Origin of the sequence: Desulfacinum hydrothermale DSM 13146, assembly GCF_900176285.1 — a bacterium.
Lineage (GTDB): Bacteria > Desulfobacterota > Syntrophobacteria > Syntrophobacterales > DSM-9756 > Desulfacinum > Desulfacinum hydrothermale.
In genome coordinates this window covers 1-57671 of the sequence record NZ_FWXF01000021.1, presented here as the reverse complement: position 1 = coordinate 57671, position 57671 = coordinate 1, and the positions used below count along the sequence as shown (strand labels likewise).

The window sequence follows — 57671 nt, the reverse complement described above, 5'->3', positions numbered from 1 at the left end:
GGGTGGCCAGAACCAGGCTTCCTTGGATCACGCCCGCCAGGGAGGAATCCATCTGGAGCATCATGGGCAGTTGGATGCTTCCCACATTGAGCGCTGCGAAGAAGAAGGCGATGGGAGGAATCCACACCCAACGATAGTTGGCCAGCATGACCACCAGGAGGGAAAGGTAGCCGTAGTTGCTGGAGATGGCCGGAATCAGTCGATGATAGACAGCCAGTACCTGGTAGGCGCCCGCCAGTCCGGCCAGTCCACCGGCGAGCATCATGGCCACGAGCATCCAGCGGTCCGGGCGGAGTCCCAAAAGAAACGACGCATGGGGATTGCGGCCAATGGCGCGACAAGCCAGCCCCACGCGGGTGTATTTCAGCGTCCACCAGGTGAGCACCAACACCCCCAGTGCCGCCGCCAGGGCATAGGGCGAAATGCGCCAGCCCGCCACTGTGGGAAGCCACAGTTCCCTGGCAAAGGGCTCCGTGCCGCTCATGCTGGCGATTCCCGGACGCTTCCAGGGGCCGAAGATGAGCCACAAGATGATGCCCACGGCCACGAAATTGAGTCCCAACCCAGCGAAGATTTCATTGACGCCGCCGCGCGTTTTGAGAATCCCGGCCGCCAGGGCCCACAAGCCGCCGCATCCCATGGCCGCCAGCAAGGACAGGGAAAGGATACCCGTGGGAGCCCCCACCGCGGCTCCCCAGCGGAGCACGGCCGTGGCCGCGATGGCGCCGAGAATCACCTGGCCTTCCACGCCGATGTTCCACAAACCGATCTGGAAGGTGTAGAGAAGACCGCAGGAACAGAGCACCAGGGGCACCCAGACCCGCAGCACCTGGGCCACCTTGAGCCAGGAACCCACCGATCCCGCCACGATATGCCCGTAGGCGGCCAGGGGCGGCTCCCCGCTCAGGAGCACCACCACGGTGGTGAAGGAAAAGGCGAGGGCCAGTGTGGCCGCCACCTGCACCACCACGCTTTTCACCTCGATTCCTTTAGCCCGTTGCATCGTCACCTGCCGATCCCCGCATTCCCATCCCATTCATCGCCACGGCGGTCATCCTTGCGGGGTCCTGCCCGCCGGGATCTCCTCCACGGCTGGGCCCAGAAAGACCTTCCACAGGCCGTCCCGCCGCATCGTTCCGTCCAGGAGTCCGCCCTCCAATGGTAACTCGGCCTTTCCGGACCTTCTGATCCGTTGAAATTTTACCGGACCCCGTGGTGTCTTTTGAATTTTCAGACCGAATTTCAGGAGCGGGTTCCGAACCCGCCCGTGCTCTTGCCAGGCCGGCAGCACGGGCCCGGCTGACCGCCCCAACCGTCCCAAAAAGGGAGCCATCTGGGCGTTCCCGGACAGCCTCCCAGCTCACTCACTGTCCGGCGCGCGGCCGGCAATGGCCGCTCCAATGCGCTCCGGGTCCGCCTGGGCCGCCGTCACGTCCAACACGATGCGCCCGTTGAAGAAGACCAATACCCGGTCGGCCACCATGAGGATCTCGTCCAACTCCGCGGAACTGAAGAGGATCGTGGTTCCCTGATCGCACAGGCCCAACAGGTGCTGCCACATCCAGTGGGCCGACTCCACATCCAATCCCCGGGTGGGCTGCTCCAGCAACAACACCTTGGGACTGGGGGGAATGAGAGACAAGAGCAGCCGCTGCTGGTTGCCTCCCGAAAGCCCTTCCACCGACGTCTCAGGCGTCCCGCGGATCTTGAACCGTTCCACTCGGGTGCGCGCCTCCTTCAGCGCATCCAACCACGGAACCAGAAAGGTCTGACGGCACGCGGCCAGGGCGAAATGTTCCGTGATGGACAGGCCCGGGATGAGTCCCTCTTCCAGCCGGGCGGTGGGAAGGAAGGTCACCCCACGGCGTTTGAATTCGTGGTGGTCGGCTCCCCGCATGTCCCGGCCGTCCAGAAAGACGGCGCCTTTCAGCGGCCTTTGGAGCCCGGCCGCCAGGCGCAGAAAGACGCCTTGACCGCTTCCTTCCAGACCCGCCAGCCCCACCACCTGGCCTCGCTGGAACGAGACCGTACAGTCCTTCAGGCCCGCCCGGCCCCCTTGGGCGCTCACCTGCCGAAAGGCCAGCACCTCGCCCCCCGCCTCCTTGGCACACTTGGGAGGCGCCACGGGGGGCGTGCCGAACATGTGGGCCAGGATGGTTTCCGAATCGAAGGGGGCATCCATCTCCCCCGTGACCCGCCCCTGACGCAAGATCGTCACCCGGTCGCACAGGGCCTCCACGTCTTCGATCTTGTGGCTGACCACCAGGACCGTCTTTCCCTCTCGAGCCAGCTTCTTGAGAGCGTGGAAGAGGACCTGCTTTTGTACGGGGGAAATCCCCGTGGTGGGTTCATCCAGGATGAGCAGTCGGGCCCCCAGGGAGAGGAGCCGGAGCAATTCCAGTTGTTGGCGCTCTCCCACCGTCAGCGTGGCCAAGGGCGCGTGGGGATCCAATTGAAAGTCGAAGTGTTGCGCCAGCTCCTGCAGCTTGGCTCCCCAGCCCGCCTGGGACAGCCGGGTTCCCTGGACCTGGCCCAGCATGAAGTTTTCCAGCACGGTGAGCGGGGGGAAGTCGAGAGGGTCCTGATAGAGCATGCCGATCCCCATGCGGGAGGCCATGGCCGGGTTGCGAAATTCCACCGCTTGACCGTCCAGCAGGATCTCCCCGCTGGATTTTTGGATATACCCGGCGAGGATCTTCATCAGGGTACTTTTGCCGGCGCCGTTTTCCCCCAGGATCCCATGGATGGTTCCGGAATCCACCGTCAGATCGATCCCCTGGTTGGCGTGGACGGGACCGTAAAATTTATGGATTTCCTTCAGTTGAATATGCATGCACCAACAACCCGATGAAACAGATGGAGGCGGTCCCCGCCGCACAGCGGGCCGCCCCCGTCCATGGAATCGCCGATATGGATCCTATTGGGCGCTGCTCTGGCCTTCCATGCCCTGGAGCAGCTGTTTCATGTACCACACGTCCGTGTCCGAAGCGGTCTTGCCCGCCTCCACGAAGACGGAACCGTCCTGGTAGTAGAGGGGCCCGGCGAAGAGGTTGACCTTTCCGGAGCCCAAATCCGCCACGAAGGCATCCAGGGCCTTCCGGGCTTGGTCGCTCAGGGCGGGCCCGGGGACAAAACCCACGGCGCTGGTGTCCTTGTTGTTCATGTCCGACCAGTCGGGACCGAGCCAAAGCCACTGCGCCTTCCACTGGCCGGACTTGGCGGCCTGGACCAATCGCACGTACCCGGGACCCCAATTGTAGTAGGGCACTCCCAGGCAGGCGTCGGGGGCCGTCTCGCACGCCCCCGCATAATCATAGGGGATGGCCCAGACTTTCTTGCCTTCCTTGCGCTTTTGGCCGGCCACCACCAGGGCTTCGGTGGTATCGATTCCGGAAACCACCACGTCGTAGCCGGAATTAAAGAAGTTTTGCGCCACCTGGGTGGGATCCGCCGTCACGCCCGGGATGTTGAACCAGAAGCCGATCCAGGTCACGCGGAAGGCCAGCTTGTCTTCCGGCTGCTTTCGCACCTTGGTCCAGGCGTATCGCGCCCCCAGGTAGGTGCTGGCCGCCAGGCGCCGCGTTTCTTCGTTGACCAGAGGCCCCAGGTATCCGATCTTGCCCGTCTGGGTGGTGAGGCCCGCCACAAAGCCAGCCATCATCTTGCCGTATTCCATGCGGCCCATGATGTTGGCCAGGTTGGCCGGCCCCTTGCCGCTGAGGGCATCGTCGCCGGAAACATGCACGAAATAGACGTCCGGGTGTTGAAGGGCGGCTTCCCGAATGCCGTCTTTCATGTCGTCGGAATTGGCGATGATGAGTTTGGCGCCCTTGGACACCAGGTCGTCCACCAACTGGGGGATGGTCACACCGGGCCGATCGGCGGGGTTCACCTTGTCGATGTAGATCATCTTGGCCCCGGGCACCTTTTCCTGCACGTAGAGTCCCCCCTCGTAGTGGGCCTGACTCCAGCCCCGATCATTGTAAGGACCCACCAACAGGAGTCCGAAGATGAAATCCTCGTCGGTCGCCGTCGCCATACCGGGCCAGAGCAACGCCCCGACCAAGGCAACCACAAGCACCCAGGTTCCCCATACGCGCTTTCCGTGCATCCTTTCCCTCCCGCTCGGATCTTTTCTGCCTTCTCACCCTTTTCAGGTGGCCGCGATCATAAAGAAAAGATTCCGCCATTGCAACCAATTAAGCAGAAAAGAAAAGCCGGGACTGGATCCTTGACAACCCGCACATCGAACTTATAATTACCGCGAAATTCGAACTGTCAGGCGTGTCAAGGCCGATTGTCATAGAAAGCCCGTAAGTCCGGGGCAAGGAGGACAGAGCAATGCCGATCTACGAATACGAATGCACCCAGTGCGGTCAGATCACCGAAGCCATGCAGAAATTTTCCGACCCTCCCCTGACCGAGTGCGAACATTGCCACGGCGAACTGCGCAAGCTGATCTCCATGAGCACCTTCCACCTGAAGGGATCCGGCTGGTACGTGACCGACTACGCCGGCAAAAAGCAAAACGCCAATTCCAATTCCACCAAGAGCGATGGCTCCTCCGGCGGGTCCACTGAAAAGACCTCCCCATCTGCATCGTCCAGTTCCTCGTCCGACGACTAAGGCCAGGATCCACCCCAAGCGCCTTGAAAGCAAAAAGCCCTTGCCGTGGCAGGGGCTTTTTTCTGTCTTAAGACATGAGGGCGCGCTCTGAGCGATGCGTCAGGAAGTGGCCGCTTGTGGGGCGGTCTCCCGCCTTGGCCCACAGGACCAATGCTTCCTCCGGCGAACGGGCCTGTGATCCCTTGCCCGTCCGCCTTGCCATCTCCCGTTAGGCCGCCAGTTTCTCGACCCGCACGGCACACACCTTGAACTCCGGAATCTTGCTCACCGCATCCAGAGCGTCGCTGGTGAGCACATTGACCGGGACCTCGGCAAAGTGGAAGGTGGCGAAGACCATTCCCGGCGCCGTATTGTCCGACACCAACACTTCAGCTTCCACCTGACCGCGCCGGGACACCACCCGAACCCGGTCTCCGGTGTGGATCCCCAGCCGGTCGGCATCCTCCGGGTGCATCTGGATCCGCTCCGTGGGAGCCAGCCGATCCAGGCCGCGGCATCGCCGGGTCATGGTGCCGGTGTGATAGTGGTACCGGATGCGGCCCGTACTCAAGTAGAAGGGATATTCCGCATCCGGCAGTTCGGCGGGTCCCTGGTAGGTGAGGGCGTGGAACTTGCCCCGACCCCTGGCAAACCGGTCCTTGTGCAGGAACGGGGTGCCGGGATGGTGCCGCGACGGACACGGCCACTGGATGCCCGCGCGATCCAGCCGCTTGTAGCTCAATCCCTCGTAGATGGGGGTCACCGCCGCCAGTTCGTCGAAGATCTCGCTGGGGTCCCCATAGTCCCAGTAACCAAGATCCCGGCCACGGGGCGCCGAGCCGTTGGCCACGGCCGCCACGGCGGAGCGCTTGTTGATCTCCTGGCTGAAGGCCTTGGCCAGGCGGCAAAAGATCTCCCAGTCCGCCCGGGCGCGCCCCGGAGGATCGATGGCCTTGCGCACCCTCTGCACGCGCCTTTCCGTGTTGGTGAAGGTGCCGTCCTTTTCCGCGAAGCAGGCCCCTGGCAGCACCACGTCCGCATAGGCGGCTGTCTCCGTGAAGAAGATGTCTTGAACCACCAGGAAATCCAGCGCCTCCAGGGCCTCGCGCACATGACTCACATTGGCGTCGCTCAGGGCCGGATTCTCCCCCACGATGTACATGGCCCGCAGCCCACCTGCCAGCACCGCCGGGAACATGTCGGTGACCGCCATGCCCACCTTGTTGGAAAGGCGCACGCCCGTGGCCCATTCGGCCTGGAACCGCGCCAGAACCTCCTCATCGGTCACCGGCTGATAGCCGGGAAGCACGTTGGGAAGGGCCCCCATGTCGCAGGCACCCTGCACATTGTTCTGTCCCCGCAGCGGGTTGAGCCCCGTGCCTTCCCGGCCCACCTGCCCGCAGAGCATCACCAGGTTGGCCAGGGCCTTCACGTTGTCCGTTCCGTGGGCATGTTGGGTGATGCCCATAGCGTAAAAGACCATGGCCTTGGACGCCCCGGCGTAGAGGCGGGCGGCACGGCGAAGATCTTCGGCGGGAATCCCGCTCAGCTGCTCCACATATTCAGGCGTGAAGGCCTTGAGCGACTCGCGGAACGCCTCGAAGCCTTCCGTGCGTTGAGTCACGAAATCCCGGTCCCACAATCCTTCTTCCAGGATCACGTGGCACAGGCCGTTGATCCAGGCCACATCCGTGCCGGGCCGCGGCCGCAGCCAGATATTGGCGAAACTGACCATGGGCACCTTCCGGGGATCCACCACGATGAGTTTGGCGCGGCGTCGATCCACGGCCCGTTTGATCATCCGACCGATGATGGGGTGCGCCTCCGAGGTGTTGCTTCCGGTGATGAGGATCACGTCCGTTTCCTCGATCTCGGCAACGGAGTTGGTCATGGCACCGGAGCCGAACGCGGCGGCCAGACCGGCCACCGTGGAGCTGTGTCAGAGACGGGCACAGTGGTCCACATTGTTGGTTCCCAGGACTCCTCGAACGAACTTTTGAAACAGGTAGTTTTCCTCGTTGGTACAACGAGCGGAGGCCAGAGCCCCGATGGCGTCCGCACCCGATTCGGACCGGATGTCCGCCAGGCGTTCGGCCACCAATGCCAGAGCCTCATCCCAGTTGGCTTCCCGCCACGTGCCGTTTTCCCGAATGAGCGGGGTCTTGAGCCGGTCGGGGTGGTTGATGAAGTCGTAGCCGAAACGCCCCTTGGAACAGAGCGCCCCGCGGTTCACTCCGCCCTCCGTGGGTGTCACTCCGGTGACGGTATCACCCACGGCGTTGAGCTCCAGCTGACACCCGCAACCGCAGTAGGTGCAGGTGGTCTTCACCTTGCGGGTTTCCCACGCCTTGCCGCGTTTCTTTCCCAGCGCCTCCGTCAGCGCGTTCACGGGACAGATCGCCATGCACTCCCCGCAGCTGACACATTGGGGCTTAATGGCTCCCATGCGCTCCACCGGCGCGATCCGGGTCAGGGCCCCTCGGCCCTTGAAGTTGATGGCCCCCACCTCGGTGATCTCCACGCATGCCTGCACGCACCGGCCGCACAGGATGCAGCGGCGGGGATGATACTGGATCAGTGGGGTGGCGTAGGGTTCCGGTTCGGGCTCCACCGGCCGAATGTTGTAGGTGTGGAGATCCAGGTGGTTGATGTCGTATTCGTGCGCCAGATCCTGCAGTTGGCAGTTGCCATTGATCTCACAGGCCGGGCAGTTCATGGGGTGTTTGAGGAAGATGAGCTTCAAGGTCTCGCGGCGCAGCTCCACGAGCTCCGGCGTGTGGGTGCGCACCATCATCCCGTCGGACACCGCCGTGGTGCAGGCCGCCACCGGCGTGGCGCTTCCTTCCACCTCCACGATGCACAGGCGGCATGATCCGATGGGTTTCAGCTTTTCATGGTAGCACAGGGTGGGAATCCGAATGCCATGCTCGCGGGCCACGTCCAGGATGGTCTGTCCCTCCCGCGCGGTCAGCCTCGTACCGTCCATGAAGACGGTGATTGTCTTTGTCTCAGATCGTCTTGTCGCAGCCATCTCTTTTCATCCGCTCCGTCTACACAAGGATCCCTTCCAGCGAGTCGCAGAATCCTGGGGATGTCACTTGGCCGTGGCCACCAGCAGAATGCGGTAGCAGCGCAGGCAACGGTCCGCTTCCAGCAGAGCGTCTTCCGGAGTCAAGCCCATCTCCACCTCTTCGAAGTCGTCCACACGCTCTTGCACCGATCGGGTGGGGATCTGGATGCGCTGTACGCCTCGAGCCAGCCGGTCCACCATGTCCTCGTCCACGGCGCTCACCGCTCGCAACACCCGGCTCATGCGTTCCTCCTCGGTCAGTTCCACTCGGCCGTGCCGTAGGTACTGATCGATGGAATGACTCACCCGGAACCCGGCGGCCATGGCTTCGATGAGAGTGGCCGGTCCGGAGACACAGTCGCCGCCGGCAAAGACGCACTCCATGGATGTCTGCAACGTGTCGGGATTGACTTCCACGGTGTTCCAGCGCGTCAGTTTCAAAACCGGCGGATCGCCCAGGCACCGCACATCCATCTTCTGCCCGATGGCGGGAAGCACCATGTCGCATTCGATCACGAACTCCGAGCCCTCCACGGGCACCGGCCGGCGCCGACCGCTTGAGTCCGGCTCACCCAGTTCCATGCGGATGCACTCCAGGCCCACCACCCGGCCGTCTTCCACCAGAAGCCGCGTGGGGTTGGTGAGGAAGTGGAAATGGACCCCTTCCTCTTCCGCCTCATGGATTTCCACCTTGTCGGCGGGCATTTCAGCCTTGGTGCGCCGGTAGACCAGGTGCACCTCGTTGGCCCCCATGCGAAGCGACGAGCGGGAACAGTCCATGGCCACGTTGCCGCCGCCGACCACCACCACCTTGGTCCCCATGTCCAGGGGGTCGCGGCGATTCACGTGCCTCAAGAAATCCACGCCCACGTAGTAGCCCTTGGGCTCAAGCTCCTCGCCGGGAATCCCCAGCCGCATGCCCACCCAGCAGCCGACGGCCAAAAAGATAGCCTCAAAGCCGCGATCCCGAAGGTCCTTCAGCGTGAAGTCTTGGCCCAGGCGCTGGTTGTAATGGATCCGCCCGCCCATCTCCAGGACCACCTGGGCTTCGTTGCGAAGTACCTGGCGCGGCAGCCGATAGTCCGGGATTCCGTACGTGGCCATGCCCCCCGGCTCATCCATGGCCTCGAAGATTTCCACCCGATGGCCCTTGCGCAGAAGATGATAGGCCGCCGTGATCCCGGCGGGGCCGGCCCCGATGATGGCCACCCGTTTGGCATCCGGGCTCAGACTCACCTGTTTGGCCTGCTTTTTGACCGCCGCCTCCAGCTCCACGTCGGACACGAAGCGCTTGAGGTGCTTGATGTTCACCGGATCGTCCAGCATGCCCCGGCGGCAGGCAAACTCGCAGAACCGCACACAGACCCTCCCGCAGACGGACGCCAGGGGGTTCTTTTCCTGAATGATGGAAAGGGAGTCCGTGTATCGCCCGGATCGGATGGTGTCGATGTAGGCGGGGATGTCCAGGCGTTCGGGGCAGGCCTCAATGCACGGCGCCGTCACCTTGGTGTGATAGGATCGGCGCGGGTGACGCACCCCCTGGACGATGCTTTCGCGGAAGACACCTTCGTAATGCTCCAAGAGATAGAGCACGCCGTTCATGCCCGTGTGGCCCAGTTCACACATGGACGCGTCCCGGACCAGGCACGCCACACGACGCAGGGTGTGCAGATCCTCTTCGCTGCCTTTCCCGTCGGCGATGCGGGTGAGCAGATCCACCGCCACCCGTGTGCCCATGCGGCACGGCACGCATTTGCCGCACGATTCCCGCTGCACCACTTCCATGTAGGCCCGGGCCATGTCCACCAGGTCCACCGACGGGTCGAAGACAAAAAAGCCGTCCCAGCCCATGATGGCCTGAATGGGATTGCCGGGTTCGTACTCAGCCACATCTTGAAGGGGCGTCAGCTTGGGCGTCCACAAGGCATCCTTTCCGGGGTGGACGGTCTGGCCGTCCCATATACCAAACACGATGTCAGCCAACGTCTCCTCTCCGGTTCGTCGGTTGGGGGTTTGTCGGGCCCGCCGGGGCACCCAAGGCGGACCGGAGGGCATCCAGGCCATCGGGGGCCTTGGGTAAACGCCTTCTGTGCGTCCTTCGCAACCGATGATCGGCCCCGGGCCTCGACCCTCTCCAAGCGCACAACGGCACGGTTTACTGACACAGAACGAGAAGGCCTGTCAAGCTTGTATCAGCCCGGAACGCAGTGACCTCCCGTTTTGTGCATTTCCTCACCTCCTTTTCCGTCCCCAGCTGCGGGCCACGAGCGCCGCCTGGGAGCCCCCCGGATCCCCAGCCCCTTTCCGTCTTCAGACCCCATGGCGGATCGCCGCTTCCGCTCGCGCAGGTTTTCCTGGACACCGAGGGCCTTTCGTCTTCACAATGCCCGGGCCTGAAAGCAAGTGGCTTGGAACAACCTGCTCAGGTGGGAAAGATCTCGCAATGGCCAGACACCCGCTGGATCGCAACATCGGCCTTTTTGCCGCATACCGCGTGCTCTTCAACCTGCGGTTCTACTACCCGGTCTTCGCTCTCTTCTATCTGGATGCAGGGATGAGTCTCGAGGCCTTTGCGTGGCTCCAGGGCCTGTGGTCGCTCAGCATCATCGTCTTTGAGGTCCCTTCGGGCATGCTGGCGGACACCATCGGTCGACGCAAGACGTTGCGGCTGGCGGCCTTCTTGGCCGTCTTGGAGATGATCGTTTTCGCGGTCGCCCACGACCTGATGGGCTTTGCCGTCAACAGGATCCTGAGCGGCTTCAATGAAAGCCTGGCTTCGGGGGCCGACTCGGCCCTGCTCTACGATTCGTTGAAGGCCCGAGGCCGTGAAGGCGAATACAAGAAGTGGTTGGGTGCCACCCAGTTTTACGGCCTCACCCTGGGTTCGGTGTCCACCATCCTGGGAGCGTATCTTTACACCTTCAACATCCGCTATCCCATCTGGGTCACGGTGGGGTGCATGACCTGCGCCGCCGGGGTATCCCTCTTTTTCCGAGAACCCACCACCAGCGAGCACGCCCTGTCATGGCGCGCCCAATGGGCTCTCTTGCGAGACAGCGTTCGGGTCTTGGCGCAAAGCCCAATCCTTGGGTACCTGGTGGCCCTCATGGTGGTGGTGGACTGCAGTGCCCGAATCGTCTTGGTGCACACGTCCATCTACTATCAGGCCCTGCTCATCCCCACGGCCTGGTTCGGATTGGTGGGCGTGGGCGTGCGGCTTGTTACGTCCGTGGTTTCCAAGAACGCCTACCGGGTGGATGCGGCCCTGGGATTCCATCGGGCCGTGGTGCTGATGCTTTTCGTGATGGCCGTGGGCTTCGGCGGCATGGCGGCCATGGTGCCCTATTACGGAATCGCCTTCGTGCCGATCCTCGTTTCCGGCATGTATTTTCTCGCCCTCACGGTGGAAGGGGAGATCAACAAGCGCATTCCAAGTGACCGCCGTGCCACGGTGCTCAGCCTGAAGAACATGGCCCTGAACCTGGCTTTCGCCCTGGGCATGCCGCTTTTTGCAGCGGCGGCCGGCCGGGGGCTTCAGGTGGGATTCGGCGCTCTCTTCCTCTTTTTCGTCGCCGCCGCTTCTATCCTGGCGCTCGTTTCCTGGAAACTGTGGCCCAGGGATGCCACCAAAGCCTGATCCCATGAGGCCCCCTGAAAGATACTGACCATAAGGCGATCCGCCCCCCGGGGAGGCCCGACGGGACCGACGCCCAAGGATCCCGCGCGTCCGGAACCCTCACGGCCTCGGATGCTCCCGGAAAGGGGAAGGCCATTGCGTGGGAATCGGCATGGCGCAAGGATTCTCTCGGTCGAAGGGCCGGCGCACAGGGTTGTTGAGGATAAATCGGTTGGTAGGGGCACGGCGCCGCCGTGCCCCTGTTCAGGGATTCCTCATCACGGATAATGCGCTCGTAATAGTTGCGTTGCCACACAACACCCCCCGATGTGCCCTGCAGGCCGTTGATGCGCTGGGTAACGGCGGATTTGAAGGCACGGTTGATTGTGGGGATGGAACCGGGCACCGGTTTGCCGAATTGTTCCACGGTAGGGGCACGGCGCCGCCGTGCCCCTACATCATCCACAATCCAAATGATGCCATGGATGTGGTTGGGCATCACATGGTCAGGGAGCGTCCTGGGCCGGTGGTGGCCTACCGACGGGCCTTGCCTTTTCCTCGTTGGGAAGAGGGGATCGCCTCCCGGCGCCGCGGTGGGGTTCACCTGCCGTCTTTTCCGCCCGGCTCTCGGTCACCGGCGGGGATACGTCCCGTACCGCCGCAATCGGGGCAGATGGCGTTGGCGTAGTCCACACAACAGGCGCCCGGGCGGATCACCGGTTCATGGGCGCACACCAAGCCCGTTCCCGCGCACCTGGAACATGTTTTTTCCCGTCTCTCTTCCACCTTGTCAGACTCCCTCTCGAGCCCCTATCCACGGTGCCTGCGTCGCTGCAGAGCCCCTGAGCCTACACGCCTTATCCCTCGTCCGCCGTCAGCCATTGGCAGGCCCGTTCCAGGTCCTCCCGGCGCTGCTTCATGAGGGTCTGGGCCTCCAGTTTGAGCGCCGTGATGTTGGCCGCCGAGGCGTTATCCATATCGTCGCTGGCCACATGGAGCGGGATCTGGAACCGGGTGAACCGGTCTCCCAGTATCTGGCGAAGCTGGTAGTCCACCGCGTCGCTCACTCCGTCGAAGACCACATTCAAGATGGGAATGGCCCAGCCCGCCAGCCCCCAGTCCTTGGCCTCGTCGTAGGTGATGGGGCGGGTGAGTTGGCCTGTACCCAGGGAAACCACCATGATCTCCTCGTCCTCCGGATACAGCCGCCGGGCTTCCGCATAGGCCGACACCGCCGGGTTGTTGACAAAAACACCCCCATCCACCAAGGCCTTGGTTTCGTTTCCCATGCGGATCCGGGCCGGCTCAAAGTAGGTGGGGGCCGCGGAGGTGGCCCGCGCCGCCCGCTTCATGGGCACCATGGCGGTCTCGGAACGCCAGCTCTTGAAGAAGAAGGGCGCACGGTCTTCGATGTCGTAGGCGGACACCAACACCTTGGTGAGGGCATCGCTCAGGACCGTATCGCCGAAATACTCATCCAGAACCCGTTCCAAGGGCTCGTGGGGGTACTTTTCATCCAGGAGCCCTCCGGCCGAGCTCATTCCTTTCCAGAAGGATCTCTTGAAGATGTCCCGGCCCCTGTCGGCATAGAGATCCACCAGGTCCCGGGCGGCGAATCGAGGACCGTCGCTTCCGGGGACGGCCAGGGCCATTGCCAAAATGCCTCCGGTGGATGTTCCCGCCATCAGGTGAAAGTTTCGCGCCGTGCGCCGCCCGGTGAGCCGCTCCATCTCCGCCAGCACCATGGCGGGGATGATCCCCCGAATGCCGCCTCCATCGATGGACAGTATCCGTACCATGAGGCCTCCTCTCTCAGGAAGTCAAGTCCAGCCGGGCTCGGGTGGCGGGCCCCACAATCCCGTCCACCTTGAGATGGCCCGAAGCCTTTTGAAACGCCACTACGGCCCGGTGGGTCTGAGGGCCGAAGATTCCATCCACCGTGACGGTGTAGCCCTTGGCCGCAAGAGCTTCCTGGAGACGACGCACGTCGTCGCCGCGAAGGTAGGGCGTCTGGAGGCGCAGGAACCGCTCCGGTTCCTCTTCCGCCCAAATGCGCACCGGATCCCCCACCAGCACCGCCTCATGGATTCGAACACCCCGAACCACCAAAGGCAGCTCCAGGCCCCACTTGTCCTGGGCCATCAGGTCTTCGAAACTTTCCATGCGATAGACCGTCCTGTGAAGGAGCGGGTTGGAGTGCGTGGCGAGCCAGTGTTTGCGCACCTGGACGTAGCGCTGGACCCATTGGGTTTCACCCAGGGAAGCGGCCGTTCCGAACCGCTCCAGGGTGCGATCGCGCATGCGCCGTCAGGATCCATGGATGATGCTGTCGTAGACCACCGAGACGCCCAAGGCTATGTGCACGCCCAGCGCCTCGGCCGCCCTTCGGCTGGGATCCCAGTAGATCCGATCGAAAAAGGCGTCCTGCACCTCGTGCATGACAGGATCGTCGCCCGCATCCTGCAAGATCCCTTTGAAGCGCCCGTCAAAATTGAGGGCCGGGTCGCGACGGGCCAATTGCGGCAGGTAAGCGCGCAACGGCGGCCCGAAGGCGCTGTCGCGCCGCTCGCAATAGTCTCGAATCAGCAGGTACAGATTGCCGCTGGCCAGGGTGGTTTGGGACCGGCCGTAGGTGAGCTGGCCGGAATCCAGGGGATGGTAGGTGACCTTGCCGTAATCGCCCTGGACCCGACCCGTTTCGAAGACGTTCACGATGGCCTGGGCGGTCCGTTTTTGTAGATCGCTCAGCATGACGCCTCCTTCGCCCTTCCAAAGTGAAGTGCATTCATGGTATCCAGGAAAAAATGAATTGCATTCATCGTATCCGCGGCAACGGATGAAAGACAAGGCGAGGTCCCAGAAAATGCAAAGCACCATGGACAAGAAACTGGACGATTTTCGTTGGAAAGTGGCGGGAAAAGAATTGGTCCCTTTGGTCATCGGGGGGATGGGAGTGAACATCTCCACCACCGAACTGGCCTTGGAGGCGGCCCGGCTCGGGGGCGTGGGGCACATCTCCGATGCCATGATGCCCGCGGTGACGGACGATGTCCACGGGACTCACTTCGTGGAGGAGAAGGCCCGGGAGCACCGTGGAAGTCGGAAGGGTGCCGACAAATCGGGAGTCCGATTCCAGGTGGCCCAGGTGGCGGAAGCCACCCGGATGTACGTGCGGGAGACCATGGCTCGAAAGAAGGGACCGGGGCTCGTCTTTCTCAACTGCATGGAAAAACTCACCATGGCCAATCCCAAGGAGACCCTGCAGACGCGTCTGAAGGCCGCTCTGGATGCGGGGATCGACGGCATCACCCTGAGTGCGGGCCTCCACCTGGCCAGCTTTGCCCTCATGGCCGACCACCCCCGTTTCCGCCAAGCCCTGCTGGGAATCATCGTTTCATCCGCCCGGGCCCTCAAGCTGTTCCTGAAGCGGGCGGCCCGCGTCAACCGCGCACCCGACTACGTGGTGGTGGAGGGTCCTCTGGCGGGCGGACACCTGGGTTTCGGCCTGGATTGGAAAAAGTTCGATTTGAAGAGCATCTTTGAAGAGGTTCGCCAGTACCTGAAAAAAGAGGGATTGTCCATCCCGGTGATTCCGGCGGGTGGGATCTTCACCGGCACGGACGCCGTGGAATACATGGAGGCCGGGGCGGGAGCGGTCCAGGTGGCCACCCGGTTCACCGTGACGCGTGAATCGGGGCTTCCGGAGGATGTGAAACAGCGCTATTTCGAGGCGGAAGAGGAAGACATCGAGGTGAACATGCTTTCGCCCACGGGCTATCCCATGCGCATGCTCAAGCACTGCCCGGCCGTCTCGCGCCGGGTCCGCCCCGCCTGCGAGGCCTATGGCTACCTGTTGGACGGAACCGGGCGCTGTTCGTACTTGGAGGCCTACTATCAGGCGGCGCAAAACGGCGGAGCCGACCAACTTCGCCAGGTTCAAAAGGTGTGCCTGTGCACCCACATGCGCCGCTACCAGTGTTGGACCTGCGGCCATTACACGTACCGGTTGAAGGAAACCACGAGAAGGAATCCCGACGGCACCTATCAGATCCTCAGCGCGGAACACGTCTTCAAGGACTACCGGTTCAGCACCGGCCATGAGATCGCGCTGCCTTAGCCGTCTTACCCGGTCGAGAGCCGCCATTCCCGAAAGGGGAGGGCTCGGTCGAAAAAGGCGATGCGATATTCCCCTTCAGCGCCGAGGAAAGGACGAGCCAAGCCGTTTGGGTCAAGCCGTTCTTGACACGGACTTTCAAAAGGGCTATAGGGTTTCCACTTCCAGCGTGGGGATGTAGCTCAGTTGGGAGAGCGCAGCCTTCGCAAGGCTGAGGCCACGGGTTCGAATCCCGTCATCTCCACCACGCCGCGATCAAAAGACCCATCGGGCCGGACCCGATGGGTCTTTTTCATAATGGGCTGAAGAGCAGTCGGTGGAAACGGTTGGGCGCGGGGCGTGGCCCCCGTTGCCCGGGGCCGGTCCTGGTTGACGTTGAGACGGAGATTGGCATAAGGTTTTTGGATGCAAGGGATACAAACGCCACGGCCAAGCCGTTTCTCAACCAGTGGACCGGGAGGGTGCCATGATTGAGTGCGAACTGCCCAGAGAAAATCCCAACGATCCCGAAATCGCAGAGATCCTGAAAAACGCCCAGACCATCGCGGTGGTGGGAATCTCCCACAAGGAACACCGGGATAGCCACAAGGTGGCCAAGTACCTCAAGGAGCAGGGCTACACCATCATCCCCGTCAATCCCAAGTACAAGGAGGTGCTGGGGGAGCCCTGCTATCCGGATCTGGCGTCCGTACCGCACAAGATCGACATCGTGGACATCTTCCGAAATATCGAAGCCATCCCCGGGATCGTGGACGAAGCCATCCGGGTGGGGGCCGGTTGCGTGTGGATGCAGCTGGGACTCGCCCACAATGAATCGGCGGAAAAGGCCCGGGCCGCCGGCCTCAAGGTGGTCATGAGCAAGTGCACCAAGGTGGAACACCACCGGCTCTTGGGGGCTGGTGCCAAAGAGTAGGAAAGGAGACCTGATTCCATGGCCCAACGCATACCCGCATCGGAGCTGTTCGATTTGAGCCTATTCGCTCACCGGGCCCTTTTCCGAGAAGACGACAACGTGTGGGAGGCCCTATCCCGCCTCAAGGACTACCTGGCCGAGCATCTGGTTTCCAACGTGTCGGCCGTGGGCTCGTTCGGCACGCCATTGCCCCGGACCGTGGTGCTCTGGGAGGAAAAGGTTTGGTTCGACGGCTTCGAGATCCTGGGGGGCGACGCCGGCAAAGGCACCTTGCGCGTCCGCATCCGCGGCACGGAAACCACCGAGGCCACCATCCTTTACGGCGGTTGCGTACTCATGGACTCGCGGATCCAGATCGGCCGAGGATCGGTGGTGGAGCCGGGAGCGCTCATCAAGGGACCCACGGTCATCGGCGATCACACGGAAGTTCGCCAGGGAGCCTACCTCCGCGGCACGTGTCTCATGGGGGATCGCTGCGTGGTGGGCCACACCACGGAAGTGAAATCCAGCATCTTTCTGGACGGGGCCAAGGCGGGCCACTTTGCCTACATTGGAGACAGCATCCTGGGAAACGACGTGAACCTGGGAGCGGGCACCAAGCTGGCCAACCTGAAGATCAAGGGAAATTCCATCCAGATCCGGACCGAGGCGGGATTCCTGGACACCGGTCGGCGCAAGCTGGGGGCTGTCCTCGGCGACGGCACGGAAATCGGCTGCAATGCCGTGACCAATCCCGGCACCATTCTTGGCAAGAAGAGCCTGGTCTGTCCGGTCATGTCCGTTCGTGCGGGCTACCATCCCGCTCGCACGCTGATCCGCTAGCCGGCTGTCCGAAAACACACAACAGCCGCACATGGCCGCCGTCGCGGAGCGGAAAGAGCGGGCTGAGGCAACGATGGCAAGCAGGGAGAACGCACAGAGGGTTTCCGCCCATTTCCGCCGGCGCCATCGGGAGCGGTCCCGGGAAGGGGGGCCCTACAAAATGACCCCGCTCGGCGCATGGGCTGCTTCCGATCCGGACGCTCTCATCTTCTTCTTCGGCGGGCTGGCCTTGGAAGAGTGCCGCCTTTTCTGCGACCTGGGAAGCGGGGACGGAACGGCCGTCTGCTGCGCTGCTCTTTTCACTCGCGCTGTGGGCATCGAGGCCGATCTGGAACTGTGCCGGGAGGCGGCCGCCCACGCCCGGGCTTTGCACCTGGTCCCTCCACCCCATTTCGTCTGCGCCGATTACAGCCTCCTTCGGCCGCACCATGCCGACTGCCTCTACCTCTATCCCGACAAGCCTCCTTCGGGACTCCACCACCTGGTGCCGCCCGGCTGGTCGGGAAGGCTTCTCATCTACGGACCCCATTTCCCGCCCGAGGGGTTCCGATGCGAAAAGGTGCTTCGCTGGAACCGAGAAAGCCTCCATGTCTACCGACGCCTTGCCCACACTGGGAAATGAAGGGCCCATGGGCGAAGGGTTGAGCCCGGACGCCTACACGGCCTGCCAACTGTGCCCGCACCGGTGCAGAGTCGATCGGACCCAAGGACAAAAGGGCTTTTGCGGCGCCGGTGCCGTCCTTCGAATCAACGATGCCATGCCCCACTTTGGGGAGGAAGCGGTGTTGGTGGGGGAGGGGGGCTCCGGGGCCATCTTCTTTTCCCATTGCACCCTTCGGTGCGTCTATTGCCAGACGGCGGAAATGAGTTGGCGGGGCGAAGGCACGGACACCTGCACCCGGCGCCTGGCCGACCTCATGCTGGAGCTCCAACAAGACGGCTGCCACAACATCAACCTGATCACGGCCACACACTTTCTGCCCCACGTGGTCCATGGGATTCGGATAGCCCGGGCGCGCGGACTCACCCTTCCCATCGTCTACAACACATCCAGTTACGAAAGAGTGGACATTCTGCGGATGCTTGAAGGGCTGATCGACATCTACCTTGCGGACTTGAAATATGTGTCACCGGACCTGGCCCAACGCCTGTCCGGAGCGGAAGACTACCCGCGCGTGGCCTGTGACGCTTTAGTGGAAATGCACCGGCAGGTGGGGGACCTGGCCACAGACGGTCGGGGTATCGCCCGGCGGGGGCTCATGGTGCGTCATCTGGTGCTTCCCCACCACCTGGAAGAAACCCGGGCGGTCCTGGGCTGGATCGCCTCCCACCTGCCTCCCCACACCCATGTGACCCTCATGGGCCATTACCGCCCCTGCCACCTGGCTCGAGACCTTGCGCCGCTCAACCGGCCTCTCACGGAAGACGAATACCGGGCCGCCCAGCAGGCGGCCAGGGAAGCCGGACTGACCCGACTGGACCGGACCCACGAAAGGCTCTATCCCCTCCTTTGGCATCGACCCCGGTAGAAAAATAAACCCCTTGGAGGCTGTCTCACAACGATCTCCCGGCCTTTTGGGCCTTTCTGACAAATGCAATGCAACTGTGCCATGTGATGTTTTCTGAGCTGTGTAGGGGCGGGTTCGGAACCCACCCTACGGCGGCCTGGCCAGGCCGGCAGCACCGGCCCACAGGGAACACACCCTGGGCGGTCCTCGGACAAGCTCCCAGCCCCTCCAAACCCAGGATTCCAACGGAGGAAGACCGGCTTGCTGAATCGCCGGGATTCTGGTAGCACAACATAGGCATGCTACGCCATCCACGGACCCTGCCGATCTGGGGCCCGATGAGAGGAACCCAACGCAACCCACATCATGTGAAGGAGCCAACACGATGACCATTGCCCACCGGATGCGAAACTACCTGGAAAGGGCCTCCTGGATCCGCAAGATGTTCGAAGAGGGCGCACGCCTCAAGAGCCTCCACGGCCCGGAAAACGTCTTCGACTTCAGCCTGGGAAACCCCAACGTTCCGCCTCCGCCGTCCGTCAAGGAAAAGCTCCTGGCCATCGTGGAAAAACCGGATGCATCGATCCACAGCTACATGCCCAACGCCGGCCTTCCCGCCACCCGTGAACGCCTGGCCCACTATCTCAGCCGGGAACACGGCGTGCCCCTCACCGCCGATCACGTGGTGATGACCTGCGGAGCCGCCGGAGCCCTCAACGTGGTCCTGAAGGCCTTGTTGGATCCCGGTGACGAGGTGGTGGTACCGGCTCCATTCTTCGTGGAATACGGATTCTATGCCGAAAATCACGGCGGGGTGCTTCGCACGGTGCCCACTGGAAAGGATTTCACCCTGGACTTGGAAGCCCTGGAGGCGGCCATCGGTCTTCAAACCAAGGTGGTGCTCATCAACTCCCCCAACAACCCCACCGGACAGATCTACGACGCCGACTCCCTGAAATCCTTGGCCCAAATCCTGCGCCGCAAGAGCCGGCAGGCGGGGCGCCCGATCTTTCTGATTTCCGATGAACCCTACCGCAAGATCGTGTACACGGACGATCCCGTTCCGTCCATTTTCCAGGCCTATGAAAACGCGGTCATCGTCACGTCCTTTTCCAAGGACCTGTCGCTGCCCGGAGAACGCATCGGCTACGCCGCGCTCCATCCCCAGGCGGAGGACGGACCGACGGTCATGGGCGCCCTGGTGCTGGCCAACCGGATCCTGGGATTCGTGAACGCACCGGCCCTGATGCAATGGATTCTGCCGGACCTTCTGGAAGAGTCGGTGGACGTGGGCATCTATCGCGCCAAGCGTGATCGGCTCTATGGAGCCTTGAAAGACGCCGGCTACGAACTGAATGAACCGCCCGGGGCCTTCTACCTCTTTCCCAAGAGTCCCCTTGCCGACGATGTGGCCTTCGTGCGGATCCTGCAAGAAGAAAACATCCTGGCGGTGCCGGGAAGCGGATTCGGAGGTCCGGGGCACTTTCGGCTGGCCTATTGCGTGGACGATCGCACCATCGAGGGGGCGGTGCCTGGATTTGCCCGCGCGCTGGAAAAGGCCCAAAAGGGCCAGGGGGCGTGACCGGAAATGCCCATTTTAGAAGTTTTGGGTAGGCTAAGTGTTCGAAATTGCGGTGGCCCCAATGGATGATTTGGCGTTCTCAGACAGCTTTCCAGGAGGTTGTCTTAAAACGCTCAGGTTGCTCCCTTCTTGTACGGACGGAAGGTTGAGGCGACCAGGCGTGCCCGCGCTGCCGGCCTGGCCCGGCCCACCGCGCGCTCTAAAAGCCGGCCAAGGCCTCCCAGGGCAGGGGAGATCCGCAGAGGAACCCGCACCGAAGACCCGCGGGGTGAAAAGCATAAGGAGGGACCATGGATAGAAGATCCGTAAGGCCGCAGCCCCGACGTGGGAGTTCCCTCAAGTCCGGAGCGCGACGAGCCCTTTTGGGCCGCGTCTTTTTGGCCTTGTCCCTGGGTATTGTTTTCGCGCTATTGCTGTCCTTGCTCTGGAGGCACAACGCCCAGCCGCCCGCCGACACCCGGGAACCGTCTCCCAAGCAGAAACTGGTCAAAGAGGTTCCCAAAAAGGCGGTACCGGAACCCCGCGTGTTGCCCCTGGGATCCCAACCCGCCGCCACCGAGTCTGAGAATTCGACCGCCGTGAATGCGCCCGCCGCCCCCGCATCGGAGCACACAGCGGAAGGCCCGTCGGCGGCTCCCGAGACGCCCCCATCGCCTGAACGTCCGGCGGCCAAGGCCGGAGGTCCTTCCGGACCGGGGGCATCGGCGCCGTCCGTGCCGGCCCCGCAGGGTGCGACCCCGGCACCGTCCGCCGAGAGTGGGCCGGCTACCGCCCAGGAACCGGACCTCCAGAGGGCACCGGCCCCGGGACCTGGCGTCACCCGGTCCACGGCCCAAACGGGCTACGTGGTGCAGGTGGGCGCTTTCAAACGGAAGGCAAACGCCGACAAACTCTCCCGCCGGCTGAAAGCGAAAGGATTTTCGGTCCACGTGACCCGGTTCAAACACAAATCCCTGGGATGGCTCTATCTGGTGCGGCTCCGTCCCATGGCCTCCCAAGCGGAAGCTCACAAGGCGGCCGACAAGATCGCCGCCCTGGAGAAGACCAAGCCGCTGGTTCTCAAGCTCCCAAAGGCTCCCTGAGAGTCGGCCGATCACGGCAGGGCCCTCAAGCCCCGCCGCACGCGGCCCGGCGACGCTTCTTGATCTCCTGCCGGCATAGTTCCCAGATCACACACGCTTGCCGATAACGGCAGTAGAGTTCGGGATCCGTACACGCATCGCAGGAATCCAGGCATTCTTGGCAATATCCGTACTGGTACTTTTCACAACGCACCGTCGCATCTCGGTCCGGATGGAACCGGCACTTATCTGTCATGCGAATTCAGCCTCCTCCTCGTACCGGCAAGGAAAGGGTCCCTGAAGGCCCTGCCGGGACGTCTCATGCTCCTCTTCGTTTCTTCAACACCTGGCGCACGGACGGAAACAGGCTTTCGTCCGTGTGCGGCAGAAAGAGCGCCGCCACAAACTCGTTCATGAAACCCGCGTGCACGCTCAACTCAAAGTAGGTCATCTGCCGGGCGATGGCATTCGCCTTCCGATAGGCGTGGGTGGAAAGAAGGGCTTGACGGGCTCCCGCCACCGAACTGTTCCCGATGAAAAGGATCTTTTCCTTGGGCACATCCGGAAGCAGGCCGATCCGAATGGACTTTTCGATGTCCAGATGCGCGCCAAAACCGCCCGCCACATAGAGCCGGTCCAGGTCGAAAAACTGAAGCCCCAGGCCTTCCAGCAGGATCTTCATGGCGGCCAGGACCGCGGCCTTGCTCTTCATGAGGTTGCCGATGTCATCTTCCGTGATGACCACCGCTTCGCCCGTCTCGCTCTCCGATTCCTGAGCCACGACGAATTCCGGCACGCCGTCCGTCACCCGAACCCGTGGGTGGTCCAAAGCGATAAACTTTCCGTTTTGGTCGATGATCCCCTCGGCCACCAGCTCGGCCATGCAGTCAATGAGGCCCGAACCGCAAATCCCCCGGGCCTTGCCTCCTCCGATGGTCTGGATTTCCACCCGATCGCCATGGATACGCACCTTCTGAACCGCCCCCTTGGTGGCCCGCATCCCGCACTTGGTGCCACCGCCTTCGAAGGCGGGTCCCGCCGACGCCGAGCAGCAAACCAGCCACTCGTTGTTTCCCACCACGATCTCGCCGTTGGTGCCGATGTCGATGAGCGCGCTGAGCTGGGAGCTGTCGTTCATGCCGCACGCCAAAACGCCCGCCGTGATGTCCCCGCCCACGTAGCTGCTGACACAGGGCATGCAGTGGAGCAGGGCATCCGGATGACCCGTGAGGCCCACTTCGGCCGCTCGGGCCCAGGGAATGCGCGTGGCCGTGGGAATATAGGGCTCCACGCGGATCGTGCAGGGTTCCAGGCCCACCAGCAGGTGCGTCATGGTGGTATTGCCCGCGGCCACGAAGGAGACAATGTCCGTGGGCTGGATGCCGGCCCCCGCCACCAGGGAATGGATCAGGGAATTGATGGTGGTCACCACGGCGTTCTTGAGCGGGTCCACGCCACCGCGGCCACAGGCGAAGATCATCCGGGAGATCACATCCTCCCCATAGCGTGCCTGCTGATTGTGGCTCGCCTCCACGCCAATCACTTTGCCGGTCTTGAGATCCACCAGCTGCGCCACGATGGTGGTGGTCCCCACGTCGATGGCCACACCATAGGTCCTTTTGCTTGTATCGCCCGGTTCCAGAGCGCGCACATGATGGCACTGGGCGTCCAGGCAGTGAACCAGCGCCGTCACTTCCCAGTTATTCTTGCGAAGCAGGTGGGCCAAGTCCTTGAGGCACGCAAAGTCCGATTCCCACTTCACATCGGGATGCTTGCGTGCAAGGGCCCGGTAGATGCGTTCCAGGTCCGACAGGTTGTCCTGAATGGTCGGTTCGGGAAGCTTCAGGAAGACCTTGTCGCACAGGGGCTTGTAGTACGGCACGGGGGCCGGAACCGTACCCGCTTCCTGAGGGGAGGGCTCGGCGTAGTGGACGATGTTGTCCACCATGAGGATCTGTTCTTCTTCCTGACGTGCCTCGGGAGGAATCCAGACCTCCACGTCCTGGTCCTTGAGCGTGCTCTGGCATGCCAACACGAAACCCGCATCCAGCTCCTTTCGGTCCAGAAACCCCACACCCTGGCTGGACATTTCCACCTGGCCGGAAAGAACCTTGAGCCGGCACTTGCCGCAGACCCCCTCCCCTCCACAAAGGCTGTTGATGTAGATGCCCGCCTGCGCCGCCGCATCCAGAAGCGTATCTCCCGGAGAGGCCTCCACCACCCGATTTTCCGGTTGGAACGTCACCTTGATGCGATTCGCCATCTGCGCCTCCATTTGCTCTTAATAAGAGAAAGTACGAGCTTTTACGGCTTGCGCCGTTTTCCGCCCACTGGTACTTTGCATGTCGCCTCCCATATAATACCTGTTCTTAATGGATACAAGGTGTGTCCCGTAGGAGGAGGGGGGACCCAAATGAGTCGGTCACCCCCTGGGCCCAACCTTCTCCCGTCCAGGGAAAGGGCGAAAAAGAAAGCCCACCCAGGGAGAGGAAAAAAGGAAACGATAAAGCGCTCCCCACAGCAAAAGGATGACGAGCGATGGGCGATGGGTCCTACCAATCCATTGTTCATCTTCCCATCGACGGGACCCTGGACCTGCACACCTTCCGGCCGGAAGAGGCAGCGGAGCTGGTGTGCGGCTACCTGGAAGAGGCGGCCGCCAGAGGACTCCACCAGGTCACCATCATCCACGGAAAGGGCAGGGGGGTGCTGCGGCGTCGTGTGCGGTCCCTTTTGGCAAGGCATCCCCTTGTGCTCGGTTTTCGGGACGCGGATCACCGCTCAGGGGGCTGGGGCGCCACGGTGGTGCGCCTTGGCGCCGGCCATATCTCAGCGACGGATCCTGGAAGAGGGGAGCGTTCAGAAAGCGAGGCAAGACGGCCAACTGCCCGGGAAGCGTCTTTCTGGTTCAAGTTTTTGGCGGGCCTGGCGGCCGGAGCCGCCCTGGCCTGGTTGCTTGTGGGGTGACGGGTGATGCGGGGCAAGGGATGGAAGCGGCATCATCGCACGGCCCATCCCTCATCCCCCCGTGACCCCTCACGCATCCCTTGGAGCAAAGCCGCGGCGCATGGTGTTTTCGGCCACGTTCCGAGGCACCATGAACTGGAGCAGGTAGTCGGGACCGCCGGCCTTGGAGCCCACGCCCGACATCTTGAACCCTCCGAAAGGATGGCGCTCCACGATGGCCCCGGTGGATCCACGGTTGATGTAAAGATTCCCCACGCGAAAACGGCGCCGGGCCTTTTCGATGTTTTCCGGACTGCGGCTGAAGACCGCCCCCGTGAGGGCGTATTGGGTGCTGTTGGCCACCTCCAGCGCTTCGTCGAAATCGCGCACCTTCATGACACTCAATACCGGACCGAAGATCTCTTCCTGCGCCAGCCGATGCTCGGGGCGGATGTCCGTGAAGATGGTCAGCGGCACAAAGTACCCGTTGGAACCCTCCACGGGCCGTTCCACCAGGACCTTGCCCTCCCGCTTGCCGATCTCGATGTATTCCAGGATCTTTTCCCGCGCCTTGGCGTCGATCACCGCACCCATCACATTCTTGGCATCTTCCACCGGTCCCAGCTCCAGGCTCTCCGCCGCCGCCCGCAGCCGTTCCAAGAGTTTGTGGTAGTTTTCTTCCAGCACGATGAGGCGCGAGCAGGCGGAGCACTTCTGGCCCTGGTAACCGAAAGCCGAATGAAGCACGTGCACCACCGCTTCATCCAGGTCCGCATCCGCATCGATGATGATGGCATTCTTGCCCCCCATCTCCGCCACCACGTTCTTGACAAAGTGGGCGTCCGGGGGCGTCTTGGCCGCCCGTTCGATGATCCGCAGTCCCACCTCCTTGCTTCCCGTGAAGGCGATCATGGCCACGTCCGGATGCGTGACCAGAAAATCCCCGATCTTTGCACCGGGACCGGGCAGGAAATTGAGCACTCCCTTGGGAAGCTTGGCCTCTTGGAAGATGCGGTAGAGCCAGTAGCCGATCACCGGCGACTGGGACGCGGGCTTATAGACCACCGTGTTTCCCGTGACCAAGGCCGCCGAGGTCATCCCCACGGAGATGGCGAAGGGAAAGTTCCAGGGGGCCACCACCGCTGCCACACCCCGAGGTTCATAGAAGAGGTGGCTCACCTCTCCCGGCACATTGCCCATGCGCCGCGGCGCTCCAAGCCGGATCATCTCCCGACCGTAATACTCCAGGAAATCGATGGCCTCGCACACATCGCCATCGGCCTCCTTCCAGCTCTTTCCCACCTCGTAGACCTGCAGCGCCGCCAGTTCATAGCGGCGGCTGCGGGCCGCCTGGGCAGCCCGGAAAAGGTATTCGGCCCGTTCGCGGGGCGGCGTATCGCGCCACGCCGCAAAGGCCTCCTTGGCGGCCGCCACCGCCTCACGGGCCTTTTTCTCACCGGCCGACGCCACCACCCCCACCACCTGATCCGTGCGGTTGGGGTTGGTGGAGGAAAAGGTCTCCTGGGTCTGCACCTTCTTGTCGTTGATCACCAGGGGCACCTTCACGGGAAACTCTTTGGGAAGCTTTCTCAATGTCTTTTCAAAGGCTTGGCGCACCTCGGCAAGGGTCCAGTCCCAAGGCGGTTCGTTTTCAAACGGCCCCTTGTCCCCGTAGTCGGGAACGGACCGGGCCGGGTGCGGGGCTTCGGGGTGTTCGGCGGCCAGGTCCACGGGGTTTCGCAGCAATTCCTCGCGGGACACGCCTTCGGAGAAGCTGAGCCGCAGAAAGGATTCGTTGCTCGTGTTCTCCAAGAGGCGCCGGACCAGGTAGGCCATGCCCGGAATCATCTCCCCGATGGGGGTGTAGAGGCGCAGGGGCAGGCCCGCTTTTTTCAGCGCCGTTCGCACCGGCTCCGCCATGCCATAAAGGATCTGGTATTCGATCCGATCTTCCGGGACCCGCAGGTCCTTGGATAGCTCAATGACGTACGCCAGGCTGCGGATATTGTGGGAGGCGCAGGCAAAGCGCACCTGGGCATGGTTTTCCATGAGCAGACGGGCCAGCTTTTCGAAGTTGGCGTCCGTGTGGTACTTGTTGGTGTAGACCCGGATGGGCCAGTGGTTTTGCCGGGCCCAGATATATTCCGCGTCCCAGTAGGCGCCCTTGACCAGGCGCACCGTCACGGGCTGCTTGTTCTTCTTGGCCCAGCCGATGAGGTCTCGAAGGTCCGCTTCGCTGTCCCTGAGATAGGCCTGAATCACCAGGCCCGTGTGGGGATAGCCGCGAAACTCGGCCTCTTCCATCAGGCTCTTGTACAAGCCCAAGGTGATGTTCTTGAGAGCCGTGTGTTCCATGTCCAGGCACACGAAGGCGCCCTGTTCCATGGCCCGGCGAAAGATGGGCCGCAGCCTCTCCTTGGCCCGATCCACCGAATAGTCGAAGGCGCAGGCGTTCATCTGGGAATACATGGCCGACGGCTTGATGGACACATTGACCTTGGGCGACCAGCCCCAGTCCAGATCCGCCGCACCTCCCAGGGCCTCCCAACCCTCGGCCGCCTTACCCAGAACGTCGAAAAGATCCAGGTACCGCCCCAGATACTCCTCTTCTTCCTGACGGGACACCACCGCCTCACCCAGAAGATCGGCCGTGAAAGCCAGACCCTGGCCGCGCATCTTCTCCAAAACCGGCAGGGCCTCCGCAGCGTCCGCTCCCGCTATGAACTGGAGACCCATGTTGGCGATGTTTTTGGCCATGCTCTTGGCCACCATCTTGGCGGCCATGGACGTGGGGGAAAGATGGCGCAGCCCCCACTGCAACGCCACGGGGAAAGACTGATCGGGGCGACAGAAGTATTCCTGAAGGTGCTTGGCCACCGATTCGGGGCGGGTGAGATAGGGGAAGACGTCCACGAAGCGAAACATCTCCACCTTGAAGGCCTCGTTTTGCATGCACCATTCCATGACCTTGCCGGTCCAGTAGTCCTTTTTGAAGATGGAAGGCGTCTCATCCTCGATGAGTTGAAAGAGCCACAGCCCCGTCTGACGGATCCGCTTTTCCAGATCGTTGCCCATTGCCCACTCCTTTCCATGTGTCTCCGAAGAAACCGGGACGGAAGGGGGAATTGCCTCTTGCCAAACCCTATATGATCATGTCAAAAGCACGGCACGCTACGCTAAAAGAAGCCCGCTGGAGCTGTCAAGTTGACACTGTGCGGGGCTGTCTGCTATTTTCCGTCCGTTTCAAAATAACATAATTTTTTCACAAGGGCACAGGCATCCAAGGCAGGGACTGAACGGACAAGGAGGATTCCATGAAGAGAGTGTTCATTGCACTGACGGCGCTGTGTCTTCTGGCTGGAGCTCCGGCTCTTTGGGCGGCTGACTCCATCAAGATCGGGCTCATGGGGCCCATGACCGGACCGTGGGCCAGCGAAGGGCAGGAGATGAAGCAGGTTCTGGACCTTCTTGCCAAAGACCTGAATGACAAGGGCGGGCTTCTGGGCAAGACCGTGGAGGTGGTGAGCGAAGACGACGGCGGGGATCCCCGCACGGCGGCCCTGGCGGCTCAGCGCCTGGCCACCCAGGGCATCGTGGGGGTCATCGGCACCTATGGCTCCTCGGTGACGGAAGCCACCCAAAACATCTACGATGAATCCAAGATCCTCCAGATCGCCAACGGCTCCACGGCCATTCGCCTGACGGAAAAGGGCCTGAAGTACTTCTTCCGCACCTGCCCGCGTGACGACGAACAGGGCCGGGTGGCGGTTCAGACCATCCAGAAGCTGGGTTTCAAGAAGGTGGCCATTTTGCATGACAACACCACCTACGCCAAGGGCCTGGCCGATGAGGCCAAGGGCCTGCTGGAAGGCAAGGGGGTGGAGATCGTCTTCTACGATGCGCTCACGCCCGGCGAGCAGGACTACACCACCATCCTCACCAAGATGAAAGGGGCCAATCCGGATGTGGTCTTCTTTACGGGCTACTATCCGGAAGCCGGGCTGCTGCTTCGCCAGAAGAAGGAGATGAACTGGCCCGTTCCCTTCATCGGCGGCGACGCCACCAACAACCCGGACCTGGTGAAGATCGCCGGGAAGGATGCCGCGGAAGGCTTCTACTTCCTGAGCGCCCCGCTGCCCAAGGACCTGCCCACGGCGGAAGCCAAGGCCTTCCTGGGCCAATTCGAGAAAAAGTACGGGCATCAACCCGCCTCCATCTACGCCGTGCTGGCCGGCGACGGGTTCCGGGTGCTCACCGAGGCCATCCAGGCCACCCAATCCACCGATCCCGACGTCCTGGCCGACTATCTCCACAACAAGATGAAGGACTTCCCCGGCCTGACCGGAACCCTTTCCTTCAACGACAAGGGCGACCGCGTGGGGGAAGTCTACCGGGTGTACAAGGTGGACGCCGACGGCAACTTCATCCTGCAGCCTTAGGCCTCGCTCATAACCATGGGCTCCGGAGCGGATCCCCACCGTCCGGAGCCCATTCACTTCCCACGGAAAAAGAGACCTCACCTCCATGGAAGAATTTTTTCAGCAACTGACCAACGGGCTTGCCGTGGGCGGTATCTATGCCCTCATCGCTCTCGGCTACACCATGGTCTACGGGGTGCTCAAACTCATCAACTTCGCCCACGGAGACCTCTTCACCATCGGGTCCTATCTGGGCCTGACGCTCCTCACTTCCCTTTCCCTCGCCGACCGCCTTGGACCGGCGGCGGGTGTGCTGGTGCTGGCCGTCATGGTCATGGGCCTGGTGGCGGTGGTGGGGGCTCTGTTGGAACGGGTGGCTTACCGCCCCTTGCGCCAATCGCCTCGGCTATCGGCGGTGGTTTCGGCCCTGGGGGCGTCCATCTTCTTTTCCAACGCCCTCATGCTCATCTACGGCGCCCGCTTCCAGGTCTATCCCCAGGGGATCCTGCCCAAAGTGGCTGTGAACATCTTCGGCCTGGACGTTCCCCTGGTTCGCATCCTCATTCTGGCGGCCTCTGTGCTCATGATGCTGGCCCTCTACTTCTTCATCCAGAAGACGCGGATCGGGACGGCCATCCGCGCGGCGGCCATCGATCAGGACGCCGCCCGTCTCATGGGCATCGATGTGGACCGGGTCATTCTCTTCGTTTTTCTCATCGGCCCGGCCCTGGGCGGCGTGGCGGGACTCATGGTGGGACTCCACTACGGCCAGATCAACTTCACCATGGGCTGGATCTACGGCCTCAAGGCCTTCACCGCGGCGATCCTGGGCGGCATCGGCAACATCCCCGGTGCTATGGTGGGGGGAATCCTGCTCGGGGTCGTGGAAGCCTTGGGCGCGGCGTATCTTTCCATGGCCTGGAAGGACGCCATCGCCTTCGGTGTGCTCATCTTCATTCTCATTGTGCGGCCCACAGGCCTGCTGGGTGAACGCGTGGCAGAAAAGGTATGATGGAAAAACGGACCTTCATCTATCTCATCCTGGGAGCCATCCTGGCCCTGTGCCCCCTGGTGCTGAATCCCTACTGGACGGACGTGCTCAACAACATCGGCCTGTACGCCGTTTTGGGACTCAGTCTGAACCTGATCGTGGGACATGCCGGACTCTTCAACCTGGGTCACGCGGCCTTTTACGCCGTGGGCGCCTACACCGCAGCGATCCTCAACACCCGGTTCCACATCCCCGTGTTGACCCTGTTGCCCCTGTGCGCCCTCACGGCCGGTCTCTTTGCTCTGGTGGTGGCCAAGCCCATCATCCACCTGACGGGCGACTATCTGTGCATCGTCACCATCGGCGTGGGTGAGATCGTGCGCATCGCCCTCATCAACAACGTCTTCGGGCTCACGGGCGGGGCCAATGGGATCTTCGGCATCAGCCGACCGAACCTTTTGGGATTCGTCATCCGCAAGCCCCATGAGTTCTTCTACCTCATCTGGTTCTTCGTGGCCGTCACGGCCTTCTTCTTCCATCGCCTGGAAAACTCCCGCTTCGGCCGCGCCCTCAACTATCTGCGCGAAGACGAAACGGCTGCGGAAGGAAGCGGCATCGATACGGCCCACTACAAGCTCATGTCCTTTGTCATCGGGGCGGCCTGGGCCGGCATGGTGGGAAACATCTTCGCCGCCAAGATGACCATCATCTCACCGGAATCCTTTAGCTTCTGGGAATCGGTGCTCATGTTCACCCTGATCATCCTGGGTGGATCGGGCAGCATCCCGGGCGTTCTCCTGGGAGCCTTCCTCGTGATCGGACTTCCCGAGATCTTCAGGGGGTTTACCAACGCCCGCATGATGCTCTTCGGCGCCGCCATGATCGCCATGATGATCTTCCGATCGGGCGGCATCCTGCCGGCTCGCCCGCGCCGTTACTCGCTTCCCCAGGCGCGCCAAGGCCAGGGGGGTGGCGCATGAGCAGCATCCTGAGTCTTTCGCGGGTGACCAAGACCTTCGGGGGCCTGACGGCCGTCAACGCCGTCTCCTTCGCCGTGGAAGAGGGGACGGTCATGGGGCTCATCGGCCCCAACGGAGCCGGCAAGACCACCGTGTTCAATCTCATCACGGGTATCTACCGCCCGGACCAGGGGGACATCCTCTTCCAGAACCAGTCCTTGCTGGGCAAACGAACCCATAAGATCGTGGCCGGCGGCATCGGCCGAACCTTCCAGACCATCCGGCTCTTTCAGAACCTCACCGTGCTGGAAAACGTCCTGGCCGGCTGCCATTGCCGCATGCGCTCCGGCGCCCTGACGGCCATGCTGCGCACGCCGCGCCAGCGGCGGGAAGAAAAGAAGGCCATCCAAAAGGCCCTGGAGGCCCTGGCCTTCGTTGGCCTGGAAAAGGAGGCCCTGCAGCATGCCAAGAACCTGTCCTACGGCAACCAGCGGCTGCTGGAGGTGGCCCGGGCCCTGGCCACGGAGCCCAAGCTCATCATCCTGGACGAGCCGGCCGGCGGCATGAACGAACACGAAACCACCGCCCTCATCCAGCTTATCGGCAAGATCCAGGCCCAGGGCATCACGGTTCTTTTGATCGAGCACGACATGAGCCTGGTGATGCGCGTGTGCGAGCGCATCGTGGTGTTGGAATACGGATCCAAGATCGCCGAGGGAACGCCAGCGGAAATCCAGGCCGATCCGCGGGTCATCGAAGCTTACCTGGGAACGGAAGAAGATTAGTCACATGCTTCAATTGGTCGATCTGCGCGTCAAGTACGGCAATATCGAGGTCCTGCACGGCATCAACCTGGAAGTGAAAGAAGGGGAGATCGTCACCATCCTGGGAGCCAACGGGGCGGGTAAGTCCACCACGCTGCTCACCATCAGCGGCCTCGTCAAGCCCGCCTCGGGCGCCGTTTACTACCACAAGACCTCGCTTCACAAACGGCCGCCCCACAAGGTGGTGGAAGCAGGCATCGCCCATGTGCCCGAAGGGCGCCGTATCTTCGGGACCCTCACCGTCCAGGAAAACCTCAATCTGGGAGCGTTTACCTGCCGCGACGCGGGCCGCATCCGAAAGACCCAGGAATGGATCTACGAACTTTTCCCCGTGCTGGCGGAAAGGCGCAACCAGCTGGCCGGCACCTTGAGCGGCGGGGAACAGCAGATGCTCGCCATCGGCCGCGGGCTCATGAGCCATCCCAAGATCCTGCTGCTGGACGAACCCAGCCTGGGCCTGGCCCCGCTCCTTGTGAAAACCATCTTCCAGACGATCCAGGAAATCAACCAGTCGGGAGGCGTGACCATCGTCCTGGTGGAGCAAAACGCCCGGGCGGCCCTGAAGCTGGCCCACCGCGGCTACGTGCTGGAGGTGGGAAACATCGTGCTGGAAGACACCGCCCAGGGGCTTCTGGCCAATTCCGACGTGCAGAAGGCCTACCTGGGCGGCGGCTGATGAGATGGCCTGTGTGCCGGCCGATCCTTCACAGCTCCCGCTTACGCCGTTCCTTTCGCGCGCCCTTTTTCCAACCCTTTCCCTTCTTGTTGGTGCGGCCTTTCCGGGCCCCTTCCTCGTGGTCGTAGGCGGCCTCGGGAAACATTCCGCGCAGATGGCGCCTGCCGATGCGCACGGCACCGGGAATATCCGCTTCGGCGGCGGGAGCCGCCTTTTTGCGCTTTTTCTCGCGGGCCAGCTGGGCCTGGGCCTCCATCTTCTCCCGTTCGTTGGCAGAAAGCCTGGGCAGGTCGATCCACTGGGGCGGAAGCATCTCCACCAGGTACATGCCGTCTCCCGCCTTTAAGAAGACAACGCCGTTCCCAGCGGCCTCGGCCGCCCGGATCTCCGCCACCAGCACATCCGTTCCGCGCCGCCTTGCCCAGCGTTCGGCCATGGCCGGGTCCTGGAAGAGGGGAGCAAAGGCTCGGCCGCCGGGCCGAAGCCCCATTTTTCCCATGGCCTGGTATTGCCGCCTGCGAAAACCTGCGAAGAGCCGCTCGGGCGGGTCCATCGGTTCATATTGGGCCACGCCCCGTTGCCCATCGCAAAGCCGCAGCCGGCCTTCTTCCAGCACCACAGGCAGGTCGTGGCCCAGAAGAAGGAGTTCCCGCACCGTTGATTCGCGCACAAACCGTAGGGCCGGATCCTCCTGCAGCGCCCAGTAACATTCCTTCCAGGGCATGGTCCCGTCCGGATCCCAAAAGAGGCCGTATTCGGCGGGCACGCACGTGAGAATGGTGGAAAGCGTCTTGGCCAGCGTCTTGTGGAGCATTTTCATCGATCATGGCCCTCCGAGCTTCTCTCATTGGATCCGCCCATCTTCCCATTCCATGTTTCCCAGCACCGCGATGATGGGCGGGATGCAACGCCGGGCGATGTCGCTGCGTGATCCGCCCCCCAGAACCACCTCCAAGCGTCCTTGGCACACCCTGTGGGCCAGATCGCGCATCATGTGAGCGATCAACAGGTACGCCTTTCGCGTGAGCCCCAGATCGCCATAGTCGCCCCGGTGGGTATCGAAGCCAAAATACCAGAAAAGGAGCTCGGGCGCGAAGGCAATGCAACGCTCATAGAAGGCCGCTCGGGCCGTCTCGTAGTAGGCCCGGTCCCGATCCGCGGCCGACTCGGATGGGGAGTCGGGCGATGGCGTCCCGTGGGACCAGAAGGAAGAAAGAGCCCCCGGGGCCGGCACATCCACCTTGGTCCCGTCCTGGGATTCATAGGAACTGTAACAAAGGCACACATGGAGCACGTCCGGATCGTTACGCACCAGGTCCCGCGTGCCGTCTCCGTGGTGGGCGTCCGTGTCCAGGATGGCGAACCGTTGGATGCCGTGCACCTGTCGAAGGATGGTCATGGCGATCACCACATCGTTGAAGCAGCAGTAGCCGCCGAAAAAGTTCCGCCCCGAATGGTGACCACCGGCGCCGATGAAGGCGAAGGCGTTTTGGATTTCGTCCCGGGCGATGAGTTCCGCCGCCTGGGCCACGCCGCCCGCCGAATGCCAGGCGGTGGAACACAACCGATCCTGGTAAACACCATCCAGAAGCTCTCGGCTGTGGACCTTCAGGATCCAGTCTTCATCGATGGGAGGCGATTGGTACAGGCGAAAGTGCGGGTGTTTGAGCAGAGGCTCCAGGGCCGCCGGGAAGTGTTCCAGGCGGGATCCCTGGGTGAGGTAGCTGCGGCGGCTGAAGCTGGGATGATAGAAGATTCCGGTGATCATGGACCCACCTCCAGAGTGGTTTACATAATATATGTTATCGGCCGTTATGGGGCATTTTTTTTCTTGACTCTCCCAAGGCTCTCAGGTAAATAGAGCCACGAACTGAGCGGGAATAACTCAGTGGTAGAGTGCGACCTTGCCAAGGTCGAAGTCGCGGGTTCGAATCCCGTTTCCCGCTCCAAAGAAATCACACAAAAGGGGTGGGGCGCCACCCCTTTTTTTATGCAGGCCGTCCGTCATGGCGAACAAGAAAAACAGCCACACACCCCATGGCCGCTCCTGCCGCCCCCGATCCCGGCAGGAGGCCCTCAAGAGACTCTACGACCTCCTCAACTTCAAAGACCGGGTTCTCATCACCATCGACCCGGATCCGGACGCCATCGCGTCCGCCTTCGCCCTCAGACGCCTTTTGTGGCGCCGGGTCCAATCCACCACCGTGGGGATCATCCGCCCTGTCAAACGCCTCAACAACTTGACCATGGTGCGCCTGCTCAAGCTTCCCCTGGTCCCCATTCAGGAAAAGTCCCTGGGTAACTACGACAAGTTCCTCCTGGTGGACGGACAGCCGTGCCACAACGACTTCTTCCGCAAGATCCCCTATACGGCCGTCATCGACCACCATCCGCTGGCCGCCTGTGGCGAAATCCCCTTGGCGGACATCCGCCCGGACTATGGAGCCACCTCCACCATCCTCACGGAATACCTTCGGGCCGCCCGCATCCATCCCTCTCAGACCCTGGCCACGGCCCTCATCTACGGCATCAAGACCGACACCCAAAACTTTGAACGCCAGAGCCGGGAAGAAGACGTGCGGGCCTTCCACTATCTCTTCGGCAAGGCCAATCACAATGTGCTTCGAAAAATCGAGATCTCGGATCTGGCCCTCAAGGATCTCAACTACTTCCGCGAAGCCCTGGAAAATAAGACCGTGAGCAGGGACCGCATCTACACCCATCTGCCCAAGGTCCCCTCGGCGGATATCCTGGTCATCCTGGCCGATTTCCTGCTCAAGGTGCACGACATTTCCTGGAGTATCGTGAGCGGGGTGGTGGGCAACACCCTGGTGGTCATCGTGAGAAACGACGGCTATCGAAAGGATGCTGGGAAAAGCATCCAGAAGGCCTTCGGCGCCTACGGAAGCGCCGGAGGTCACAAGGCCGCCGCGCGCGCGGAGATCCCCCTGGAAAATCTCCATGAAGCGGTTATCCGAAAGACCCCCCTGGCCTACGCCCGCTTCGTGCGCCGACGCATGTCGACCTAATGCGCGCCACCAAAGACGCCAGCGGTCCTCCCCTTCCCCATCGGTTTTCCGCCCTCTTGCCCACCTGACCGTCCAACCGGGCGGGACCCACCCCGGCGCACCCTGCCGGCCCACTCCCAACGTCTGGAAAACCTGACCCCCTCTTGTCCGATCGCTCACCACACGTTTTTTGCCTCTTGGACGGCGGCTCCAGCCCGGCAACCGGCTGCGGGTCCTGACGCTAGAAGACGGCGGCCTCGTTCTCCCCGATGTGCACGAACCCGTCGGATCCGCACGGTTCCCTCCGTCTCCTTCGCTCCATCGCCGGCCGGGTCAATTCTCGGTGGAAATGCATGGCCGGAACGCCCCGCCGCGGGTCGGGCCCATGCCCACGGGACACCCAAACATTTAGGCCCGCTGAAATGCCGCCCACCTCGCGGAACCAAGCTCCAACCCAAAAATCCCTCCGCCCTCGCAACCCACAGATCCCTCTCCCCCTCGATGGGGGAGGTTAGGAGGGGGTGCTCCAAGCAGCTCATCCCCATCGCCCCTGCTCAACAAGGGCAAAAGATGGCCCCTTACTACCATCCGACCCCCTCCCCTACCCCTCAGGGGAGGGAACTTTCTGGCGCCCATCGTGCTCCTTGGAGCGTGGCCGAGAACGCCTCGGTTGCTCCCTTCTTGTGCGAACGGAAGGTTGGGACTATCACATGGGTTCGTGCTGCCGGCCTGGTCTCTAAGCACCAGGGGCGGGTTTCGCACCCGCCCCTACAAGGCTCAAAAGGCATCACATGACAAAGTGGAATTGCATTTGTCCGGAAGGCCTAAAAGGCCGGGGGGGCCATTGACGGACAGCCTCCCCAGGAGGGTGTTGGAAAGGGATGGAACGGCGCGGGATAGGCTCTCCCGCGCCGTCTCGTTTTTACGAGCCCGAAACCCCGTAGAAGAAGTAGATGACCGTCAGTTCGATGGCCAGAAAGAGCAGGGTCATGATACTCCCGGCCTTGGCGTAATCCACCGTTCGGTAGCCGCCGGGGCGCATGATGAGCGCGTTCACCTGGTGGGTGGGAAGCACGAAGGTGTTGGAGGCCGAAAGGCCCACCACCAAGGCGGCCATGCGGGGATCCCCGCCGGCCATGAGCGCCATGTTCATACAGAGTGGCACCAGAAGCACCGTGGCCCCCACGTTGGAAATGACCAGGGTGAAAAAGGAGGTCATGACCCCGACCACCGCCAACAGCCCGATGGGGGGCACCTCTCCCACCACTTCCAGCACCTTCTTGGCGATGAAGGCCGCCGTCCCCGTCTGCTCAAAGGCGATGCCCAGAGGGATCAGGCCACCCAGCAAGAAGACGGTCATCCAGTCCACGGATTGATAGGCCTCATCCACAGAAAGCACCCCCGTGATGATCATGCCCAAGGCGCCCGACATGAGGGCAACGGACAGACGCACCTTGAAGAAAATGATCTGCGACAGGGCGAGAACCAGCCAGAAGACGGCCAGCTTGGCCTTTTCCGGCCGGAGGATCTCGCCTTCCAGGGGGGTGGCGAAGGTCAAGATGCGCGGTTGGGGCAGGTTGCGGATCCGATGAAGACGGTCCCAGGGCCCCTGAAGCAGGATCACATCGCCCATCTTGAGTCGCACATGGTTGATGCCCGAATAGTAGATGCGATCGCCGGTGTTGATGGCCACCGGGTTGACGCGGAAGCGCTTGATGAAATCCAACTCCGCCAGGGTCTTTCCGATCAGTTCCGATCGCGGGGAGACGACCGTTTCCACCACGCCGGCACTGGTGCGGGCAAACTCATCGGCAAAGTAGTCCAGACCGTCCTTCAGCTCCCAGCCCTTGTCCTGAGCCAAGCGCTTGATCCGTTCCACATTGCCCAGCATCACCAGGCAATCTCCGGGCGACACCGGATCCTTCCTGCCGGCGGTGAGGCGTTTCACACCCGTGCGGGGGTTTCCAATGGCCACCACCGACACCAGGTAGTCCCGCCGCAGTCCCAGTTCTTCCAAGGTCTTGGGTCCTGCGAAATCCTCCGGGACTTGCACCTCGTAGGGCTGCTCCAGGGCCGCATACTGTTCCAAGAGCTGCGCCGTGATGCCCTTGTCCGCTTCACCGCTGCTGGCAGGCAGGATCAATTTTCCCAGCACTAGAAAATAGATGATGGCCGCTGCGAGAAGGCACACGCCGATGGGCGTTTGGGTAAAGAGGCCGAATGGTTCCAGCTTCTTGCCTTCCAGCACCAGTAAATCATTGAGCAGGATGGTGGGGCTGGCACCCACCAGGGTGAGCGTGCCGCCGATGATGGCGCAAAAGCCCATGGGCATGAGCAGCCGGGAGATAGGGATCCCCAGCCGCTTGGAGATGCGCTGGGTGGCGGGCAGAAAAAGGGCCGCCGCGCCGATGTTCTGCATCATGCTGGAGATGATTCCCACGGTGCCGGAGACCAGAGCCATGATGCGTGGCTCACTGCCCCCTCCCAGCTTGATGATGGGGGTGGCCACCTTGTTCATGACGCCCGTCTTGTCCAGGCCGGCGCCGATGATGATCACGGCGATGATGGAGACCACCGCGTTGGAACTGAGGCCTGAAAAGGCCTGTTGGGGGGTGACCAATCCCATGAGGGGCAATAGCACCATCATGATGATACCGACCACGTCCACCCGCACCCACTCGAAGACGAACAAGCACACCGCAAAGGCCAACACAACCAAGGTCAGAATCATGTCGTGAGTCAAATTGGATACCTCCCTGAACCCTAAAAAATGGGAAATTTCTGCTTCACCCACACCTTGTTGGATGCTCCGTCAGAAGGCGGCGGGGAGCCCAAGCCAGCCATTTAAGAAATATTTCACTAGACTGGTCCTTTTATCACATTAAGCCAAGGCGAGCAATCGCCAAAAAGCACCTCCCATCCAAAATTCCAATCCAAAATCGACCCGGCACGCCTAGATGCCGTGCCGGCTTTCCTGAAAGGAGACCCGCTAGGAGGCGGACGCCATGGCATAGACGGGAATCACGGGATCCACGCCCTGTGCCGCCCTCTCCTCCAAGGATGGATCGCTCATGACGAAATCCACACATCCCATGGCCGCGCAGATCTCCTGGACAGCCCTGTCCCGAGCCCCCAGCCGCATGTGGTGCGAGAAGGCCACACCGCCCTGCCGGGCCCGAGCGGCAAACCCACGGGCCGACTCCCTGGCGTTCCTTTCAAACTCCACCACCATGTGAGCGTAGCGAGGGTCATCGAGACTGGAAGTCAAGGGCACGTGGAAGGCGCTTAGCGCCGTGATCCCATAGCCCATGCGTGCGGCGAACCCCACGGCGTATTCCATGAGCTTCTGCGAAAACCCCGCTTCGCCCCCCACCACCAGGACCTGGCGCCGTCCGCCCAGCTCACCCCGGCCATCCGCCCAAGGGTCTTTGGAGCAACGACCGGCCTCGGCCATCGCCGCTGGCCACTCTTCAAGAGTCCAGTGCCGGCCGCGCGGCCTTGGCGCCCCAGCGCGGCCGATTCCCACTGCATCCAGCAATCGCTGGAAGGCTCCCTGGCCCATCGGTTTTTCTCCTCGTCATGAAAAAGGCGGGATGCCCCGCCTCCCACAGGCCACCCCGCCGGCGGCCTCCATGATCGTGAGAAATCCTTTTCTCAGTGTTTTCCTTCGTTTCGAAACCAGAAACACAGCCCAAAGGCCACCGCCACCAACGCCAGCCCAAAGATGAAACGCGTGTCCATTTCTTTTTCCACCCTTCTGTCTGGATAGTCCGCTCCAACACCCTTGGCCCAAGCGCCCTGCCCGGCCGAAAAGCCGAAGCCCTTATGGACTCAAGCCCCTAGGCCGGGGAGGCCACCGCATAGACCGGAATCACCACCTCTTCCTCTTTGCCCGCCACCTCGGGAAGGGCATCCGGTTCGCTGATCACGAACTCGATGCGTCGGAGTTCGTGGGTCACGTCCTTGATACACTTGTCCGGATCCCCCACTTTGACCACATGTTGGAACCCGATGCCACGTTCCTGGGCTTCCCGCAGGAATTCGGCCACACTCTGTTCGCACGTGTTTTCAAACTCCTTGGCAATGAGCGAGCAATAGGGGCCCACCTTTTCCGAATCCTTGGGAAGGTCCAGCACGTTGAGCGCCACGATCTCGTAGCCCATTCGCTCCGCAAAGCCCAAGGCGTAGTCGATCACGGGCCGTGAAAACGTGCCCTCATGGCCCACCACCAACACCCTGCGCGGCGCGGCTTGCTCTTCGGCCATGATTTGCCGGGCCTCCGCATGCATGCCGACCTCCGCAAAGGTGGCGGCGTCCATGGTGGTTTCCACGGATTTCCGGAGCCCACTTCTCTTCTCCACTTCCACGTCGGACCGTTGACGCTCGCCCTTACCGAATCGTTTCTTCAGACGCTTGATCATCTCTGTGTCCCCCCTTTCGCCGCTCTTTATGAGAACCTCTGAGAAAAGGCTTTCAGGTTCGATACACCCGGGGCCGAGGCCGCTGGCGCTGATCCTTTCTCGTCTCCACCCGCTTTTCCGTACGCTCACTTTCTTCCAGCAGCCGCAGGGCTTCCTCCCTTTCATCGGCTTCTGCAAAGGCGATGGCCGCCGCCATGGCTTCCAGTTTTTCCTTGATCCGTCCCATGTCCGTCCTCCTTTTTGGGGTCCCTTGCGGGGATTGGTTGCCGTTGCCCCCTTAAAGATCAAAACCCGTACCAAAAGGAGGTCTCAATACCTAACTACTTGATTTTCTGGCTTCTATCTTTTCCTGACGGGAAAAACGCGAAAAACACTCACCATTGCAGAATGCAACAAAAAGAAAACTCAAAAGCGTTATTTGTGTCTTTTCATAATGTTAGCGATCATTGCAACCAATACAACAGACTATTGCACCTTGCAACACTTGCGAGAAGATCTCCGGGGCCTCGCCGGCCCCGGTTTCCATCTGCGCACCACCGGAAGAAGCGTCATGGCAAGGCGGCCGCCGTGACCCGGGAACGGGCGCCGGTTCCACAACCCCCATTGGACCGGGGGTGGCGAATTTTAACTCGTTGCAATGCCACGGTGCCCTATGGCACTTTGTGAGTTCTCACAAGGCCTGGAGGAGGGGCGGGTTCCGCCCCTAGGTGCGCAAGGCCAGGCCGACAGCACGGACCCGCCGGCTTACCCCTCCCTTTTATCCATGAAAGAGGAGACCAACCCGGACGTTTTCGGGATAGCTCCCGGGTGTCCCATTGCCTTCCCTTCTTGACTCGTCACCCCCTCGATCCCTCCTGACCACCGTTTATCCTGGTCTCTCGCCGACTTCCGGGCTCAGCCTTGAGGCCGACAAGACCCGATGGAATCGCGCTTTCTGCAGCACCTTTTCGTTTGCGTGCCGCTTCCACGGATGAAATAATCAGCCCCCGATGAAGCATCCCAAACCAGGAGGATCCAGCCCATGATCTTCTTCAAGCGTCCGCAGGACGAGCAACGCCCCGAGGCCGAACCGGAGGATCTGGACTTACTGCGTCAACGTGTGGAAGGAGCCGACCTTCCCGAGCATGTGCTCAAGGTGGCGCTCAAGGAGCTGGACAAGCTGCAAAAGACGGATCCGGCCGTGGCCGAATATGCCATTGGCACCGCCTACGTGGACTTTCTCCTTTCCCTACCCTGGAATCACTTTACCGTGGACAACTTGGACCTGGACCGTGCCCAGGAGATTCTGGGTCAGGCCCATCACGGTCTTCAGCACGTGAAGGACCGCATTTTGGATTATCTGGCGGTTCGCACCCTTTGCTCCCTCCAGGCGTTTCGCGTGCTGGTGGTGGACGACGAGGAAATCGCCCGCACCAACCTGGAATACGTGCTTCGCAAGGATGGGCACCAGGTGGACACGGCCGTGGACGGCCAGGAGGCCTTCGACAAGCTTCGCATCAAGGAGTACGATCTGGTCATCACGGACTTGAAGATGCAGAAGATGGACGGACTGCAGCTCCTGGAGGCCATCAAGAAGATCTCGCCCCATACGGAAACGATCATGGTGACGGGATACGCCACCGTCACTTCCGCCGTGACCGCCCTCCAAAAGGGGGCCGTGACGTATCTTTCCAAGCCCATCAACATGGCCGAACTGCGATCGTTGGTCTCATCCGTCAAGGAAAGAAGGCGCCACATGCAGATGACCCGGGGGCCGATCCTGTGCTTTTCCGGCCCGCCCGGCACGGGCAAGACCTCCATCGGGCGATCCATCGCCCAAGCCCTGGAACGGCGCTTCGTGAGGCTTTCCCTGGCGGGCCTTCGCGACGAGGCGGAACTGCGGGGCCATCGGAGAACTTACGTGGGGGCCATGCCGGGCCGGATCATCCACGAGATACGGCGCCTGGGGGTCAAGAACCCGGTCTTCATGCTGGATGAAATCGACAAGATCGGGCAGGACTTCCGGGGAGACCCCGCGTCGGTGCTTTTGGAAATCCTGGATCCGGAGCAGAATTCCCATTTCATGGACCATTACTTGGACGTGCCCTTCGACCTTTCGGGCGTCATGTTCATCGCCACGGCCAATGGGGTGGAACGACTTCCCCGCCCCCTGTTGGATCGGCTGGAAGTCATTCAATTTCCCGGCTACACGGAAAGGGAAAAACTGGCCATCGCCCGCCACTTCATGATCCCCCGACAGCTGGAAGAGCACGGCCTGCGCGGCCGGGATGTCTCTTTTTCCGAGGAGACCATCCTCACCATCATTCGGGGTTACACGCGGGAGGCGGGGCTGCGCCATCTGGAAAGGGAACTGGCGGCCGTTTGCCGCAAAGTGGCCCGGCTCTATCTGACGGCGAAGGACTCCCAGGGACCGGGGGAGATCCCTCCCGATGTGATTCCCGAACTGTTGGGCCCTCCGCGATACACCTTCGAGGTGACGGAAGCCCGGAGTCGGATCGGCGTGGCCACCGGGCTGGTTTGGAGCGAACTCGGGGGCGAAATCATCTTTGTGGAGAGCACACGCATGCGGGGCTCCCAGCAACTGATCCTCACCGGATCCCTGGGAACCATCCTCAAGGAATCGGCTCAGACGGCCCTGAGCTATGTGCGCAGTCACGCGGAGCACTTCGGACTCGACCCGGACTTTTTCAGGGACTCGGACATCCACATCCACATTCCGGCGGGCGCCATCCCCAAGGACGGGCCTTCTGCGGGGATCACCATCGCCGTCTCCCTCTTGTCCCTGCTCATGCAGCGCCCGGTGCGCCGGGATGTGGCCATGACCGGAGAGCTCACCTTGAGCGGACGTCTACTGCCGGTGGCCGGCGTTCGAGAAAAGATCTTGGCGGCCCAACGGGCCGGTGTGTCCACGGTGATTTTCCCCCAGCGCAATGAATCGGACATCCGCCTGCTGGAAGAGGATGTGCTCATGGACATAGACGTGGTACTGGCCGAGGGCATTGAGCAGATCCTGGATAAGGTTTTGGAGCCCGCGCAGGGATCCTGACCCGGCTGCCAGGAACTACTGGACCCCGAAACGTTTCAGCCGGCGCCAGAGGGAAACGCGATCGATGCCCAGGATTTCGGCCGCCTTGGTCTTGTTCCCCTTCACCTTCTTGAGCACCCACAGGATGTATTCCTTTTCGTACTCCTCCAGGGTGAGAAATTCCCGACGAGCCGGCCGCGGCACTCGGAGGGTCAGCTGCTGAAGGTCCGGCGGCAAGTGGTTCACTTCGATCCGATCCCCCTGGGCCAGGGCCACCGCCCGCTCCACGATGTTTTCCAGCTCCCGCACGTTGCCGGGAAACTCGTATTGCATGAGCACTTCCAGCACCTCTTCGGAGATCTCGGCAATCTCCTTTTGTTGGGCCCGGGCAAATTTGTCCAGAAAGTGGCGGCACAAAAGTGGGATATCGTCCCTTCGCTCCACCAGGGGCGGCACATAGAGCGTAATCACATTGATCCGGTAGAAAAGATCCTGGCGGAAGCGTCCCCGCTTGACTTCTTTGAGAAGGTTACGGTTGGTGGCGGCCACCACCCGGATGTCCACCGGAATCTCTTCGGTTCCTCCCACCCGGATGAGCTTTTTTTCCTGCAGCACCCGCAGAAGCTTCACCTGCATGGCGGGCGGCATCTCTCCGATTTCATCCAGAAAAACCGTCCCCCCATGGGCCGCTTCCAGCAATCCCTTTTTGGTGGAACCCGCCCCGGTGAAGGCCTCCTTTTCATGGCCGAAAAGCTCATTGGCCAATAGCTCCTCGGAAAAGGCTCCGCAATTGATGGCCAGAAAAGGTCGGTCCCCACGTTGGCTCTTGGCGTGGAGAAACCTGGCCACCAATTCCTTGCCCGTCCCGGTCTCCCCCAAGATGAGCACGCTCGTATCCGTCGGAGCGATTTGTTCCGCCAAGCGCAGCAGTTGGTGCATTTTGTCGCTCTTGCCGATGATCACCGGGCCGCCGGTCTCCTGGCGCACTTGCCGTCGGAGCTCCTGGACCTCCTTTTCCAATTCCCGGCGTTCCAGGGCCTTGCGCACCAGGATGCGCACCTCCTCGAGCTTGTAGGGCTTGGGAAGATAATGGTAGGCCCCTTTCTTCATGGCCTCCACCGCCGTGGCCACGGTGGCGTAGCCCGTGACCACGATCACCTCCGTCTGCGGCCACAGCTCCTTGGTCCGTTCCAGCACGTCCATGCCGTCCACGCGTTCCATGCGCAGATCCGTCATGACCAAATCGAACTCGGTGCGCTCCAGCTCCTTGAGGGCCCGGAATCCGCTGTCCACAGCCACCACGTGGTAGCCTTCCTTTTTGAGAACGTATTGCAGGTTCTCCCGAGCAACCTTTTCGTCATCCACAATGAGAATGCGCTCCGTCATCCCTACCCCATCTCGTTCCACAGCAGCGGATCCATTCCAGTCCCAGGCGCCCCCTGTCTTCCCTCCCACGGAGCCTGACCCACGATGGCCTGCCGGCCTTTTGGGCCTATCTGACCCGTTGCAATTTCACCGGCCCCGTGGTGATTCTTGAATTCCCAGAAAGCCTTGTCGGGTCGGGTCCCGCCCCTACTGCTGAAACGACAGGCCGGTGACACGGGCGCCCCTGGTGTCCCCCACTCTCCGTCCACACGAGAAGGGAGGAACCGGGGCGTTCCCAGACAGCCGCCTAAGCCTCGGACCGCTTGACCGGCAGGATAATGGTAAACGTCGTCCCTTCGCCTTCGCGGCTTTCCACCTCGATGTGCCCCCGATGCTTTTCCACGATCCCGTAGGCGATGGACATTCCCAGTCCAGTGCCCGCCCCCACCTCTTTGGTGGTGAAAAAGGGATCGAAGATCTTGCTGGCCACCTCTTCCGACATACCGCAGCCGGTGTCCCGCACGCGGATCAGAACCTGCTGGGCCGCCTGGTCGTATTCCGCCGTGACCCAGATCTCCCCCCGGCCCTCCGGCATGGCCTGGATGGCATTCATGAAGAGATTCAAAAAGACCTGCTGCATGCGCTGGGGGTCCATCTCGACCACCATGTTTTCGGAAACCCGCGTCTCGATGCGAACACCCGGGGGCACCTGACTGGAGATCAGTCGCACCGTTTTGGCCACCACTTCGTTCAGGTTGGTGGGCACGATGGTAAATTCCTTGGCCCTGGAAAACTCCAAAAGGCCCTTCACGATGTCCCGGGCCCGCGCCACTTCCTGTTCCACATTGGTGAGCACCCGCCGGATGAAGTCCTCATCCAACTGATCCAGGTCTTCCAGAAGGATCTGGCACGAGGTGGAGATGTTGTTGAGGGGGTTGTTCAATTGGTGGGCCACCCCGGAGGTGAGCACCCCCAAGGAAGAAAGCTTCTTGGCCTGCACCAGCTGGTCCTGGCGCCGTTCCAATTCGGTGACCATGCGGTTGAAGGCTTTTACCACCTGCTGCGTTTCGTCCCGAGTATCCATGACCGGAAGAGGGGCAAAGTCACCCTGGGCGATCCGCAACATGTTCCTCTCGATCACCTTGAGGGGACGAACGATCTTTCGGGCCACGAGGGCGACGAAAAGGACACCCCCCAGCAAGGCCAAGGCGAGGGATCCCGCCAGTTGGGTCTTCAAGCCCTTGAGGATGCCCAAGATCCTCTGGCGCTCGAAATAGACCAGGTCCTGGGCCAGGTCCACCAGTTCCTTACCCTTTTCCCGCAGAGGCTGCTCCAACCGATGAATCTCTTCCCGCCGGTGCGCCGAAGCCGCCTGTTTGAGCTGTGCCATCAAACGCCGATAGTCCCGAAGAGACGCTTCAATCCTCTGGAGCTTCTGACCTCCCTCCAGGGACCGGAGCCTGGGGGAAATGCGGGTCAGAATGGACGTCGCCTCTTCTCGGTAGCGCTCGTTTTCTTCGATGGCCTCCAGTGTTTCATACAAAAAGAAGTTCTTTTCGAATCGACGCAGCTCCAGGATGGTGTTCAAAAGGTCGTCCGCCACCTCCACGAACTTCACCTTGGTTTCGACCTCCAGGAGCGACCGGTACGAAATCGCCCCGATAACCCCCAGGGTCAGGACCCCCAGGGTCATCCCCACGATGACCTTTTGGCGTATGTTGAGGTTAAAACGTTTCCGCCAGCCGTTCATGTTCGCCTCCGTGCGATCGGATCGTTTTTCCTTCCGTTCCTGCCCCTTTTACCACAAACCCTGAGGGGATGACACCGGCTCCCGGCACCGATATCCCGGGACGGGTCACGCGTGATCCGTGCAAGGTGAACGGCCTCAATCGTGGCTGGGGAAGCCCATGGGAGGGGAGTCGTTTTGGCCCCATGGGACTGCGCAGGCCGCGTGGATCGCGCACGTGTCTCGGCGCTTCTTTCATGCTATGGTGGCCGACGATGGAGAGGACGAAGACATGATGCAAAAGAGAAAACGGGTGGAGATCTTCACCGACGGAGCCTGCACCGGCAACCCTGGACCGGGCGGCTGGGGCGCGATCCTGCGCTACAAAGGTCACGAAAAGGAACTCAGCGGATCCAGCCCCAGGACCACCAACAACAAGATGGAACTCACGGCGGTCATCGAGGCCCTCAAGGCACTCAAAGAACCCTGCCACGTGGTGGTGCACACCGACTCCCAGTACCTCCAAAAGGGCATCACCCAGTGGATCCACCGCTGGAAAAAGAACGGCTGGAAGACCGCCACCAAGGAACCGGTCAAAAACAAGGAGCTTTGGCTGGAGTTGGACCGGCTCACACAGCGCCATCAGGTGGAGTGGCGATGGGTCAGGGGCCACAGCGGCCATCCCGAAAATGAGCGCTGCGATGCGCTGGCCCGCGCCGCTGCAGACGCCGTCCGGAAGGCAGGACCCCACGTTTCCTGACCCGAAGGGCCGGTGCCACACCCGGCGTCCCCGTGGTCTCAAGCTCCCATCCCTTTGCCCAAGGAAGCCTTGGGGAAGGTCCCGCCGTGATCCATGGCCGGCGGCTTGGGGGCCAACGGCCGCCATGGAGACCTTCCAGCGAAAAAAAGAGGGGGCCCGGGGTCTAGGAACCCCGCGCGCCCCTTTCCTCGCTTGCTTAGCGGGCCTGGTCCGAAATGGGACTCCTGGAAATGGGCCCTGCTGCGCAGCCCTCTTTTCGGGGCGACCCGGCGGATCGCTTTTGCGAATACAAAGCCTGAAATGCGTCCGTCAGGCTCTGTCGATTAGGCTTGGCATGGAGCGCGTCACGCCGCCCCCCCTACGGGGCTCTAAGCTACGCCGGGCCGCCGCCCATGGGTCCTATACCATGGCTCGTTTACGGGGGCCCGCAACAGCGGTTTGCTCAGGCCGCCTTTTCCACCTTCACCGCGCACACCTTGTATTCGGGGATCTTGCACACGGGGTCCAGAGCCGCGTTGGTGAGCACATTGGCGGCGCTTTCGGCGAAGTGAAACGGCATGAAAAGCACGCCCTTTCCGATGCGGTCCGTCACCTGCACTTTGGCGGTCACAGTGCCGCGCCGACTGCTCACCCGCACCATGTCCCCATCCTTTACGCCGTAGGCACCGGCATCCTCCGGATGCATCTCCAACAAAACCTCCCGCATCTCCCGATCCAGGTGCGCTGAGACGCGCGTCAGGGTGCCGGTATGATAATGCGCGTAGGATCGGCCGGTGGTGAGCCAGAAGGGATAGGCCGCATCCGGAATTTCCGCCGGTTCCCGATAGTCGATGGCGTGAAAGAGGCCTTTGCCGCGGGCGAACCGGTCTTTGTGCAGGTAGGGGGTTCCCGGATGATCGGTGGTGGGACACGGCCAGCAAAGCCCTTCCCCTTCGATCCGCTCATAGGTGATGCCCGCATAAGACGGGGTCAACTGGCGGATCTCCTCGTAAATTTCTTCCGCAGACCCATACTTCATGGGATAGCCCACCCGATTGGACAGGTCCCGGATGATCTGCCAGTCGGGCCGTGCATCCCCCACGGGATCGATGGCCTGGCGAACCCTCTGAACCCGCCGTTCGGAATTGGTGAAGGTGCCCTCCTTTTCCGCATAGGAGGCGCCGGGGAGCACCACGTGAGCCAGTTGCGTGGTGGGCGTGGGGAAGATGTCGATCACGCACAAAAATTCCAGCTGCTCCAGGGCGTGGCGCACGTGCCCCGCATTGGGATCGCTCACCAGCGGGTTCTCGCCCAGGACCACCATGGCCTTCACCTTGCCTTCCTCGATTCCGTTCACCATTTCCACCACGGTGAGCCCCACATTGGCGGAGAGGGTGGCGTTCCAGGCCTTTTCGAACTTCTCCTTGATTTCGGGAACCGTCACGGCCTGGTAGCCCGGGTAGACGTTGGGAAGGCCGCCCATGTCGCAGGCTCCCTGCACGTTGTTCTGGCCGCGAAGCGGGTTCACTCCCGTGGAGGGGCGTCCGATGTGACCGCACAGCATGGCCAGGTTGGCCAGGGACTTCACGTTGTCCACGCCCGTGGTGTGCTGGGTGATTCCCATGCAGTAGACGATGGATCCGTTTTGCGCCTTGGCGTAGTATTCGGCCATCCGGACGATGTCGTCCACGGCCACCTCACTGAGCTCCGAAGCCCTTTCGGGTGGGAACTGCTCGATGACCTTCAGAAAGTCTTCGAACCCCTCGGTGCGCTCTTCGATGAACGCCTGATTGTGCCAACCGTTTTTCACAATCACGTGCATCATGCCGTTCAGGAGCGCCACGTCGCTGCCCAAGCGCTGGCGAACGGCCACGTCGGCAAAGAGCGCCATCTGGATCTTTCGCGGATCCGCCACCAGGATCTTGGCCCCTTTCGCCTTGGCCTGGTAGAGCCGCGTGGCCACCAGCGGGTGGGCCACCGTGGTATTGGATCCAATGATGAAGATGCAATCGGCATCGGCCAACTCGTCAAAGGAGTTGGTCATAGCACCGCTACCGAACGCAGCGGCCAGACCGGCCACCGTGGAGCTGTGTCAGAGACGGGCGCAGTGGTCCACGTTGTTGGTTCCGATGGCGGCCCGAGCGAACTTTTGAAGCAGGTAGTTTTCCTCATTGGTGCACTTGGCGGATGAGAATAAGGCCACGCTGTCCGGGCCGTAGGTTTCCTTGATCCTCTTGAGTTCGGAGGCCACCGCGTCCAGGGCTTCGTCCCAGGATGCCTCCACCTGGCCGTCGCCGCGGCGAATGAGCGGCCGCGTCAGCCGGCGGGGGTGGTGCACAAACTCGTGGGCGTTCCAGCCCTTGATGCACAGCCTTCCTCGGTTCACCGGGCTGGTCTTGGACGGAAGCGTTTGAACGATTCGACCGTCCACCACTTCCAGGTAAAGCCCGCAGCCACAACCGCAGTACGGACAGGTGGTGAGAACGGAACGGTAATCCATGGACCTCTCCTTTTCGCAATCAACACTGGGTCACCGGGCGGTCGGGGCGAGGAGGCGCACGGCAAAAAGCTCGTGCATCCTTTCACATCGACCGGCGGGCATCCCCACCCGCACTCCTCCCTCTAGCACAGGAGAGTGTGCAAATCAAGGCGTCCTCGTTGTGACCAAGGCCCATCTTGTGCCTCATGTCTCAATTGGCTTGACACCTGACAGTCTCTTTATCTATAAAATGCCTAATCGTGGGGCGCTTCCTGCCGCCCAGGACGGGAAGACAGGCGGGGTGCCCGGGGCCGTGCATTGGCCAGTTTTTTCGAAAAGATGTTAACCCTTTCACAATAGCGGAGTCGCGGACGCCCTGGGTGAATCCAGGGGCCCGCCGGTCTTTCAGGCGGTTTCTGAGCGTATCTGTCAACCAGTTTAAGGATTGGGACACGATCGGAAAAAGCATGAAGCTAGCCAAAATCGCTCTTATCGCAGCAAGTCCAGGAAGCCCGCCGCCGCCCGACGTTCTTCCCCATCCCGAAAAGATCTTCATTCCGCTGGATGGCCCATGGGGCCGGGCGGAAGCCCAGGTCGCTCCCGGGCAAACCGTGGAGGCCGGCGCGGTGGTGGGCCGGTTCCAGGATCCACGCCTTCCGATGTTGCGGGCGTCCGCAGCGGGATCCGTGGAAGGGATCCGCACCGTCAACACGCCCGACGGGCAAAAGGCCCAGGCCGTCGTCCTCCAGCCCTTGGGGGACGGGGCCCCGGCGAGCCAAGCGCCGCCACAGGGCGCTGCTCCCGTGGCCCTTGCCAAGGCGCTTACCGAGGCGGGCTTTGCGGAAACGGACCGTCACCCGTGGCCCTTTCCCGCCCGTATCTGCTCGCCCGAAACGGCCTCTGAGGCCTTCCAGCTCACCGACGCCCCCTTCCACAACCCCATTGAGACCCTCATCATCAACGGCTTGGACCGCCAACCCGGCGAGATGGTGCGTCGGACCGTGTTGGGCCATCTGGGCTCCTTCGTCGTCCAGGCCGTTGCGGCGCTCAAGGCCCTGTCCCAGGCCTCGCGGGTGGTTCTGGTCTACGACCGCAGCGCGCCTCCCGGTGGGGAATTGCTTCGATCCCTCCAGGAGCAAGGAGTGGACTGTCGGGGTCTGGAAAACGTTTACCCGTCCGCCCTCACTCCCGTTCTCGTCCAGCTTGTGACCGGCAAGCAGGTGCCGCAGCCGGCCTCTGATCCGCGCCTGGTGGGTGTTGCCGTGATCGATGTGACCACGGCCTGGCAGCTGGGACGGTTTCTCACGGACGGAACTCTGCCCCTGGAAATCTTGGTGCAGGTCTCGTCGTGGAAATCGGGGCTGCACCGGCTCTATCGAGTTCCCGCCGGAACGCCTTTGGAACCCATCCTGGCAGCGGCCAACGCGGCACCGCAACCAGCCAAGATCGTGGTGGGCGGCCCGCTCTTGGGCTATGCCCAGTTCGACCGGCAGGCCCCGCTGGTGGCCTCCGACTTTGTCCTGGTCCAGCAGCCGGATGAGGTCCACACTTACAATTACCGGGCCTGCATCAACTGCGGCCATTGCGTTCCCGTCTGCCCCATGAAGCTTTTGCCCAACGAGCTGGGCAAACTGTGCGAGTACGGCCGCTTTCACGATGCGGAGGCCCAATACCTGGCCCATTGCATCGAATGCGGCCTGTGTGCCTTCGTTTGTCCGGCCAAACGCCCCATGGTGCAACTGATCCGCCATGGCAAACGCGAGATCCTGGAAATGAGGAAGGAGTCATGAAGCGACCTGGTCTCATTGTTTCTCCGTCTCCGCACTGGCACTCCGGGCGAACGGTCCAGGGCATGATGGTGGATTTCGCCATCGCGCTTCTCCCCTGCCTTTTGGCCGGTTGGTACTACTTCGGCTGGAACGCTGTGCGTGTGGCCTTGCTGTGCGTGGTGAGCGCCGTCGTGGCGGAAGCCGTGTGGCAAAAGGCCTTGAAGCGTCCCGTGACCGTTTCCGACGGCTCGGCGGTGGTGGCCGGCCTCCTGCTTGGGCTCATCCTTTCTCCGGAAGTCCCCGGGTGGATCTGCGTGCTGGGCTCCGTCACGGCCATCCTGGTCGGCCGCCAGCTTTTTGGGGGATTTGGAAGCAATCCTTTCAGCTGCGTCCTGGTCGGCTACGGGTTCATCTTCATCTCCTACCCCCACATCCTCCAATCCTTTCCCATGCCCCATCCGGCCTTCGGCCTGGAGCCTGGAGGCTACATCGAATACCCGCCCATGGACATACTCAAGATGGACGGTATCCAGGTGATCCGGGACATTCCCTGGACGGATCTTTTCCTCGGCAATGTGCCGGGAACGGCGGGAACCGTTTCCGTACTGGCCGTCTTGCTGGGTGGCATCTACCTGATCGCACGGCGCGTCATCCGCTGGCCTATTCCCGTCTTCTGCCTGGCGGGAGCTTGGATCTTTGCCGCCGTCTGCCACCTGATCGATCCGAGCCTCTACGCTTCGCCCACTTTTCACGTGCTGGCCGGCTGGGTCTTTCTTTCCGCGTTCTTCCTGGCCACGGAACCGGGGACGTGCCCCGTGACCTTTCCGGGCATGGTCCTCTACGGGCTGGGCTGCGGATGCCTCATCATCATCATCCGCACATGGGGTACGTACATGGAGGGGGCCCCGTTCGCCGTGCTGCTCATGAACGGCATCACCCCCTTGTTGGATCGAATCCGTCCACGAGTCATAGGGAGGGTGCAGGAAAGTGCGTGACTTGATCAAGATGGTCGTTGTGCTGACAGCCATCTGCGGCACTTCGGGGCTGGTTCTTTCCTATGTGAACGAAGCCACCAAGGCGCCGCGGGAATACCAACTGCTCAAATTCGTGAAGGGCCCGTCCCTCAAGGTGGTGCTACCGGAAGGCTACGACAACGATCCCATCACCGACAAGATCCAAGTCAAGCTGGGAACCGACGAGAAAGGCCAGCCCATCCTGAAGGATGTCTTCCCGGCCAAGAAGGACGGCAAGATCGTCGCCTTCGCCTACGATGCGACGGCCAGCGGCTATCACGGCCCCGTCTCCCTCATGATCGGTTTCGCGCCCGACGGGACCCTCACGGGCGTAAGCGTCATGACCCACAGCGAGACGCCGGGCCTGGGCGCCCGCATCACCGAGCCGGCCTTCACCCGGCAGTTTGCCAAGTTGAAGGGTCTGGACCAGGTGAAGCTGTCCACCCAGGGAGGGCGGATCGACGCCGTGAGCGGAGCCACCATTTCCAGTACGGCCGCGGTGACCGCCGTGCAGGAAGCCATCAAGCTCTTCCCGAAGATCAAAGAGGAGGTGCTTTGAGCCATGAGTGTGTTGAGCGAATTCACCAAGGGTCTCTGGAAAGAGGTGCCTCCTTTCCGGCTCGTGTTGGGCCTGTGCCCCACCCTGGCCGTTACCACCGCCGCCAAGAACGGGCTGGGCATGGGGCTGGCCACCACCTTCGTGCTGGTCTGCTCCAACATCCTGGTCTCACTGCTACGCAACGTGATCCCCAGCAAGGTTCGGATCGCCGGTTTTATCGTCATCATCGCCTCTTTCGTGGTCATTGTGGAATTGGTGATGCAAGCCTACTTCTATCCCCTTTTCAAGGTCTTGGGCATCTTCATTCCCCTCATTGTGGTCAATTGCATCATCCTGGGACGAGCGGAAGCTTTTGCATCCAAAAACGGACTCATTCTCTCCGCCGCAGACGGCTTGGGCATGGGCATTGGGTTTACCATGTCCCTGACCTTTCTCGGGGCCGTGCGGGAATGGATGGGCTCCGGGAGCGTCTTCGGAGTGCCCTTGGCAGGGCCCCATTTCCAGCCGTTCGCCATCATGCTCAAGCCTCCCGGCGCTTTTTTGTGCTTGGCCGTCATCCTGGCGATCATGAACCTGATCAGCGCCAAACGCGCGTAGCCGACGGAGGTAAACATCATGCACGAGTATTGGCTGTTGATCGTCGGCGCCGTCTTCGTCAACAACATCATTCTCGCCCGCTACCTGGGGAACTGTCCCTTCTTCGGGGTGTCCAACCGCATGGATACGGCCACGGGGATGGCCATGGCCGTGGTGTTCGTCATCACGCTGGCCAGTTGCATCACCTGGCTGGTCGAAAAATACGTGCTGGCTCCCTTTGGTCTGGAGTATCTGGAGACCATCGCCTTCATCCTGGTGATCGCTTCCTTGGTGCAGCTGGTCGAGATGTTCCTCCAGAAGTCCGTCCCGGCCCTCTACCGGGCCTTGGGGATCTACCTCCCGCTCATCACCACCAACTGCGCGGTGTTGGGCGTGGCCGTTTTGTGCGTGGAGGAAGATTTCAACTTCATCAAGACCCTTGTCTTCGCCTTCGCATCGGCGGTCGGTTATGGAATGGCCCTGATCATGCTGACGGGCATCCGCGAGCGGATCCTCGTGGCACCCGTTCCCAAACACCTTCAGGGACTCCCGGTGGGTCTTATCTCTGGAGGGTTGCTGGCGCTGGCTTTCCTGGGCTTTTTGGGCATGGTGTGAAGCCCGTCGCCTCACTTGATCGAAGGATGGGTTCTCCTGGCCCGATGGAGCAACTACTAAGAGGGTGACTATGCTTTCAGCAATCTTGGCCATTGGTGGACTAGGGTTCGTGGCCGGCGTGGGTTTGGCCGCCGCTTCCAAGATCTTTTACGTTTACGTGGATCCCCTCATCGTGGCAGTGGAAGAAGCCCTTCCCGGAGCCAATTGCGGCGGCTGCGGGTTTCCGGGCTGCTCCGGCGCTGCCGAGGCCATTGCCACGGGCAAGGCTCCACCGACCATCTGCGTGGGAGGCGGCCCCGCCACCCACGCCAAGGTAGCCTCTATCCTGGGCATCGAGATCAAGGAGGTGGAACCCGAAATCGCCCGCCCCGGATGCTACTACGGCCCCCAGGAAGCGGACCTCAAATACATCTACGACGGCCTCAACGATTGTCGTGCTGCCATGCTCCTCGGCGGCGGTGCCAAGGAATGCCCCGTGGGTTGCCTGGGACTGGGTTCCTGCGTCAAGGCATGCCCCTTCGGCGCCTTGTCCATGGGAGAAGACGGCCTTCCCAGGGTGAATGCATCCCTTTGCACCGGTTGCGGCACCTGCGAGCGGGTCTGCCCCAAGCACATCATCACCCTCACCTCCAATTCCCGCCGCGTCACCCAGGAATACACCCTGGATCAATGCTCCGCTCCGTGCCAACGCACCTGTCCGGCAGGGATCGATATCCCCGCCTACATCGACGCGGCCGGACGCGGCGACTACCTGGAGGCGGTGCGCATCATCAAGGAAAAGAACCCCTTTCCCCTGGTCTGTGGCCGTATCTGTGTGCATCCTTGCGAAAACGAATGCCGACGCAACCTGCTGGACGAGCCGGTGGCCATTAATCCCATCAAACGATTCGTGGCCGACTTTGAGATGAAGAGCGGGAGCCGAATTCCCATCGAGAAGGCGCCCCCCACCGGAAAGCGAATCGCCGTGATTGGTGGTGGCGCCGAGGGCCTCACCGCAGCCTTCTTTTTGGCCCGGCTGGGCCACGAACCCACCGTCTATGAAGGCAAGCCCCACCTGGGCGGACTGCTTCGAACCATCATCCCCGATTCCCGGCTGCCCAAGGATGTGCTCGACTGGGAAATTCAAGGCATCCTGGAGACGGGCGTGACGGCCCATACCAACACGAAACTGGGCCGGGACGTGGCCATTGGCGATCTTCTCCAAGAGGGCTACGATGCCGTCTTCGTGGCCACCGGCGGATGGGACAGCCAGATGAGTGAAGGGCTTCCCACGGAGCCGTACCAGATGTTGCCCGGCGTCCATCTCCTGGTCCATCTGTCCTTCGCCCACATGGCCGGCAAGGCGCCCCAGCTTGCCGGCGACGCCATGATCGTGGGCTGCGGAAACGCCTCCATCGATGCCGCGCACCTGCTCAAAACATTGGGTGCCCAGCACGTTCACGTGGTCTTTCGCGGATCCCGCCAGGAATCCCCCTTTACGGACGAAGAACTTCAGGCGGCGGAAGCTCAGGGTATCACCTTCCATTTCCGATCCGCCATCACCCGCATGTTCGGACGCGCCGGTGATCTGACCCATGTGGAGGTGGCGTCTCTGGAGAAATACGTTCCCGGACAGACCCTGCAGCAACTGCACGAACAGGCGGCGCTCCAGCACATCCCTGTGCAGACCCTGGTGACCGGCGCCGGAAGGTTTCCGGAACTCATCTACGCGCCGGTCTATGAACAGCGCGGAGAAGGCGACCAACAGGAACTGGTGAGAACCGACCACTGGGAAACGGTCGTTCCCTACGCCGGTCCCTTCGCCGAGGAAGACGTCGGCATCTTCCGCCCCGGCGAGGCCACAACCGACTACAAGGCGGTGGTGGAAGCCATCGGTGCGGGCCGACGCGGCGCCGCCTCCGTTCATAAACGACTCATGGGAGAAGAGGTGGCCGCACCGCCGGGCATGATCCGGCGCTCCACTCGGGTTCTCACCGTTGACACGCTGGAGCCCTTGTCCCCGCAGCCGAGGGAAAAGATGCCTGCCCTGTCTCCGGTTGAACAGATGGCGAACCCGGAGGCGGAAGTGGAATTGGGATTTTCGGAAGAACAGGTGCGCCGGGAAGCGCAACGCTGCCTTCGCTGCGGACTCATTTGCTATCGTCGGCCGCTTCAGGAGCCGGAGAGCTTGGCAAAATCCGCATAATGCGCGGCCGATAGTGCGTCCGTGATCCGGCTCGCCGGTCAAAGCCCTTGGCCGCCACGAAGGCCACCGCCATGGCTCCAAAACCGGCGAGCACGGATGCCAGGGTGGGATTGAGGCCCAGGACGGCCGCCTTGGACCAGCCCAACGCGGCCCCGCCCACAAAGGCCACCACGGGCACGAAATAGACAACGAGGGACATGGTGAGAAAGGATCCGGTCGGAAGGCCGATCTCCACCTGGTCGCCAACCCGGGCGCCTAGATCATTGGCGGCCTCCACCACCATCTCCTTGCTACTGAGCATCTTACAAGCGCCCTGGGAGTGGCAGCTGTGGCACGCTTCGCTGCGTTCCACCTTCACATACGCGGACTGATCTTGAACACCTTGCACCACACCGTGCTCTGTGAGCATGGGAACCTCCTGGGAGAGTGACAACCAATCGTAACGGGCCAACAAGCCTGGCTAGTTGAATCTACCAATACAGGGAATCGCCATGAAAGATCAAATCCGGGATTACGCGAAAAAACTTTTAGCGGACGGCGTCGTGGACGGGTTTCTCGCCCTCAAAAAAGAGGGCGAACACATTCATCCGCACCTCTTCACCCGCGCAGAAGAGCTGGAAAGCCTTTCCCTGGGAGATTTGGAAAAGCCCGGCCAGGCCCGTTATCCACTGGTGAAAGTGCTCCTGCGCCTCACCCGGCTGGATCCCACCCAAAGACTTGCGGTCATGGTTCGCGGTTGTGAAGAACGGGCCTTCCACAAGCTGGTCCAGGCGAGCCAGATCAATCCCAAGCGGGTGACCTTGGTGGGCTTTTCGTGCTCTCCCGACCTGGCCCAGCGCTGCGGATGCCTCAAACCCTGGCCGGACGCCCTGGTGGCGGGGGAAAAACCCGACCTGCCCCCCAGCCCCAAGGTGGTGACCGCCACCCCCAAGAATCTGGTCAAGGACATGCAATTTCTGAAGGATGCCTTCGATCGCTGCGTCAAGTGCTACGGCTGCCGCAACATCTGCCCCGTCTGCTTCTGCCACGAGTGCACGCTGGAAGAGGACACCTTCGTTCCCAAGACGGGCTCCACCCTTCCGCCCGCCAACCCGGAATTTCTGTTCACCCGGGCGGTCCACATGGTGGGCTATTGCGTCTACTGCGGCCTCTGTGAAGAGGCTTGCCCGGCACACATTCCGCTTAAGACCGTCTACAAGATGGTGGCCAACATCGTGGACGAAAAACATGGCTACCGGATCCAGGACTTCCCGGGTCGCGGCCAGAGCGCCCCGGCACCAGAAGATGCCTCCAATGCCTAGGTAGAATTACCCCCACTGCGCAGATGACAGGGGTTTGCACCCGCGCCCCGGTGCTCTCCCCTGCCTGCCGACAGCTCCACCTCTGGGAGGTCAGGAGGTGGTGTTGTCCGGCTCGTTATCTCCCCCTTTTCCCCCTCCACCATCACGGAAGAGGGCACAGCGAACGGCCCCCTCTTCCCTTTCAGGCATCCATGCCTCCAGGGCGACCCAAGGGCGAGCACGCCACCATGATCCAGGCCGTCCGGCGGGGTGGGGTTCTGGAATGCGTGCTGGATGGGATGGACGGGGCCGAAGGCGATGACACGAGAAGGCGAGAGTCCCAACGCAAAAAGGCCGGAACCTGTCCATCAGGTTCCGGCCTTCTCGAATAATGGACCGGCGGCGACCTACTCTCCCACGCGGTCACCCACGCAGTACCATCGGCGCTGAGGAGCTTAACTGCCGTGTTCGGGATGGGAACGGGTGTGGCCTCCTCGCCATAGCCACCGGCCCAATCTGGGAATAGGGTCTTCGCATCAGCGCTGTCCCATCGCCCTTAAGAAAGGGATGGTCAAGCCTCACGGCCTATTAGTACCGGTCAGCTCCATCCGTTACCGGACTTCCACCTCCGGCCTATCAACCTCGTCGTCTACGAGGGGCCTTCAGCTCCGCCGAAGCGGAAAGGGAACTCTCATCTTGGGGTGGGTTTCCCGCTTAGATGCTTTCAGCGGTTATCCCTTCCGAACATAGCTACCCAGCGGTGCTCCTGGCGGAACAACTGGGACACCAGAGGTCCGTCCATCCCG

The 57671-nt window shown here is 61.9% G+C and carries 47 protein-coding genes, 2 tRNA genes and 2 rRNA genes (1 of these 51 running past the window's edge); 27 read left to right on the top strand and 24 right to left on the bottom strand.

The features are described from left to right. The 3 genes from B9A12_RS14755 to B9A12_RS14740 form a co-directional block, all read right to left on the bottom strand. Positions 1-1003, bottom strand: partial view of an ABC transporter permease gene (locus B9A12_RS14755; protein ID WP_139796666.1) — the 5' portion only. The gene continues 44 nt to the left of window position 1, outside the view; the window shows 1003 of its 1047 coding nt (coding positions 1-1003); the start codon lies at positions 1001-1003; the stop codon falls past the left edge of the window. Positions 1004-1360: 357 nt separating this feature from the next. Next, a complete protein-coding gene (locus tag B9A12_RS14745; protein ID WP_084058866.1) occupies positions 1361-2833 on the bottom strand; it encodes an ABC transporter ATP-binding protein in 1473 nt (490 codons plus the stop codon). Between the two features lie 84 nt (positions 2834-2917). Continuing rightward, the gene (locus tag B9A12_RS14740; protein WP_084058865.1) at positions 2918-4111 is read right to left on the bottom strand and encodes a BMP family lipoprotein; all 1194 of its coding nucleotides are present in this window, start codon (positions 4109-4111) and stop codon (positions 2918-2920) included. Positions 4112-4341: 230 nt separating this feature from the next. Here B9A12_RS14740 and B9A12_RS14735 point away from each other — a divergent pair, with 230 nt between their 5' ends. After that, positions 4342-4626 carry an FmdB family zinc ribbon protein gene (locus B9A12_RS14735; protein WP_084058864.1) on the top strand — a complete coding sequence of 95 codons (285 nt, stop codon included), beginning with the start codon at positions 4342-4344 and terminating at the stop codon, positions 4624-4626. Positions 4627-4834: 208 nt separating this feature from the next. Here B9A12_RS14735 and fdhF (B9A12_RS14730) read toward each other — a convergent pair whose 3' ends face one another. Further along, positions 4835-7636, bottom strand: a complete 2802-nt coding sequence (gene fdhF, locus B9A12_RS14730; RefSeq protein WP_084058863.1) for a formate dehydrogenase subunit alpha — start codon at positions 7634-7636, stop codon at positions 4835-4837. Between the two features lie 63 nt (positions 7637-7699). Next, positions 7700-9646 carry an FAD-dependent oxidoreductase gene (locus B9A12_RS14725; protein ID WP_212636967.1) on the bottom strand — a complete coding sequence of 649 codons (1947 nt, stop codon included), beginning with the start codon at positions 9644-9646 and terminating at the stop codon, positions 7700-7702. A gap of 472 nt (positions 9647-10118) precedes the next feature. Between B9A12_RS14725 and B9A12_RS14720 the strand changes: the two genes are divergently transcribed. Next, on the top strand, positions 10119-11312 hold the full coding sequence (locus tag B9A12_RS14720; RefSeq protein WP_170920640.1) for an MFS transporter: 1194 nt from the start codon (positions 10119-10121) through the stop codon (positions 11310-11312). Between the two features lie 579 nt (positions 11313-11891). Here B9A12_RS14720 and B9A12_RS14715 read toward each other — a convergent pair. The 4 genes from B9A12_RS14715 to B9A12_RS14700 all read right to left on the bottom strand — a co-directional run bounded on the left by B9A12_RS14715 (position 11892) and on the right by B9A12_RS14700 (position 14042). Continuing rightward, a complete protein-coding gene (locus tag B9A12_RS14715; RefSeq protein ID WP_084058861.1) occupies positions 11892-12077 on the bottom strand; it encodes a hypothetical protein in 186 nt (61 codons plus the stop codon). A gap of 71 nt (positions 12078-12148) precedes the next feature. Further along, positions 12149-13090: a patatin-like phospholipase family protein gene (locus B9A12_RS14710; protein ID WP_084058860.1), complete on the bottom strand. Its 942-nt coding sequence runs from the start codon at positions 13088-13090 to the stop codon at positions 12149-12151. A gap of 13 nt (positions 13091-13103) precedes the next feature. Beyond that, positions 13104-13592, bottom strand: a complete 489-nt coding sequence (locus B9A12_RS14705) for a peptidoglycan-binding domain-containing protein (RefSeq protein WP_212636966.1) — start codon at positions 13590-13592, stop codon at positions 13104-13106. Positions 13593-13598: 6 nt separating this feature from the next. Next, positions 13599-14042, bottom strand: coding sequence for a chitosanase (locus B9A12_RS14700; RefSeq protein WP_170920639.1), 444 nt, complete (start codon positions 14040-14042; stop codon positions 13599-13601). A gap of 124 nt (positions 14043-14166) precedes the next feature. On the opposite strand from B9A12_RS14700, the gene B9A12_RS14695 reads away from it, so the two are divergent. The 8 genes from B9A12_RS14695 to B9A12_RS14660 all read left to right on the top strand — a co-directional run bounded on the left by B9A12_RS14695 (position 14167) and on the right by B9A12_RS14660 (position 21312). Then, a complete protein-coding gene (locus B9A12_RS14695; protein WP_084058878.1) occupies positions 14167-15408 on the top strand; it encodes a nitronate monooxygenase in 1242 nt (413 codons plus the stop codon). 168 nt (positions 15409-15576) lie between these two features. Continuing rightward, positions 15577-15652 (top strand) — tRNA-Ala (locus tag B9A12_RS14690). Positions 15653-15871: 219 nt separating this feature from the next. Further along, complete coding sequence (locus B9A12_RS14685) at positions 15872-16318, top strand: CoA-binding protein (protein WP_084058859.1); 447 nt, start codon at positions 15872-15874, stop codon at positions 16316-16318. Between the two features lie 18 nt (positions 16319-16336). Further along, positions 16337-17140 (top strand): LbetaH domain-containing protein, encoded by an 804-nt coding sequence (locus tag B9A12_RS14680; protein WP_084058858.1) that lies wholly within the window; start codon positions 16337-16339, stop codon positions 17138-17140. Positions 17141-17300: 160 nt separating this feature from the next. Beyond that, a complete protein-coding gene (locus tag B9A12_RS14675; protein WP_139796659.1) occupies positions 17301-17762 on the top strand; it encodes a hypothetical protein in 462 nt (153 codons plus the stop codon). Continuing rightward, entirely contained in the window at positions 17728-18669 is a 942-nt protein-coding gene (locus tag B9A12_RS14670) for a radical SAM protein (RefSeq protein WP_212636965.1), read from the top strand. Before B9A12_RS14675 ends, B9A12_RS14670 begins: the two co-directional genes overlap by 35 nt. A 364-nt stretch (positions 18670-19033) precedes the next feature. Further along, on the top strand, positions 19034-20230 hold the full coding sequence (locus tag B9A12_RS14665; protein ID WP_084058855.1) for a pyridoxal phosphate-dependent aminotransferase: 1197 nt from the start codon (positions 19034-19036) through the stop codon (positions 20228-20230). A 290-nt stretch (positions 20231-20520) separates the two neighbouring features. After that, positions 20521-21312, top strand: a complete 792-nt coding sequence (locus B9A12_RS14660) for an SPOR domain-containing protein (RefSeq protein ID WP_084058854.1) — start codon at positions 20521-20523, stop codon at positions 21310-21312. A gap of 25 nt (positions 21313-21337) precedes the next feature. Here B9A12_RS14660 and B9A12_RS14655 read toward each other — a convergent pair whose 3' ends face one another. Together B9A12_RS14655 and B9A12_RS14650 are read right to left on the bottom strand one after the other, a co-directional pair. Continuing rightward, positions 21338-21547: a hypothetical protein gene (locus B9A12_RS14655; protein ID WP_084058853.1), complete on the bottom strand. Its 210-nt coding sequence runs from the start codon at positions 21545-21547 to the stop codon at positions 21338-21340. Between the two features lie 63 nt (positions 21548-21610). Further along, on the bottom strand, positions 21611-23554 hold the full coding sequence (locus tag B9A12_RS14650; protein WP_170920638.1) for an ASKHA domain-containing protein: 1944 nt from the start codon (positions 23552-23554) through the stop codon (positions 21611-21613). A 275-nt stretch (positions 23555-23829) separates the two neighbouring features. On the opposite strand from B9A12_RS14650, the gene B9A12_RS14645 reads away from it, so the two are divergent. Then, positions 23830-24258, top strand: coding sequence for a Smr/MutS family protein (locus B9A12_RS14645; RefSeq protein WP_084058851.1), 429 nt, complete (start codon positions 23830-23832; stop codon positions 24256-24258). 69 nt (positions 24259-24327) lie between these two features. Here the strand turns inward: B9A12_RS14645 and pruA are convergent, their stop codons facing one another. Next, positions 24328-27312 (bottom strand): L-glutamate gamma-semialdehyde dehydrogenase, encoded by a 2985-nt coding sequence (pruA, locus tag B9A12_RS14640; protein ID WP_084058850.1) that lies wholly within the window; start codon positions 27310-27312, stop codon positions 24328-24330. Positions 27313-27551: 239 nt separating this feature from the next. Here pruA and B9A12_RS14635 point away from each other — a divergent pair, with 239 nt between their 5' ends. The 5 genes from B9A12_RS14635 to B9A12_RS14615 all read left to right on the top strand — a co-directional run bounded on the left by B9A12_RS14635 (position 27552) and on the right by B9A12_RS14615 (position 32105). Continuing rightward, positions 27552-28676: a branched-chain amino acid ABC transporter substrate-binding protein gene (locus B9A12_RS14635; RefSeq protein WP_084058849.1), complete on the top strand. Its 1125-nt coding sequence runs from the start codon at positions 27552-27554 to the stop codon at positions 28674-28676. Positions 28677-28761: 85 nt separating this feature from the next. Beyond that, positions 28762-29667, top strand: a complete 906-nt coding sequence (locus B9A12_RS14630; protein WP_084058848.1) for a branched-chain amino acid ABC transporter permease — start codon at positions 28762-28764, stop codon at positions 29665-29667. Beyond that, the gene (locus B9A12_RS14625; RefSeq protein ID WP_084058847.1) at positions 29667-30626 is read left to right on the top strand and encodes an ABC transporter permease subunit; all 960 of its coding nucleotides are present in this window, start codon (positions 29667-29669) and stop codon (positions 30624-30626) included. Before B9A12_RS14630 ends, B9A12_RS14625 begins: the two co-directional genes overlap by 1 nt. Next, positions 30623-31390, top strand: coding sequence for an ABC transporter ATP-binding protein (locus B9A12_RS14620; protein ID WP_084058846.1), 768 nt, complete (start codon positions 30623-30625; stop codon positions 31388-31390). Before B9A12_RS14625 ends, B9A12_RS14620 begins: the two co-directional genes overlap by 4 nt. A gap of 4 nt (positions 31391-31394) precedes the next feature. Further along, a complete protein-coding gene (locus tag B9A12_RS14615; RefSeq protein ID WP_084058845.1) occupies positions 31395-32105 on the top strand; it encodes an ABC transporter ATP-binding protein in 711 nt (236 codons plus the stop codon). Between the two features lie 28 nt (positions 32106-32133). Here B9A12_RS14615 and B9A12_RS14610 read toward each other — a convergent pair whose 3' ends face one another. Together B9A12_RS14610 and B9A12_RS14605 are read right to left on the bottom strand one after the other, a co-directional pair. Continuing rightward, a complete protein-coding gene (locus B9A12_RS14610; protein WP_139796658.1) occupies positions 32134-32925 on the bottom strand; it encodes an RNA 2'-phosphotransferase family protein in 792 nt (263 codons plus the stop codon). A gap of 24 nt (positions 32926-32949) precedes the next feature. Continuing rightward, positions 32950-33873, bottom strand: coding sequence for an arginase family protein (locus B9A12_RS14605; protein WP_084058843.1), 924 nt, complete (start codon positions 33871-33873; stop codon positions 32950-32952). 106 nt (positions 33874-33979) lie between these two features. Here B9A12_RS14605 and B9A12_RS14600 point away from each other — a divergent pair. After that, a tRNA-Gly gene (locus tag B9A12_RS14600) sits at positions 33980-34054 on the top strand. A 57-nt stretch (positions 34055-34111) separates the two neighbouring features. After that, on the top strand, positions 34112-35134 hold the full coding sequence (locus B9A12_RS14595) for a DHH family phosphoesterase (protein WP_084058842.1): 1023 nt from the start codon (positions 34112-34114) through the stop codon (positions 35132-35134). Positions 35135-36035: 901 nt separating this feature from the next. Here B9A12_RS14595 and B9A12_RS14590 read toward each other — a convergent pair. The 4 genes from B9A12_RS14590 to B9A12_RS17075 all read right to left on the bottom strand — a co-directional run bounded on the left by B9A12_RS14590 (position 36036) and on the right by B9A12_RS17075 (position 39760). Further along, the gene (locus B9A12_RS14590) at positions 36036-37856 is read right to left on the bottom strand and encodes an SLC13 family permease (RefSeq protein WP_170920637.1); all 1821 of its coding nucleotides are present in this window, start codon (positions 37854-37856) and stop codon (positions 36036-36038) included. 246 nt (positions 37857-38102) lie between these two features. Beyond that, positions 38103-38567, bottom strand: coding sequence for an adenine nucleotide alpha hydrolase family protein (locus B9A12_RS14585; protein WP_084058840.1), 465 nt, complete (start codon positions 38565-38567; stop codon positions 38103-38105). Between the two features lie 385 nt (positions 38568-38952). Further along, positions 38953-39534: a universal stress protein gene (locus B9A12_RS14580; protein ID WP_084058839.1), complete on the bottom strand. Its 582-nt coding sequence runs from the start codon at positions 39532-39534 to the stop codon at positions 38953-38955. Positions 39535-39586: 52 nt separating this feature from the next. After that, a complete protein-coding gene (locus B9A12_RS17075) occupies positions 39587-39760 on the bottom strand; it encodes a hypothetical protein (RefSeq protein ID WP_170920635.1) in 174 nt (57 codons plus the stop codon). A gap of 795 nt (positions 39761-40555) precedes the next feature. Here B9A12_RS17075 and lon point away from each other — a divergent pair. Next, positions 40556-42580: an endopeptidase La gene (lon, locus tag B9A12_RS14575; RefSeq protein ID WP_084058838.1), complete on the top strand. Its 2025-nt coding sequence runs from the start codon at positions 40556-40558 to the stop codon at positions 42578-42580. Positions 42581-42595: 15 nt separating this feature from the next. Here the strand turns inward: lon and B9A12_RS14570 are convergent, their stop codons facing one another. Together B9A12_RS14570 and B9A12_RS14565 are read right to left on the bottom strand one after the other, a co-directional pair. Next, positions 42596-43945: a sigma-54-dependent transcriptional regulator gene (locus B9A12_RS14570; RefSeq protein ID WP_084058837.1), complete on the bottom strand. Its 1350-nt coding sequence runs from the start codon at positions 43943-43945 to the stop codon at positions 42596-42598. A 286-nt stretch (positions 43946-44231) separates the two neighbouring features. Beyond that, entirely contained in the window at positions 44232-45674 is a 1443-nt protein-coding gene (locus B9A12_RS14565) for a sensor histidine kinase (protein WP_084058836.1), read from the bottom strand. Between the two features lie 268 nt (positions 45675-45942). Here B9A12_RS14565 and rnhA point away from each other — a divergent pair, with 268 nt between their 5' ends. Then, positions 45943-46410: a ribonuclease HI gene (gene rnhA / locus B9A12_RS14560; RefSeq protein WP_212636964.1), complete on the top strand. Its 468-nt coding sequence runs from the start codon at positions 45943-45945 to the stop codon at positions 46408-46410. A gap of 442 nt (positions 46411-46852) precedes the next feature. Here the strand turns inward: rnhA and fdhF (B9A12_RS17685) are convergent, their stop codons facing one another. Further along, positions 46853-48889: a formate dehydrogenase subunit alpha gene (gene fdhF, locus B9A12_RS17685; protein WP_084058835.1), complete on the bottom strand. Its 2037-nt coding sequence runs from the start codon at positions 48887-48889 to the stop codon at positions 46853-46855. A gap of 446 nt (positions 48890-49335) precedes the next feature. Between fdhF (B9A12_RS17685) and B9A12_RS14550 the strand changes: the two genes are divergently transcribed. The 6 genes from B9A12_RS14550 (at position 49336) to B9A12_RS14525 (ending at position 55585) form a co-directional block, all read left to right on the top strand. Next, positions 49336-50658, top strand: a complete 1323-nt coding sequence (locus B9A12_RS14550) for a 4Fe-4S binding protein (RefSeq protein WP_084058834.1) — start codon at positions 49336-49338, stop codon at positions 50656-50658. After that, complete coding sequence (locus B9A12_RS14545) at positions 50655-51632, top strand: RnfABCDGE type electron transport complex subunit D (protein WP_170920634.1); 978 nt, start codon at positions 50655-50657, stop codon at positions 51630-51632. Before B9A12_RS14550 ends, B9A12_RS14545 begins: the two co-directional genes overlap by 4 nt. Positions 51633-51642: 10 nt before the next feature. Then, the gene (locus tag B9A12_RS14540) at positions 51643-52209 is read left to right on the top strand and encodes an RnfABCDGE type electron transport complex subunit G (protein ID WP_245802461.1); all 567 of its coding nucleotides are present in this window, start codon (positions 51643-51645) and stop codon (positions 52207-52209) included. Between the two features lie 3 nt (positions 52210-52212). Beyond that, positions 52213-52806 (top strand): electron transport complex subunit RsxE, encoded by a 594-nt coding sequence (gene rsxE / locus B9A12_RS14535; protein WP_084058831.1) that lies wholly within the window; start codon positions 52213-52215, stop codon positions 52804-52806. A gap of 18 nt (positions 52807-52824) precedes the next feature. After that, positions 52825-53400: an electron transport complex subunit RsxA gene (rsxA, locus tag B9A12_RS14530; protein ID WP_084058830.1), complete on the top strand. Its 576-nt coding sequence runs from the start codon at positions 52825-52827 to the stop codon at positions 53398-53400. Between the two features lie 70 nt (positions 53401-53470). Beyond that, complete coding sequence (locus tag B9A12_RS14525; RefSeq protein WP_084058829.1) at positions 53471-55585, top strand: RnfABCDGE type electron transport complex subunit B; 2115 nt, start codon at positions 53471-53473, stop codon at positions 55583-55585. Here the strand turns inward: B9A12_RS14525 and B9A12_RS14520 are convergent. Beyond that, positions 55530-55994, bottom strand: a complete 465-nt coding sequence (locus tag B9A12_RS14520; protein WP_084058828.1) for a SoxR reducing system RseC family protein — start codon at positions 55992-55994, stop codon at positions 55530-55532. The genes B9A12_RS14525 and B9A12_RS14520 overlap by 56 nt on opposite strands. An 82-nt stretch (positions 55995-56076) precedes the next feature. Between B9A12_RS14520 and B9A12_RS14515 the strand changes: the two genes are divergently transcribed. Next, complete coding sequence (locus tag B9A12_RS14515) at positions 56077-56886, top strand: hypothetical protein (RefSeq protein ID WP_084058827.1); 810 nt, start codon at positions 56077-56079, stop codon at positions 56884-56886. Between the two features lie 373 nt (positions 56887-57259). Here the strand turns inward: B9A12_RS14515 and rrf are convergent. Beyond that, a 5S ribosomal RNA gene (rrf, locus tag B9A12_RS14510) occupies positions 57260-57376 on the bottom strand. 56 nt (positions 57377-57432) lie between these two features. After that, positions 57433-57671, bottom strand: a 23S ribosomal RNA gene (locus B9A12_RS14505); the annotation flags it as partial.

Bases quoted from the DNA above. Each gene is read 5' to 3' on its own strand.
- B9A12_RS14745 (WP_084058866.1), bottom strand. From the start codon at position 2,833: ATGCATATTCAACTGAAGGAAATCCATAAATTTTACGGTCCCGTCCAC.
- B9A12_RS14740 (WP_084058865.1), bottom strand. From the start codon at position 4,111: ATGCACGGAAAGCGCGTATGGGGAACCTGGGTGCTTGTGGTTGCCTTG.
- B9A12_RS14735 (WP_084058864.1), top strand. From the start codon at position 4,342: ATGCCGATCTACGAATACGAATGCACCCAGTGCGGTCAGATCACCGAA.
- B9A12_RS14720 (WP_170920640.1), top strand. From the start codon at position 10,119: ATGGCCAGACACCCGCTGGATCGCAACATCGGCCTTTTTGCCGCATAC.
- B9A12_RS14710 (WP_084058860.1), bottom strand. From the start codon at position 13,090: ATGGTACGGATACTGTCCATCGATGGAGGCGGCATTCGGGGGATCATC.
- B9A12_RS14705 (WP_212636966.1), bottom strand. From the start codon at position 13,592: ATGCGCGATCGCACCCTGGAGCGGTTCGGAACGGCCGCTTCCCTGGGT.
- B9A12_RS14700 (WP_170920639.1), bottom strand. From the start codon at position 14,042: ATGCTGAGCGATCTACAAAAACGGACCGCCCAGGCCATCGTGAACGTC.
- B9A12_RS14695 (WP_084058878.1), top strand. From the start codon at position 14,167: ATGGACAAGAAACTGGACGATTTTCGTTGGAAAGTGGCGGGAAAAGAA.
- B9A12_RS14685 (WP_084058859.1), top strand. From the start codon at position 15,872: ATGATTGAGTGCGAACTGCCCAGAGAAAATCCCAACGATCCCGAAATC.
- B9A12_RS14680 (WP_084058858.1), top strand. From the start codon at position 16,337: ATGGCCCAACGCATACCCGCATCGGAGCTGTTCGATTTGAGCCTATTC.
- B9A12_RS14675 (WP_139796659.1), top strand. From the start codon at position 17,301: ATGACCCCGCTCGGCGCATGGGCTGCTTCCGATCCGGACGCTCTCATC.
- B9A12_RS14670 (WP_212636965.1), top strand. From the start codon at position 17,728: ATGTCTACCGACGCCTTGCCCACACTGGGAAATGAAGGGCCCATGGGC.
- B9A12_RS14665 (WP_084058855.1), top strand. From the start codon at position 19,034: ATGACCATTGCCCACCGGATGCGAAACTACCTGGAAAGGGCCTCCTGG.
- B9A12_RS14660 (WP_084058854.1), top strand. From the start codon at position 20,521: ATGGATAGAAGATCCGTAAGGCCGCAGCCCCGACGTGGGAGTTCCCTC.
- B9A12_RS14655 (WP_084058853.1), bottom strand. From the start codon at position 21,547: ATGACAGATAAGTGCCGGTTCCATCCGGACCGAGATGCGACGGTGCGT.
- B9A12_RS14650 (WP_170920638.1), bottom strand. From the start codon at position 23,554: ATGGCGAATCGCATCAAGGTGACGTTCCAACCGGAAAATCGGGTGGTG.
- B9A12_RS14645 (WP_084058851.1), top strand. From the start codon at position 23,830: ATGGGCGATGGGTCCTACCAATCCATTGTTCATCTTCCCATCGACGGG.
- pruA (WP_084058850.1), bottom strand. From the start codon at position 27,312: ATGGGCAACGATCTGGAAAAGCGGATCCGTCAGACGGGGCTGTGGCTC.
- B9A12_RS14635 (WP_084058849.1), top strand. From the start codon at position 27,552: ATGAAGAGAGTGTTCATTGCACTGACGGCGCTGTGTCTTCTGGCTGGA.
- B9A12_RS14630 (WP_084058848.1), top strand. From the start codon at position 28,762: ATGGAAGAATTTTTTCAGCAACTGACCAACGGGCTTGCCGTGGGCGGT.
- B9A12_RS14625 (WP_084058847.1), top strand. From the start codon at position 29,667: ATGGAAAAACGGACCTTCATCTATCTCATCCTGGGAGCCATCCTGGCC.
- B9A12_RS14620 (WP_084058846.1), top strand. From the start codon at position 30,623: ATGAGCAGCATCCTGAGTCTTTCGCGGGTGACCAAGACCTTCGGGGGC.
- B9A12_RS14615 (WP_084058845.1), top strand. From the start codon at position 31,395: ATGCTTCAATTGGTCGATCTGCGCGTCAAGTACGGCAATATCGAGGTC.
- B9A12_RS14610 (WP_139796658.1), bottom strand. From the start codon at position 32,925: ATGAAAATGCTCCACAAGACGCTGGCCAAGACGCTTTCCACCATTCTC.
- B9A12_RS14605 (WP_084058843.1), bottom strand. From the start codon at position 33,873: ATGATCACCGGAATCTTCTATCATCCCAGCTTCAGCCGCCGCAGCTAC.
- B9A12_RS14595 (WP_084058842.1), top strand. From the start codon at position 34,112: ATGGCGAACAAGAAAAACAGCCACACACCCCATGGCCGCTCCTGCCGC.
- B9A12_RS14585 (WP_084058840.1), bottom strand. From the start codon at position 38,567: ATGGCCGAGGCCGGTCGTTGCTCCAAAGACCCTTGGGCGGATGGCCGG.
- B9A12_RS14580 (WP_084058839.1), bottom strand. From the start codon at position 39,534: ATGATCAAGCGTCTGAAGAAACGATTCGGTAAGGGCGAGCGTCAACGG.
- B9A12_RS17075 (WP_170920635.1), bottom strand. From the start codon at position 39,760: ATGGGACGGATCAAGGAAAAACTGGAAGCCATGGCGGCGGCCATCGCC.
- lon (WP_084058838.1), top strand. From the start codon at position 40,556: ATGATCTTCTTCAAGCGTCCGCAGGACGAGCAACGCCCCGAGGCCGAA.
- B9A12_RS14570 (WP_084058837.1), bottom strand. From the start codon at position 43,945: ATGACGGAGCGCATTCTCATTGTGGATGACGAAAAGGTTGCTCGGGAG.
- B9A12_RS14565 (WP_084058836.1), bottom strand. From the start codon at position 45,674: ATGAACGGCTGGCGGAAACGTTTTAACCTCAACATACGCCAAAAGGTC.
- rnhA (WP_212636964.1), top strand. From the start codon at position 45,943: ATGATGCAAAAGAGAAAACGGGTGGAGATCTTCACCGACGGAGCCTGC.
- B9A12_RS14550 (WP_084058834.1), top strand. From the start codon at position 49,336: ATGAAGCTAGCCAAAATCGCTCTTATCGCAGCAAGTCCAGGAAGCCCG.
- B9A12_RS14545 (WP_170920634.1), top strand. From the start codon at position 50,655: ATGAAGCGACCTGGTCTCATTGTTTCTCCGTCTCCGCACTGGCACTCC.
- B9A12_RS14540 (WP_245802461.1), top strand. From the start codon at position 51,643: ATGGTCGTTGTGCTGACAGCCATCTGCGGCACTTCGGGGCTGGTTCTT.
- rsxE (WP_084058831.1), top strand. From the start codon at position 52,213: ATGAGTGTGTTGAGCGAATTCACCAAGGGTCTCTGGAAAGAGGTGCCT.
- rsxA (WP_084058830.1), top strand. From the start codon at position 52,825: ATGCACGAGTATTGGCTGTTGATCGTCGGCGCCGTCTTCGTCAACAAC.
- B9A12_RS14525 (WP_084058829.1), top strand. From the start codon at position 53,471: ATGCTTTCAGCAATCTTGGCCATTGGTGGACTAGGGTTCGTGGCCGGC.
- B9A12_RS14520 (WP_084058828.1), bottom strand. From the start codon at position 55,994: ATGCTCACAGAGCACGGTGTGGTGCAAGGTGTTCAAGATCAGTCCGCG.
- B9A12_RS14515 (WP_084058827.1), top strand. From the start codon at position 56,077: ATGAAAGATCAAATCCGGGATTACGCGAAAAAACTTTTAGCGGACGGC.